Origin of the sequence: Micromonospora sp. NPDC005174 (assembly GCF_040608495.1) — a bacterium.
GTDB lineage: Bacteria > Actinomycetota > Actinomycetes > Mycobacteriales > Micromonosporaceae > Micromonospora.
The window spans coordinates 1-56925 of the sequence record NZ_JBEXIJ010000007.1; the positions used below are offsets into that span (position 1 = coordinate 1).

Below are 56925 nucleotides of genomic sequence, written 5' to 3' on the forward strand. Positions count from 1 at the left end.
TGCACTTCCCCGCAGGCGGCGCCGAGTACTTCGCCCGACTGCGGCACGCCACCTCCTTCTACGAGACCGCGGAGCTGGCGGTCACCCCGATCGACCTCCCGCCCGCCCTCCTCCACCATCCCGTTGATCATGAAGTTGTTGCCATGACACGCCGGTAGGCAGGGCAATAACTTCATGATCAACGGGCCCAGGGGTGGGGAGAGGGTGGGGGAGACGGGGACGGGGGCTGTCGGCAAAGCCGACAGCCCCCGTCTCTGGTGGTCTGACTAGTGCTTGTCGTCCTGGTCCGGGTGGGCGAAGTTCAGGTGCTCCGGAGGCAGCGGGAAGGTCACGTCGTCGCCGAACGGCGACGGCGCGGCTGCCCGGTCGAAGGTGAGCTCCGTCAGCGGCAGCTTGCCCCGGTCGTCGACCGCCGGAGCGGTCGGGTGGGGGACCTCGCGGTGCCAGTTGACGCCGCTCTGCGCCTGCGCCTCGGCCTGCGGGTCGTGCGAGCCGCCAGCGTGCGAGTGCACGCCGCCCCGGCTCGTACCCGGCAGGCTCGCCGAGCCCTGACGGGCGGTGGTCACGCTGGTCTGGGGCGTCTCGCCCCGACGGAAGATCTTGCTACCAAGCCACACAAGGGGATCGTACCTGCGGTCGACGACGCGTTCCTTCATGGGGATGATCCCGTTGTCGGTGATCTTGATGTGCTCGGGGCAGACCTCGGTGCAGCACTTGGTGATGTTGCAGAAACCAAGGCCCTGTTCGGCCTGGGCGTACTCCTTGCGGTCGGTCCGGGCGTCCAGCGGGTGCATGTCCAGCTCGGCCGCCCGGATGAAGTACCGCGGACCGGAGAACGCCTGCTTGTTCTCCTCGTGGTCGCGGATCACGTGGCAGACGTTCTGGCACAGGAAGCACTCGATGCACTTGCGGAACTCCTGCGAGCGCTCCACGTCGACCTGCTGCATCCGGTAGTCGCCCGGGGCGACGTCCGCCGGAGGGGCGAACGCCGGGGTCTCCCGTGCCTTCTCGTAGTTGAACGAGACGTCGGTGACCAGGTCCCGGATGACGGGGAAGGTCCGCAGCGGCGTGACCGTCACGGTCTCCTCGTCACCGAAGGTCGACATCCGGGTCATGCAGCCCAGTCGCGGCTTGCCGTTGATCTCCATCGAGCAGGAGCCGCACTTGCCGGCCTTGCAGTTCCATCGGCAGGCCAGGTCGGGCGCATCCGTGGCCTGGAGGCGGTGGATGACGTCGAGGACGACCTCGCCCTCGTTCACCTCGACCATGTAGTCCTGCAGGTCGCCGCCGGTCTCGTCACCCCGCCAGATCCGGAACTGACGCTTCTCGCTCATCGGTTGTCCGCCTCTCCAGCGTCGGAGACGAGAGCGTCGAAGTCGGTGAGCTCCTCGTCGGTGAGGTACTTGGCCAGCTCCGCCCGGTCGAAGAGGCCGATCAGCTCCGGCCGCATCTTCGGCAACGGCTTACGGGTGAGCCGTACGGCGTCGCCGTCCAGGGAACAGACGAGGTTCACCTGCCGCCACTTCGGCTCCATCGTCGGATAGTCCTCGCGGGTGTGCCCACCCCGCGACTCCTGCCGCTCCAGCGCCGCCTTCGCGGTGCACTCCGAGACGACAAGCATGTTGCGCAGGTCCAGGGCGAGGTGCCAGCCCGGGTTGTAGCGGCGACCGCCGGCGGCGCTGACCTTGGCCACCCGCTCGCGCAGCTCCGCGAGCCGCACCAGCGCGTCGGCCAGCTCGCCCTCGCGCCGGATGATGCCCACCAGGTCTCCCATCACCGCCTGGAGGTCCTGCTGAAGGGTGTACGGGCTCTCGCCGGTGTCCCGCTGCAACGGGGCCAACGCGGTCTCCACGGCTGCCTCGACCGCGTCCACGGCCACCTTCGGCCGGGCGGACAACCCGTCGGCGTAGCTGGCCGCGTGGCCGCCCGCCCGCTTGCCGAACACCAGCAGGTCGGACAGGGAGTTGCCGCCGAGGCGGTTGGAGCCGTGCATGCCGCCGGACACCTCGCCGGCGGCGAACAGGCCGCGTACGTGGCCGAAGGCGGCACCCGAATCCGGGTCCACCTCGACGCCGCCCATCACGTAGTGACAGGTCGGCCCGACCTCCATCGGCTCGGAGGTGATGTCGACGTCGGCCAGCTCCTTGAACTGGTGGTACATCGAGGGCAGCCGGCGGCGGATCTCGTCGGCCGAGCGCCGGCTCGCGATGTCCAGGAAGACACCGCCGGCGGGGGAGCCCCGACCGGCCTTGACCTCGCTGTTGATCGCGCGGGCCACCTCGTCACGGGGCAGCAGCTCCGGCGGACGCCGGTTGTTGTCCGGGTCGGTGTACCAGCGGTCCGCCTCCTCCTCGGTCTCCGCGTACTGCTTGCGGAAGACGTCGGGGACGTAGTCGAACATGAACCGCTTGCCCTCGGAGTTCTTCAGGACACCACCGTCGCCACGGACCGACTCGGTGACCAGGATGCCCTTCACCGAGGGCGGCCAGACCATGCCGGTCGGGTGGAACTGGAGGAACTCCATGTTGATCAGCGTCGCCCCGGCGCGCAGCGCCAACGCGTGCCCGTCCCCGGTGTACTCCCAGGAGTTCGACGTGACCTTGTAGGAGCGTCCGACACCGCCGGTGGCCAGCACCACGGCCGGCGCCTCGAAGAGGATGAACTCCCCGGACTCGCGGTAGTAGCCGAACGCGCCCGCGACCCGGTCACCGTCGAGCAGCAGCTCGGTGATGGTCGTCTCGGAGAAGACCTTGATCCGGGCGTCGTACGAGCCGAACTCGCGCTTGTCCTCCTGCTGCAGCGAGACGATCTTCTGCTGGAGGGTGCGGATCAGCTCCAGGCCCGTCCGGTCGCCCACGTGCGCCAGTCGGGGGTACTCGTGCCCGCCGAAGTTGCGCTGGGAGATCTTGCCGTCCTTCGTACGGTCGAAGAGCGCGCCGTACGTCTCCAGCTCCCAGATCCGCTGCGGCGACTCCTTCGCGTGCAGCTCGGCCATCCGGAAGTTGTTGAGGAACTTGCCGCCGCGCATGGTGTCGCGGAAGTGCACCTGCCAGCTGTCGCGGCTGTTCACGTTGCCCATCGCGGCCGCGGCGCCGCCCTCGGCCATCACCGTGTGTGCCTTGCCGAACAGCGACTTCGAGATGATCGCCGTCTTCTTGCCGGCGAGGCGGGCCTCGATGGCGGCGCGCAGACCGGCGCCGCCGGCCCCGATGACGACGACGTCGTAGTGGTGTCGTTCGATGCGAGTGGTTGTGGTCATGTCAGGGGCCCTTTAGTTGATGAACCGCAGGTCGTTGAACCAGCCGGCAGACAGCGCCATCACGTAGAAGTCGGTCAGCGCGAGGGTGCCGAGGGTGATCCAGGCGAGCTGCATGTGCCGGACGTTCAACGCCGAGACGAAGGTCCACGCGCGGTAGCGCACCGGGTGCTTGGAGAAGTGCTTGAGCCGGCCGCCGATGATGTGCCGGCAGGAGTGGCAGGAGATCGTGTACGCCCAGAGCATCACCACGTTGAGCAGCAGGACGAGGTTGCCCAGCCCGAAGCCGAAGCCCTTGGGCGAGTGGAAGGCGAGGATCGCGTCCCACGTGTTGATCAGCGAGATGATCGCGGCGGCGTAGAAGAAGTAGCGGTGCAGGTTCTGCCCGAGCAGCGGGAAACGGGTCTCCCCGCCGTACTCCTTGTGGCCGTCCGGGACGGCGCAGGCCGGCGGCGACAGCCAGAACGACCGGTAGTACGCCTTGCGGTAGTAGTAGCAGGTGAGCCGGAACAGCAGCAGGAACGGCAGGGTCAGCGCGGCGTCCGGGATGATCCACCAGCCGGGCAGGAACCTGCCGAAGTGCGAGGCCTGCTCGACACACCGGTCGGTCACGCACGGGGAGTAGAACGGGGTCAGGTAGTGGAACTGGTCCACCCAGTACCACTTGTGCATGAACACCCGGACCGTCGCGTACGCCACCCAGGCGCTCAGCCCGATCACCGTGATCAGCGGGGCGAACCACCATCGGTCGGTACGCAACGTCTTCGCCGTGATGGCGGCGCGCGCCCGCGCCCCCCGCGGCCTCGTTGCCGTTGAAGTCATTCGAGTCGTCTCCTCGACGGGCCCGTACGGGCGGGCTGATCTCTCCGGTCGGCACGCGGACCGGCGAACCCGCACCCGCTGCCACGTCATGCGCACACCAACGACCACGTCGGATCGACCGACGCAGCTAAGTGACACACGTTACGCCGATCTTTGCGAGCCGTCCGCGCAAGGGAGTGTCCCGTGTGTCTGGCCTGCGAAAACGCCGTCGGCGCGCCGGATAGCCGGAGACATCAGCCCGACGCGCCGCCGGTGAAGTGCCAGGACGCCAGCCGCACCGAGGGCGCCGCCCACCAGGCACCGTCCACCCGATCCGGTTGACGCACGGTCTCGGAGCCCAGCCCGAGGACCGCACCCGGTCCGAGCGCCCGGGGGTACGACTCGGTGAACCGCAGGTCGCGGACCGCCCGGACGACCGTGCCGTCCTCGATCAGCCACACCCCGTTGCGGGTCAACCCGGTGACGACGAGGCTCTTCGGGTCGAGCACACGGGTGTACCAGAGATCGGTGACCAGCAGTCCCCGTCGTACCCCGGCGACCAGCGCCGCGGTGTCCGCGTCGACGACCGCGCCGGCCGCCGAGCCCGTGGTGTTCCGGCCGGTCGCGCTCATCGGGCCCGCCGCCGCGGCGGCCAGGCGGACGTTACGGGCCATGGGCCCCCAGGCGGCACCGCCCGCAATCGCGTGCCCGGTGGACTCCGCACCCGCCTCGGCGGCGGTCCGCCGGTCGTGCGCGACCGCCAGCGTGGTGCCCTCGTCGACGAACGTCACCGCCCGCCGGCCGGTGCCCTCGGCGTCGAACGGCAGACCCGACGCGCCGAGCGGATCGTCCACCAGGGTCACCAGCCGGTCGAACTGTGCCGCGCCCGGCTCGGCGAAGGACTGCCGCTCGGCGTACCGCTTGCCGTTGAAGCCGTACCAGCACAGGTTCTGCAACAGGTCCGCCACTGCGGCCGGCTCGAACACCACCTCGTAGCGTCCCGGCGGCAACTCGACCGGATCGGCCGCCGCCTGCGCCTTGGCGGCGGCGTGTGCGCCCAGCTGGGCGCCGTCGAGGTCGGACAGCCGGTCCGCGCTGCGCCGCGCGACACCGTCCGCGCCGTCGCGTCGCGCGATGCCGTCCATCGCGGCCTCCGCCGAGCGGCCGTACGCGCTGTGCCCCGCCGAGTTGGCGAACGCCGACGAGCGGTGCGCGGTACGGCAGTAACCGGCAGTCGTGAGGCCCCCGGCGGCGGCCACGAACGCGCCCACCCGGTCGGCCCGCTGGTCCGGCTCGGCGTAGGCGGTCGCCTCGTCGACGGGCGGCGCGACCGGCGCGGGCGTGGGCGGCGCCAGGCCGGGCCAGCCCGGGTCGAGTGGGCCGAGGCGCGCTGCGGCGAGGGTCCGTTCGACGAGCGCCTGCAACCCGTCGGAGGTGACGATGCTGCCGCTCCCGGCGACGGTCCGCCCGTCGGCGTGCACCCGCAGCCGGACGCCGACCGTCGACTCGGAGACGTTCTGGTGGACGGCCGAGTTGGCAAAGCGGGTGAGCGCCAGGTCCGCCCGGGTCACCACCACCTCGGCCTGCACTGCCGGGCCACCAGCCCGCCGGACCAGCTCGACGACCTGCCCCGCCAGCTCCAACTCACTCCTCGCGCTCACGCGGATCCGCCTTTCGTTCGCGACTGCGGGGCTCGCAAACCCGGCTCACTCCTCGCGCTCACGCGGATACCCCCACCCGGACGTTCTTGAAGCGGGCCGGCGCGGCCGGGTGGCCGGTGTGCCCGATCTGGCCCGGCTGGCCCTTGCCGCAGTTGGGTGTCCCCCAGGGCACGGTCTCGCCGGAGAGCATGTCCATCGAACGCCAGAACAGCGGGCCGATCCCGGTGTACGTCGGGTTGCGCAGCATCCGCCCCCGCCGACCGTTCTTGATCTCCCAGCCGACCTCGCAACCGAACTGGAAGTTGAGCCGCTTGTCGTCGATCGACCAGGAGCGGTTGAGGTCCATCAACACACCGTCGTCGGTGGCCGCGATGATCTCGTCCAGGGTGTGCGGGCCGGGTTCCAGGCCCACGTTCGTCATCCGCACCATCGGCAGTCGGGCCCACCCGTCGGCGCGGACGCTGCCGCCGTAGTCGAGGCCCGCCATGGCTGCGGAGTCGCGGCCCGCGAGCACGCCCACCCAGCGGCCGTCGCGGACCGCGTCCCGCTTGACGGCGGGTGAGCCCTCGTCGTCGAAGCCGAAGCTGCCCAACGCTCCGGGGATCGTCGGGTCGATGGTGATGTTCATCAGTTCGGAGCCGTAGCGCAGCGAGCCGAGCTGGGCCAGGTCCAGCCAGGACGTTCCGGCGAACGCGGCTTCCCAGCCGAGGATTCGGTCCAACTCGATCGCGTGCCCCACCGACTCGTGGATCTGCAGGGCCAACTGCTCGCCGCCGAGGATCAGATCCGTCTCGCCGGCCGGGCAGGGTGGCGCGGTGAGGAGCGCCCGGGACTCCTCGGCGATCTGCGCGGCGTGCGCGGCCAGGTCGAGCGATTCGACCAGCTCCCAGCCGGTGGTGCCGTACTGCCCCCGGTAACTGGGCCAGGACCGCCGCTGCGTCTCGCCGTCGCCGATCGAGGTGGCCGATATACCGCCGCCGCACTCGCGGATCCGCTGGTCGATGCGGTGGCCCTCGCTGGAGACGAACCACTTCGCGGTGTCCCAGATCTGGTAGAGCCCTTCGGCCAGGTCCGCGCCGTGCTCGGCCATCGTGCGGGTCGCGCCGACCAGCAGGTCACCCTTGTCGGACAGCGGCACTCCGAGCGGGTCGACCCGGCAGTCCGAGGACCAGCTCGCGGTCACGGCCTCGGCCTCGACCAGGTCGACCGGGGGGCCGGGCACCCGCGCGCTCGCCATCGCGGTCCGGGTCGCGCGCCGCCCGGCGTCGCGGGCGGCGGCGTCCGACAGATCGGGTACGGCGTGAAAGCCCCAACTCGCACCGACCAGGGCCCGGACGCCCAGTCCGATGCTCTCGTCCTGGGTCAGCTCCTCCACGTCGCCGTTGCGCGCGGTCATCGACTCGTAGCGGCGGTACATCACCCGCGCGTCGGCGTACCGCGCTCCCGCATCGAGGGCGGCCTGCACGGCGGCGGTGGCCGCGTCGAACTCGGTCATGCGACGACCCTAGGGCAGCGGACCGACACCCGTCAGGGAAGAAGTTCTTCCGGCCGGATGGTCACTTTCACCGGCTCGGTCAGTTCCAGAACCTCGCCGCGCTTCGCGGCCCCTACTTCGACGTAGTGGCCGCCTTGGCGACGGTAGAGGTGCAGCGCGCCGGTCTCCTGTTCCACCAACAGAAACCACCCGATCCCGGCGGCGGCGTAATAGTGCATCTTCAACACCTTGTCGGTGGATGCATTGCTCGGTGAGATGATCTCGCATACCAACCGCACATCACCCGCTTCGACGTTGAGTTCGTCGAAGTCGATCGGACCGGTGATCACGAGGTCGGGGATCGGGATCCGACCGGGGCGGAGTCGGACGTTCACCGCCTCCAGTAATTCGAGGCCGGCGGGCCCGGTGGCTGCTTCGAGGATGTTGCCGAGCCTGCGGGAGATGCGCTGGTGTCGGGGGGTGGGGGCTGGGGTCACGTGGAGGCTCCCGTCGAAGAGTTCGACGCGTTGCTGCGTCTCGCCGAGGGCGAGGTAGTCCTCTTCGCTCCACGGGCCTTCGTGGTTGAACACCGCCGCGGTCATCGTCACCTCCACCTCGTGCCACGGGCATCCTCTGCTGGCAGCTCGCCCAATGGTCGCACCTGGCGTGCTCTCAAGACCATGAGTGCCCGAGGTGAGGGCTGTTCAGGGCCGATGCGGACTCGTTACGCTCGGGCCCGCTGACACGTGCCGAGCTTGTAGCTTATTTTCACCCTCTCGACATTGTTGTAAGTTCTCTTCGTCACTGAGGGAGGTGCCGTGGACAGCTCGGATGCCTACCTGCGGGTGAGCGACCTGCGGGTTCGGTTCGACACCTCCGACGGCGTGGTGCGCGCGGTCGACGGGGTGTCCTTCGCCGTCGAGCGGGGGCGCACGCTCGGGATCGTCGGCGAGTCCGGCTCCGGCAAGAGCGTCACGTCGCTGGCCATTCTCGGCCTGCACGATCCCAAGCGAGCCACCATCACCGGGGAGATCTCCGTCGGCGGCCGGCAGCTCGTCGGTCTGCCCGACGAGGAGGTACGTCGGCTGCGCGGCCGGGACATGGCGATGATCTTTCAGGATCCGCTGTCCGCGCTGCACCCGTACTACAGCGTCGGCAAGCAGATCGCCGAGGCGTACCGGGTGCACCACCCGAAGGCCAGCCGGCGCGAGGCCCGCCAGCGGACGGTGGACATGCTGGGCCGGGTGGGCATCCCGCAACCGGACCGCCGCTTCGATGCGTACCCCCACGAGTTCTCCGGTGGCATGCGCCAGCGGACGATGATCGCGATGTCCCTGGTCAACGACCCGGCGCTGTTGATCGCCGACGAGCCGACCACCGCGCTGGACGTGACCGTGCAGGCGCAGATCCTCGATCTGCTCGCCGGCCTCCAGGCCGAGTTCCACTCCGCGATCATCCTGATCACCCACGACCTCGGCGTCGTCGGTCAGGTGGCCGACGACGTGCTGGTCATGTACGGCGGGCGGGCCGTGGAGCACGGCAGCGTGGAGCAGGTGCTCCGCTCGCCGCAGCATCCGTACACCTGGGGGTTGCTCTCCAGCGTGCCGTCGCTGCACGGCGACGCGGACGCGGACCTGGTGCCGATCCCCGGCAATCCGCCCAGCCTGATCAACCTGCCGTCCGGGTGCGCCTTCCACCCGCGCTGCCGTTACGACGACCGGGTCGGTGACCGGTCCCGCACCGAGGTGCCCGAGTTGCGGCCGGCGGGCGGCGACGGCCACCTGGTCGCCTGCCACCTGAGCGCCGAGGAGCGCAGCGCGATCTACGCCGAGAACGTGGCATCCGTGGGGGTGGCCCGATGAGCGACGAACCACTGCTGCGGGTCCGCGGGCTGACCAAGCACTTTCCGGTACGGCAGGGACTGCGCGCCACCGGCACGGTGCGGGCGGTCGACGGGCTCGACTTCGACGTGCGCCCCGGCGAGACGCTCGGCCTGGTGGGGGAGTCGGGCTGCGGTAAGACGACCACCGGCCGGATGCTGGTGCGGCTGCTGGAACCGACGAGCGGCAGCATCGAGTTCGCCGGAAGGGACATCACCCACGCGGGCCGGCGGGAGCTGCGCCCGCTGCGGCAGGAACTCCAGATCATCTTTCAGGACCCGTACGCGTCGCTGAACCCCCGGCACACCGTCGGCCGGATCGTGGCGATGCCGTTGCAGGTCAACGGCATCAAGCCGCCCGGTGGGATCAAGGCGCGGGTGCAGGAGCTGCTGGAGCTGGTCGGGCTGAACCCGGAGCACTACAACCGGTACCCGCACGAGTTCTCCGGCGGTCAGCGCCAGCGCATCGGCATCGCCCGGGCGCTCGCGCTGCGACCGAAGCTGATCGTCGCCGACGAGCCGGTGAGCGCGCTGGACGTCTCGATCCAGGCGCAGGTCGTCAACCTGCTGCGCGACCTGCAACGGGAGCTGGATCTGGCATTCGTGTTCATCGCGCACGACCTGGCCGTGGTCCGGCATTTCTGCCAGCGGGTCGCGGTCATGTACCTGGGCCGGATCGTGGAGATCGGCGACCGGAACGACATCTACGAGCGCCCGCAGCATCCGTACACCCGTGCGCTGCTCTCGGCGATCCCGGACGTCACGCAGCTCGGCCCGGCGGGCCGGATCCGGCTGACGGGTGACGTGCCCACGCCGCTCGATCCGCCGTCGGGCTGCCGGTTCCGTACCCGCTGCTGGAAGGCGCAGGACGTGTGCGCCACCGAGGAGCCCGCGCTGGTGCCGCGCGACGGCGGACGGCAAGCCACCGCGTGTCACTTCCCCGAAGGGGAAACGGCCGGCATCAGCCCCGGCCCCGAGGTGGCGGCCCCGAACGTCGAGGAGGTGTCGTCGTGAGCCTGTCCCCGGTGGAGGGTCTGGCGCTGGCCGAGATCGAGTCCGGCTCGGACGCGGGCGGACCGGAGGCCACGGGCGTCGTCGGTCGGTCGCCAGGTCAGCTCGCCTGGATGCGGCTGCGCCGCGACCGTACGGCCGTGGTCAGCGGCGTACTCCTGGTCTTCTTCATGGTGTTGGGGTTGTCCGCCCCGCTGATCGAGATGGTCTACGGCGTCGGGCCGCGCGAGCAGTTCCAGAGCCTGCTCGACGGCTTCGGCATGCCGCTCGGTTACGTCGGCGGGGTCACCGGCGAGCACTGGTTCGGTCTGGAACCGGGGCTGGGCCGGGACATCTTCATCCGGTTGATCTACGGGCTGCGCACGTCGCTGTTCATCGCGTTCGCCGCGGCCCTGATCACGGCCGCGATCGGCATCGTGCTCGGCGCGCTGGCCGGTTACCTCGGCGGCTGGCTCGACGCGGTGATCAACTGGATCACCGACCTGACTCTCGCCATGCCGTTCCTGATCATCGCGTTGGCGCTCACCCCCACGATCACGCTGCGCTTCTACGGCGAGCGGGGGCAGGTGTCGTCGGCGTTCGGGGTGGGTGTGCTCATCGCCGTGTTCGCGATCTTCGGTTGGACCAGCACGGCACGCCTGGTACGCGGACAGGTGATCGCGCTGCGCGAGCGGGAGTTCGTCGAGGCCGCCAAGGCCAGCGGCGCCGGGTTGGGGCACATCATCTTCCGGCAGCTCCTGCCGAACATCTGGGCGCCGATCCTGGTGTCGTTCTCCCTGGCGGTGCCGCAGTTCATCACCAGCGAGGCCGCGTTGTCGTTCATCGGCGTCGGTCTCAGCGACGAGACGCCGAGCTTCGGCCGGATGATCTACCGCAGTCTGGACTTCCTCCAGACCGACCCGGCGTACGTGTTCTTCCCGGGCATCACGATCTTCGCGCTGGTGTTCGCCTTCAACCTCTTCGGCGACGCGTTGCGGGACGCGCTCGACCCGAAGTCGTCCCGGTAGGGGTCACCTCATGACGCGATTTCTGATCAAGCGACTCTTCTCGGCGACGCTGACCCTGTTCGCGGTGAGCGTGCTGACGTTCCTGATGTTCTTCGCCCTGCCACGCGATCCCGTGAGCAGCATCTGCTCCAAGAACTGCAACCCGGAGCGGCTGGAACGGGTCCGCGACGACCTGGGCCTCAACGACCCGCTGATCAGCCAGTACGCCGGTTACATGAAGGGCATCGTGACCGGTCGGGACCTGGGCAGCGCCCAGGGTGGCCGCTGTGACGCGCCCTGCCTGGGCTGGTCGTACGTCACCAACGAGGCCGTCTCGGACACCATCGCCCGGGTATTGCCGGTGACGTTGAGCATCGTGATCCCGGCGGCGGTCCTCTGGCTGCTGCTCGGGGTGGGGCTGGGCATGGTCTCGGCGCTGCGTCGGGGCACCTGGGTGGACCGGCTGGCGATCGGCTTCTCGCTGACCGGCGCCTCGTTGCAGCTCTACTTCGTGGGCGCGGTGCTGCTGCTGGTGTTCGTCTACAACCTGCGGTGGCTGCCGGTGCCGAGCTACACGTCCCTCTTCGACAATCCGGCGAAGTGGGCGAGTGGGCTGGTACTCGCCTGGGTGGCGCTGGCCTTCCTGTTCTCGGCGATCTACGCCCGGCTGTCGCGGGCGCAGATGCTGGAGACGCTGTCCGAGGACTTCGTCCGGACCGCGCGGGCCAAGGGCCTGGCCAAACCCATGGTGTACGGGCGACACGCGCTGCGCGCGGCGATCACTCCGGTGGTGACCATCGCCGGGCTGGACGTGGGCGGGGCGCTGGGCGGCACGGTGATCACCGAGACGACGTTCGGCATCCAGGGGTTGGGGCGTACGGCGGTGGACGCCGTGCGCTCGGGTGACCTGCCCACCATCATGGCCACCGTGCTTATCGCCGCCGTCTTCGTGGTGCTGGCGAACGTGCTGGTGGACCTGCTGTACGCGACCATCGACCCACGGGTCCGACTGCGCTGAGCCGATCGCCGTCCCGCGGGCGGCTGCTGGCGGAATTTATCGACAACTGTTACACAACTTGCAGATTTTTTTTCCTTACGATCCTCGGGACGTCGGCGGTTCTCGCCCCGACGAAACCGCACGGCACATGGGTGAAGGAGGTACTTCATGCGACCACGCGTGGCGGTTGCCGCAGGCGGCGCGATCGCTCTGGTTGTGGCATTGGGTGCGTGCTCGAAGAACACGGGCGAGGGCACCACGGTGGACAACAACCGGCAGCAGACCGGGGTCATCGCGACCGACCCCAAGGACTCGAAGGGGCCGGCGGCCGAGGTGAGCGGCGCCGCGAAGGGCGGCACCTTCACCATCATCCGGGAGTCGCCGATCTCCCATCTCGACCCGCAGCGGACGTACTCGTTCGCGGGTCTCATGACCAACCCGCTCTTCGCGCGCTACCTGACCACCTGGAAGGACGACGGCAAGGGTGGTCTGGTTCTCGTCGGTGACCTCGCCGAGACGCCGGGCAAGAACGTCAACAACGACTGCAAGGTCTGGGAATTCACGATCAAGGATGGGGTGAAGTTCGAGGACGGCCGTCCGATCACCTCCAAGGAGATCGCGTACGGCATCGCCCGCTCCTTCGACCCGGACCTCTCCGGCGGCCCGACCTACCTCCAGGAGTGGCTGGCCGACAGCCCGCAGTTCGACACCAAGTGGGACTTCAAGAAGAACAAGACGTCCCTGCCGCCCGGCCTGACCACGCCGGACGCGAAGACGCTGCGGTTCGAGTTCGCCAAGCCCCGCTGTGACCTGCCGTTCGCGGTCTCGCTGCCGACCACCGCGCCGCTGCCGGCCGACAAGGACACCGGCATCGACCTGGACAAGCAGCCGTTCTCGTCCGGCCCCTACAAGGTCGCCAAGAACCAGGTCGGCGTGCAGATCACGCTGGACCGCAACCCCAACTGGGACCCGAACACCGACCCGGTCCGGCACCAGTACCCGGACCAGTTCGTCTGGTCCTTCGGCCCGACCGCGGACGCCGCCAACAACCGGGTGATCGCCGACAACGGCGCCGACCAGAGCGCGCTCGCCTTCAACGCCGTACCCGCCTCGCTGGTCGCCAAGGTGGCCGGGGACGCCGCGCTGAAGTCGCGCACCATCCTCTCGCCGACGCCGAGCGCCAACCAGCTCGTCATCAACAACCAGCGGGTCAAGGACCTCAAGGTTCGCCAGGCGCTCAACTACGCCATCGACCGGGAGGGCATGGTCAAGGCGCTCGGTGGCCAGAACGTCGCCGCCCCCCTGACCACGCTGATGCCGCCGGCCACGATCGGCTACAAGGCGTACGAGGCGTACCCGGCGGGCCCGAACGGTGACGTCGCGAAGGCCAAGGAGCTCCTCGGCGGGCAGACGCCGGAGCTGGTCCTCGGTGTCGCCGACAACTCGACCGAGCAGCAGCAGGGCGCCCAGCTCAAGGCCAACCTGGAGCGTGCCGGCTTCAAGATCACGCTGCGGAACATCTCCGACGACGCGAAGCTCGACGAGATCAAGAAGAAGGACAACCCCTGGGACCTGTACATCGGTAACTGGGCGGCGGACTGGCCGAGCGGCGCGGCGATCCTGCCGGTGCTCTACGACGGCCGCACCATCAAGGCCGAGGGCAACAGCAACCAGTCGTACTTCAACGATCCGACGATCAACGCCGAGATGGACCGCATCCTGGCGCTCGCACCGGCCGACCAGGGCCCGGAGTGGGCCAAGCTGGACGAGCGGATCATGAAGGAGTACGCGCCGGTGGTGCCGATGTACGTCGACGTGGCCTACCACGTGCACGGCTCGAAGGCCGGCGGTGTCTTCGTCTCCAGCGTCTTCGGCTACCCGTCGTTCGTCAACGCGTACGTGAAGCCGTAGCGCAGGCAGGCAGGGGCCCTCTTCCGACAGCGTCGTCGGGAGGGGGCCCTCGCCGTTCTGCCGGCGGGTGGTCCTTGCCGCGCGATGATGGCCATGTGAAGCCCATCTACCCCGATGACGGCGACGTCGATCGGAACGCCGTACCCGGCCTGCGCCCCGTACCTCCGGACGACGCGACGTCGGTCACGGTCGATGTCGACGGAGAGACGTTCTCCCTCCGCCCGAATGAGTGCGACGGCACCGACTACACATGGCTCAGCGGACCGAGGCCCGGCTACGGATTCGGTGTCGGTCCGACGCGCGGCCTGTCGCTCGACGAGCACAGGGAGAACATCCGCGACTACCTGGCCATGGTCGATCCCGCCACCGGGCGGATCGAGGACGACTGACATGAAGCCTCGGCTACAGATCTTGGACAGTTTCCGTTACGTGCTAACGGAAACTGTCCAAGATTGCGAGTTGCGGTGAGCGAGGAACGGCTCGGCCATCTTGCCGAGGCGCGGTCTTCGTCTGCAGCGTCTTCGGCTACCCGTCGTTCGCCAACGCGTACGTGAAGCCGTAGGTCACACCGTGGATAGGCAGGGTCCCCGCTCGACAATGCCGCCGGGCGTGCTGGGCATCCGTGCACCTGGGAACCTGTTCGATGCGGTGCCAGGGCGTGCGGTTGGTTCAGTGGAAGGGCGTTGACGGCCGGCTCTGTCGCTCGCCGTCGACGAAGAGATCGACTTTCTCGTTGTAGAAGGCGATCAGGCCGGCGATCGGCAGGAGTGCGGCGGTCGGGAAGTCGTACGACCAAGCCAGGTCCGGGTGGGTCTGGTCATCGATTCGGACGGACCAGTAGTCGCTGATCTGGCCCTTGTACGGGCAGGCGGTCCTCGTCGGCGACGCCACGAGGTGCTTGAAGTTCACGTCGGTCCGGTTGAGGTAGTAGCGGGGCGGCAGACCGGTTTCGAAGACCAGCACGGGCGATGTCGACTCGGCCAGGACGACGCCTTCCAGTTCCACCCTGACGCTGCGGGTGGAACGCACCGCGTCCACCCGCGCGAACGGGTTCCGGGGGTGCACGAAGACCTCTTCGTCCTCCTCGAACCAGGCATCCATGGCTGCCCAGTCGAACCGGATCGTGTTCGCCAACCCGGCAAGCGCGTCGTCCCCGTACAACCGCCCGCACGAAGGACGGACCGTCTCGCCGACCTGCAGCCCGTGCAGCCGTGCGGTCCCGCGCCGGGTCACCTCGGTGTGCTCGCCCTCGATCAACAGGTCGCGATTCAGGTCGTCGACGGGGATGTAGTACTGCGGGAAGAACGGCCATTCCCACACGTACAACGCCCGCGTGGTTTCCAGTACCTGCTCGCCGCCGAGGAAGGCTCGGATCCGGCGAGGCACCGGCTCGATGTGGTCGACCGGGACGATCATCTTCGGATAATCCGACACGCTGTCCTCCCGTGATGTGACGGCCGGCTCGGGCAGGCGCCGGCTCAACGATCAGGGTGGCCCCCGCGTCGTCACATGCGTTTGTTGCAGAGACCGTAACCGATCTCGCCTAACGTGACGAGTCCTTCGCGGCAGAGGTTTGTGGCGCCGGGAGTACCACTCGCTCCTGGACCCGAGTGCGATCTTGGAAGTGCGGCCGCTCACCCCAGGTGCGTACGGAGGAATTCCAGCTCCAGCGAGAGCAGCCGCTCGGCGGTGCCGTTGGCAGCCATGTGGTGGCGCCGGTCAGCGGCAGCGCGGCGCGAGTCCTGTCGTAGCCGGGATCTAGGTTTGGCGGCGTGAGCATGAACGGCAACTGGCTGCGCGTCTCGCCAGACGAATTGGAGCGGGCCAAGGCAGACCTCGGCTGGGCCTACGAGCACGCCATGAGCGCGCGGGACGACAACTCCGAACGCTGGACCGGCACCGACAGGGCGTGGCACGGGCTCGACTTCCTCCTCGACCGGCTCGGCTTCGAAGTCCCGCTGGTCCTCGGCGCGGAGAGCTTTGTGGAGTTGCCGGACGTCGAACCCGACAGCGACGAGATGTTCGACTTCCTGGAAAACCTCGAAGACGACTGGGGCTACGGGCCGCCCTCCTACCTCACCCCGTCGCAGGTGACGGTCGCGGCCTCGCAGCTGGCCGCGCTCACCCAGGAGACCCTGATCGGGGGTGTCGACCCCCAGGAGCTGAAGTTGGCCGAGGTCTACCCACAGACCTGGGAAGAGCCCGGCGAGCTGGCGTGGGTGGCCCACTATCTGCCCGGCGTCCAGACCTTCTTCGCCGCGGCCGCCAGTGACGGCGACGCGGTGATCTGCTGGCTTGACTGAGTTGTGCTCGGCTCTGTGCGAACCTGGCCCGACGTCATCGTGCACAACGACGATCCCCGCTGCCAACCTGGGAGATCCGGGCATGCTGAGCGGATGGCATCCGTGCTGACGCGACCGACACTGTTCCTGACGGTGGGGCTCCCGTGTACCGGAAAGACCACTGCCGCCCGGCAGATCGAGGTCGAGCAGGAGGCACTTCGTCTGACCAAGGACGAGTGGGTGAAGGCTCTCTACGGGGTCGAGAATCCGCCTGCGGCCTCGGACGTGATCGAGGGACGACTCATCGAGATCGGGCTGCGCGCCCTCGAACTCGGCACCAATGTCGTGATCGACTTCGGCCTCTGGGGTCGGGACGAGCGCTCCGCCCTCCGGCAGGCAGCGGCCGACCTCGGCGTGGCGGTGGAGCTGCGCTACTTCGAACTCACCCCGGCCGAGCAGCGCAGACGGCTCGACCAGCGCCAGGCCGACGCGCCCCACACGACGTGGCCGATGTCCGACGCGGAACTCGCCGACTGGGCCGCCCGCATCGACATCCCGACGCCGGGCGAGCTCGACGGCAGCGAGCCCATCGACGAGCCGCCGGCCGGGTTCGCGACGTGGCACGAGTGGCGAACCCACCGCTGGCCGCCGACGGTCTGACAGCCCCGGCGGGACCCGAGGGGCGTTTTCGACGGTCGCGCCGACACGGCGGCCGCCTACACTCGACGACATGCTCAGGGACCGGGACGACCGGCTCCCGGACGGACGCCGGCTGGCCGTCGATTGGCTCGACCAGATCCGGGCCTACCGCTGAGCAGACCTGCGCCACGGGCGGCAGACGAGCGCTGACCACCGCTCGGACTACGACGAGGCTGCGGACGAGGTGGCGGAGAGCCTAATCGGGCGACGTGTTGTACCGGTCGAGCGTCGTCTTCGATGTGGAAGCATCTCGGAAGGTCAGTTCCCATGGGCCGGTATTGACGTCCATGTCCTTGCCGAACCCGACCCATTTTCCGGCCATCCGCCGGCCGGTGGGCTCGACCAGGAGCTGGATGGCGCCGTGGTAGCGAGTGCCCCGGTAGTAGCCGGCCGGATCGGTCTGCTCCACCCAGGTGCCGGTGACCACGGCACCGTCGACGGTGAGATCCATCGACAGTGACGATGCGGCTGAGCCGGGAAGGCTGCGCACCGTCAGTCGATCGCCGTGCTGGAGCACGACCACGAAGTGCTGCCCGGCGAATGATTCTCCCCGGCCGCTGGAGTGGAATTGGTAGCGGCTGAGCCAGATACCCTCGTACGACGCGTGGACCGCGAGTGGCTTGGGCGTCGGCGTGGCCAGATCGGACATGGGTGAGGTCACGTCGTGCCCACCGTGTTGGTCGTCGACTGCGCGGCCGTCGGGAATCGCAGCGAAGCCGAGGAGCGAGACCGGCAGGCCGGTGACGACCTCCAGGGCGCGGGCATACATGGGTCGTGGCGCGGCGATCGCGCCAGACTCCCAGCGTTGGACGAGTCTCTTGTTGGCATCGTTGGGCTCGCCGACGCGTCGACCGGCGGCCTGGAGCGCGCGGGCGAAGTCGTCCTGGCTCATACGCATCCCGGTGCGGACCGCGCGTAGGGCGGTGTTCGGGGCATTCATGTTCGCCACAATAGCGGTGCGTCGCCTTAATGTCGCCGGGAATGTGCCCGTTATGACCCCTCACATGCCGCTGCATCAGATGACAGTGCAGCGTCATTGTGGATTGCATGCGACGGCCGAGCCGGCCGGTGCCACCAGCAGCGGAGGCGATGATGTCCAACTCTGACGACGAGGTGGTCAGTCGTGGCGAGCAGATCGACGCCGACGAACGGGAAGCGGCCAAACGCCGGTTGCTGGCGCAGGCCGAGTCGGAGCGGATACCGGTGGAGGAGACGACTCGGGCGGTGCCGGATCGGCGGTGGCGTCGTGGGCGGTGATCCGGTTCCGATCGGTCGACGGGTCGCCTACCTGCGACCGGGCGGCCGGTGACCTGCTGGGCGAGGCAGCCGAGCTGGCCGCTGGGGTGGGCGACGGACACGATCACCACCGGACGGCGTTCGGGCCGACGGCCGTCGAGCTGGCGCGGGTCACCGCCGCGGTGGAGCTGGGGGACGGCTCGCGGGCGGTCACCCTGCATCGGGAGGCGATCCGGCGGGACGGCTGGCGGTGGCTGCCGGTCGAGGACCGCGCGGCACACCTCATCGACGCGGCGCGCGCCCACCTCCAGACGAACGACCCCGGCAACGCGGCCCGGCTTCTGGTGCGGGCCGACAGCATCGCGCCGGCCGAGATCCGCCACCGGCCGTCGGCGCGGGACGTCGTCGCCCACGCCGCCCGTCACCCGGACGCCCCACCCACGATCACCCAGCTCGCCATCAACCTCGGGGTGCTGTGAGCGTGACGGTCCAACCCCGATGGGTACGGTGGGTCAGCTCCAGCAAGGAGTGGGCGTCTCCGACACTGACCGCGCCGCATGGCGGCCCTCGCGAAATGAGGACGGTGCAGACCGTGGACCACGGCACCCGCGACGAGTTGCTCGGTCGCCTGGCCGAGGCGGTCGGGTCCGTCACGGTCGTGCACCCGACGCGGGTCGCGGTCGACGGGCCGCCCGCCAGCGGTAAGACCACCCTCGCCGACGAACTGGCCGTCGTCCTGCGCGGGCAGGGTCGCGACGTCATCCGGGCGACGATCGACGACTTCCTCTTTCCCCGGGCGCGGCGCTATCCGCGCGGCGAGTACTCGGCCGAGGGCTGCTACCACGACACCCACGACAACGACGCGCTCAACCGGGTGCTGCTCGATCCGCTCGGCCCGAACGGAGATCGACGTTTTCAGCACGCGGTGTACGACCGCGCCACGGACACCGTGCTGTCCCCGCCGGTCACCACCGCTCCCGTCGACGCCGTGCTGGTCTTCGACGGCGTCTTTCTCCTGCGTCCGGAACTGATCGACCGGTGGGACCTGCGCATCTTCCTGTCGACGGACCTCGAGAGGACCGTGGACCGTGCCGTGCTCCGGGAGCGGTTGTCACCCCGGGCCGACGTCGAACGACGCTGGCGCGAGCGGTACATCCCCTCCCAGCAGCTCTACTTCGCCACCGTCCACCCGACTCGGCACGCCGACGTCGTCGTGCACAACGATCGGCCCAGGCAGCCGGCCTGGGAGAGCCGAACGCGTTGACCGCAGTACAGTGCTCGGCTGTGCGCTCGTCCGACATCCTCGAACAGCTCGACGTCGCAGCCGACAAGTTTCGTTTTCCGGACCTCGACAACGGCTACTCCTACGCCGTCGACGCCCGGCTGCACGGATATCGGGACGCGGGGGGCTGGGCCCTCCGGCTTCATCGGCCTCGTCGCCTCCCTGGCGCTGCTGCTGCCGACGCTGGCCGTCGCGGTGCGACGCCTGCACGACACCGACAAGACGGGGTGGTGGTTGCTGATCGCCCTGGTGCCGATCGTGGGCGCCATCGTCCTGATCGTGTCCTTCGTGCTGGAGAGCACGCCCGGAGCCAACCGGTTCGGTCCCAGCCCCAAGGGCTGACCCCGTCCGCCAGCGGGGATCGGCGGGCTACCCCCGTTCTGGCAGCGCTGCCAGAACGGGGGTAGCCGCTCACCGTCGATACGTGTACGCAGGAAGTCCAGTTCCAGTGGGGGCAGCCTCAGCTGTCAAGCGGCGGCCACGGTGAGTGTCTGGTGCAGTGCGGCCAAACCATCCCGGTAGATGCCGTGGAACAGGGCGATGGCCTCTTCGTCGCTGACGCCGACCGGCGTGAAGGTTCCTGACCACTGCACGCGGGCGCTGTTCTGTTCAGCTACGGCGTGCACGCTGAGGGTGGAGAAATAGTCGGTGACGGGAAAGGGGGCCTTAAGGATGGAGTAGCTGTAGGTGCGTGCCGCATTGTCGAAGGCTTCGAGACGCTCCACGATGACGCCGCCGTCCTCGTTCGTGAGGGTGCGGACGCGTCCACCCTCGCTGAGTTCGCTGCTCGGGATGTAGGGCAGCCATTCGGGAAGGGAGTCAAAGCCGCCGATGAGCTGCCAGGTGCGGTCGGGCGAAACGGGAACGTCGATGAATTCAGTCGCTGTGGCCACGGGAATCTCCTGAGGAACTGAGTCAGAGAGGGGATGAACGGTCAGGCGGCGGGTACGGGCGCGGAGTCGGCGATCAGCTTCTCCTCCCGGAGGGCCGTCCAGAAGGCAGCCGGCACCGTCTCGTTGAGGGCGGCCACGTCTTCCGCGATGCGGCTGGGCTTCGTGGCACCGGGGATCGCGGCAACCGTGGCCGGGTTGGCGAGGACGAACTGCAGCGCGGCGGCCTTGACGGTAATCCCGTACCGCTCGGCTAGTGCCTTGATCCGCGTCACCTTCTCGATGATGGCTGCAGGTGCCTGCTGGTACTCGAAGTGCGTACCGCCGGCAAGGATTCCCGAGCTGTAGGGGCCACCGACGACGATGTCCACGCCCTGGGCCGCAGCGGCCGGCATCAGGCGCTGCAGAGCATGGTCGTGGTCCAGGAGGGTGTAGCGGCCGGCGAGGAGGAAGGCGTCGGGCTTGGGCTCGTCAAGATCGAGGGTGATTTCCAGGGGCTCCACCCGGTTGACACCCAGACCCCATGCCTTGATGACACCCTCGTCACGCAGCCTCTGTAGGACGCGGAAGGCACCCGTGCGGGCCGACTCGTAGACGGCCAGCCAGTCGTCCCCGTAGAAGTCCTGGGCTACGTCGTGCACCCAGACGATGTCGAGGCGGTCGGTCTTGAGGCGCTTGAGGCTGTCGTCAATGGAGCGCAGGGTGGCGTCGGCGCTGTAGTCGTTGAGGACCTTGTTCGGGCGGCCGTGCTCGAAGAGGCCACCCTTCTCGCCCAGGTCGCGGGTGGCTGGATCTTCGATCTCGTCGAGGATGACGCGGCCGACCTTGGTGCTGAGGACGTACTCGTCGCGCGGGTGCTCTGACAGCACGTTGCCGAGCCGGATCTCGGCGAGGCCCGCGCCGTAGAACGGTGCCGTGTCGAAGTAGCGGATGCCCTGGTCCCATGCGGCATCGACGGTGGCCGCCGCCTCTCCGTCGGGAATGTCGCGGAACATGTTGCCGAGCGGCGCGGTGCCGAATCCGAGTGCACCAGGAAGGACGGACTTGATCGACATGATGTGAGCCTCTTAATGTAAATTCGTACGATACATGAACAATTGTACGATTGACCGGTTGTGCGAGTCCAAGATTATGATCCACTCATGAGACTGTCCAAGACTTACCACGACTTACTTGAGTCCTGCGAGGTCCTACATGCTTGACCTCCGACAACTCCGGTACTTCGTGGCCGTCGCCGAGGCCGAGCACGTCGGACGGGCCGCCGACCGGCTGCACATGTCCCAGTCGCCACTCAGCCGGCAAATCGCCCAGCTCGAAAAGAGCCTGGGCCTCACCCTCTTCGAGCGGAGTCAGCAGCGCATCCGCCTGACCTCCGACGGCCGTCTCTTCCTGACTGAGGCCCGCGCTCTACTGCGCCACGCGGACAGGCTGGAGAACCTTGGCCGGCGGCTCGGCCGCGGCGAGGAGGGTGGGCTGTGCATCGGTTACGTGACCGACGCCATACACACCGGCATCCTGCCCACTGCTCTTCGCGTCCTGCGTGAGGAGCGTCCGGAGATTCATGTCGCGCTGTACGACCAGGAGTCGACCGAGCAGTTCGAAGGCCTACGCCAGCGCAGTCTGGACATCGCACTGGTCCGCACGCCGCCACCCGAGGACGATCCGGATCTGAAGGCGTACCCCCTCCTGACAGATCCGCTGCTGCTCGCGCTTCCCGCCAGTCATCTCCTCGTTGCGCAGGAGAAGCTGATGCCCGACGACGTTAACGGGCAGCCGTGGATCGCGGTTGGCGACTCGCAGGACCGGGGCTGGCGTGACACGTTTGTCACGTCATGCCTGGCCTACGGCTTCACACCGGACATCCGCCTCGACGCGGCCGATCCGCTCACGGCACTGGGCCTGGTCGCCTCCGGTCTCGGCCTCGCGCTCGTTCAGCGGAGCATGGTCCGGAGCATGGTCGAGGGCATCGTTGTGCGGGAACTCCCCTGGTACGGGGGAGCCGTGCAACTGTGGGCGGCCTGGCACCGGGTCGATCTTCGGCCCGTCGTGGCGTCATTCCGCGAAACAGTCCTCGCGGGACAGGGCGCAACCTGCGCGGAGGCAAACACGGCGGTTCCCGACAGGTAGTTTCCCTGGCGCGGATCCTGGCCGCTCACCGCAGGTGCGTACGCAGGAATTCCAGCTCCAGTGGGAGGAGCCGCTCGGCGGTGCCGTTCGCGGCCATGTGCGTCGCGCCGGTCAGCGGCAGTACGGCGTGTGGGCGGCCGGACGACAACAGCGCGGCCGACAGCCGCAGCGTGTGCGCGGCCACCACGTTGTCGTCGGCCAGCCCGTGTACCAGCAGCAGCGGGCGAGCCTGGTCCGGGCCGGTGATCCGCTCGGCGGCCAGCTCGATGAGCGAGTGGTGGGCGTACACGTCCATGCCGTCCTCGGGCAGGCCGAGATACCGCTCGGTGTACGCGGTGTCGTACAGCGTCCAGTCGGTCACCGGAGCGCCCGCGATGCCGCACTTGAACAGCTCCGGGTGGCGGAGCACCGCCAACCCGGCCAGCCACCCGCCGAACGACCAGCCGCGTACGGCCACCCGACCCAGGTCCAGGTCCGGGTGTTTGCCGGCGAGGGCGGTCAACGCGTCGATCTGGTCGGTCAGGATGACGTCGGCCAGTCGCCGGTGGATCGCCTTCTCGAACGAGGGGGCCACTCCCGGCGTACCCCGGTTGTCGATCGTGACGACGGCGAAGCCGGCGTCGGCCCACCACTGCCGCTCCAACCACGCGGCCCGCGCCGCCACCACCTCCTGGTGGCCCGGGCCGCCGTAGATGTCCAGCAGCACCGGCAGCCGCCGGCCCGTCACGTGGTTGTCCGGGTAGAGCACCGCCGCCGGCAGCCGCCGGTCGGTCACCCGTTCCAGCAGCGGCAGCGGAGAGTACGGCGGGTCGGCGGCCAGAGATCGCAGCTCGGCCACCTCCTGCCCGCCGCGCGACACCGTCCAGCGCACCCCGGCGTGGTCCAGCGACGCCGTACCGACCACCAGCACGTCCCCGCCGACGGCCGCCGTGTGCCAGCCCGGGTCGGTGGTGAGCCGCCGGGCGTCCACCCCACCGCCGATCGTCGTACGGACCCGGAACAGGTGCCGCTCGCTCGGCTCCCCGTCACTCGCCTCCACCAGCAGGTCGGCGGGACCGCTGACGGCCGGGAGTCGACCCACCACCCGCCGCACGTAGAGCGAGGGTGGGGTGAGCAGCGTGCCATCGGCGAACAGGCAGCGCGCGTCGTAGCCGTCGTGGGCCAGCTCGCCGCCGACCAGTACCCGGCCGTCGGGCAGATGCGCGGGAGTGCCGGCGATCGGCTCCACCCAGCGCGGGTCGGCCAGCTCGGCGTGGACCTGGGTCTCGCCGGTGCGTGGGTCCACCGCGAGCACCAGCCCGTGCTGCTGCGAGCGGCGCAGCACGGTGATCAACGGGCTGCCCTCCGCCCAGCTCACGCCGGCCAGGTACGGGTAGGTCTCGCGGTCCCAGTGCACGTCGACCCAGCCGTCGTCGAGGTCGAGCAGGTGCAGGCTCACCTCGGCGTTCGGGCCGCCGGCCCGGGGGTACGCGACAGCCGTCGGCGGGTGGCCCGGCTCGGCCGGGTCGTGCAGGTACCAGCGGTCCAGCCGGGACTCGTCCACCCGGGCGGCGAGCACCATGCGCCCGTCCGGAGCCCACCAGTAACCCCGGTACCGCCCGAACTCCTCGGCCGCGATGTGCTCGGCCAACCCCCAGCTCACGCCCGCGTCCTCGCCGGCCAGCAGGGTGTCGGTGCCGTCGGCGTCGATCACCCGCAGCTCACCCCGGCGTACGCCCTCGGCCGCGTCGGTCACGTAGGCCAGGCGTTCGCCGGTCGGATCGGGTCGAGGGTCCAGCACCGGGCCGACGGCGGCCACCTCCACCACGTCGCCGTGCACCAGGTCGGCCCGGAACAACCGGCCGGCCAGCGCGAACACGGCCACGCGGCCGGCGGCGTCCAGCGCGTACGAGCCGATGCCGGCGGCGGTGAGCCGGAGTCGCTCCCGCAACGCCCGCTCACCGGGGGACAGCGCCCGGAGGTCTCCGTCGGCGCCCAGCAGGGTCGCCGGATCGGCCACCAGGTGTTCCTCGCCGGTCGCCACGTTCAGCAGCCACAGGGCGTCGGCCGGATCCTCCGGGCCGGCGGAGCGCAGGAAGATCACCCGGGAGCCGTCCGCGGCTACGGAGACAGCCCGTGGCGCGCCGTGGCTGAACCGGCGGGTACGGGCGGCCAGCTCCGGAAAGTCCACAGGCCAAATCGTAGAGCCGCGCCGGGCGTGATGTGGCCGACCTGGGCGGACGCGTCGAACGACCCCGGGGGAGAACCGCCGGTTAGAGTGACCGTCGTGACGACGCTGCCCGACCGCCGCCTGCTACTGGTCCACGCGCACCCCGACGACGAGTCGATCGGCACCGGCTCGACCATGGCCCACTACGCCGCCACCGGCGCACACGTCACGCTGGTGACCTGCACGCTCGGCGAGGAGGGTGAGATCCACGTACCGGCGCTCGCGCAGCTCGCCGCCGCCGAGGCCGACCAGCTCGGCGGGTACCGGGTCGCGGAGCTGGCCGCCGCCTGCGCGGCGCTCGGCGTCGCCGACCACCGCTTCCTCGGCGGCGCCGGTCGCTACCGCGACTCGGGCATGATGGGCCTCGCGACGAACGAGCACCCCCGGGCCTTCTGGCAGGCCGACCTCGACGAGGCCGCCGGGCACCTGGTGAAGATCATGCGAGAGGTACGTCCGCAGGTGCTGATCACCTACGACCCGAACGGCTTCTACGGCCACCCCGACCACATCCAGGCGCACCGGGTGGCGATGCGCGCCGTCGAGCTGGCAGCGGTCGAGGGCTGCGCCCCGGCCAAGGTCTACTGGACGGCTATGCCGCTCAGCGTGCTGGAGGCCGGCATGGCGCACTTCGCCGAGTCCTCGGACAACCCGTTCGCCGGCATCCAGGACCTGGCCGAGCTGCCCTTCGGCACCCCGGACGAGCAGATCGCCGCCCGGATCGACGGCACCGACCAGCACTCGGCCAAGGAGGCGGCGATGCGGGCGCACGCCACCCAGATCCCGGCAACGTCGTGGCTCTACTCCATCGCCGGCAACTTCGGCGGCGAGTTCATGGGGGTGGAGTTCTTCACCCTGGCCGTGGGCGAGAAGGGTCCGGGCGTCGGCCCGTACCGCTGGGAGGACGACCTCTTCGCCGGGCTGTCTCAGGAGGCCGACGTGGATCGCTCCCCGGTCGCGGCGGCCGGCCTCCGGTGACGCTGCCCGCCGCGCCGATGTCGCTCCTGAACGACCAGGACGCCCCGCCACCGGCGGGGCCGCCGCCGCGACTGCTGGACCTGGGCCTACGGGTGGCCGGCGCGATCGTCGTGGTGGTGGCCGGCGTCGTGACGGGGGTGTTGGAGCTGCTGCTGGCCACCCTCCGGGTCGGCGGGCAGCTCATCGGGTTCTCGGTGCTGCTCGCCGTCGGCGCGAACATCGCGCTGAGCTGGTTCGCGCACGAGGTGGTCGGCCGTCGCTGGGCGGTGGCGCTGCCGGCGGTGCCGTGGTTCGCCCTGATGGCGGTGGCCGCCATCCGCACCACCGAGGGCGATCTGCTGCTGTCCGGCGACAACTGGGTCGGCCTGGCGATGATCGTGGTCGGCGCGATGACGTTCGCCGTGATGGGTTTCCGGCAGATCCTCGCCCCGCCGAACACACTCGGCGGCTGGTGACGTCACACAGGTACGGGTGGTAGATATTCCTGCCAGGGAAGCGGCCCCGCGAAAAGGGGCGTACGGCAGGAGGTCGTGCGATGGACAGACGGTGGCGTGATGTCGGGGTGCTCACGGGAGCGTTGTTCGCGGTCAACGTGGTCGCCCGGCTGATCACCCGATTCGGCTTCGACAGCGACGACGCTGCCGCCGACCGGGTGTCACTGGCGATGTTCGTGGTGATCGGGTTGATCCTGGCTGTGGTGGCGTTCCGCTGGGGTAGCCGGCGACCGCTGGCCGACTGGGCGGCCGACATGGTCCTCGTGGTGGGGGCCGCGATGGCCCTGACCGTGCTGGTCGGGCCGCTGCTGGTCGGCCACAGCCCGTTCGCCGGCGGTGCGGGTACGTTCTTCGCCCAGATCTGGCTCTACCTGCTCGCCACCGGCGCAGGGGTGCTGATCGGATACCTGGTGCTCACCGCGCTCGGCCGCGACTATCGCTCTCGGCAGCTCAAGCGCTACGCCGAGGTCAAGGCCGCCAAGCCCCGCCGGGTGGTCCGCCGCTGACCGTCGGGCACCACCCAGAACCTCGCGTCGATCTTGCACTTCCGGTTGTCGGGATGAGCGGAATGCCCCTTACGTCGCCACACAAAGTGCAAGATCGACGAGCGGGGGGTCAGCTCGGGGCGACCCGCGTCAGGTAGGTGTGGTGGGTGACGAAGCCGAGCGTCCGGTAGAGCGCTGTCGCCGCCGTGTTGCGCTGCTCCACCTGGAGGAACGCGTGGGTCGCGCCGAGCGAGGCGCCCCATGCGGCCAGGGCGTCGACGACGCGCCGGGCCAGCCCCTGACGGCGTGCGGGCGGGAGCACCTCGATCAGGCTCAGGCCCAGCCAGCGGCCCTCGCCGGTCACCGTGCCACGGCCGATCGCCACCAGCGCGCCGTCGACGTACACGTGGGCGAAACAGACCTGGTCCACGGCGGTGAGCACGTGCCGGGCGGCGTCCGGTAGACCCCCCTTGCGGCCGGCGGCGACCGCCAGCCACTCCGCGCTCGGCGCGGTCGCCAACTCCAGGACCGTGTCGACGGCGGGAGCGGCGGTGACCGCGAGGGCTGCCAGAGGGAGCGGCGCGGTCTGGACGAGTGTCGGCGGGCGGGTGCCCCAGCCGCGTTCGTCGAGCTCGGCGCCGACCGGCGCGGCGAGCGGCAGCGGCGTGTTGATCATCGCGGGTTGGTCCCGCTCGGCGTACCAGCGCTCGACCGCGTCCACCGCCGCCGGCAGGGGTCGGTCCGGGTCGCCGATCGGCAGCGCCGAGTTGGCCCGACCGGTCCACCCCTCGGCCGAGCGCAGCAGCCAGTCACCGAGGTGGCCGCGCGTCGGGGCCGGCCACGCCTCGTCGGCGGCCCGCTCCAACGCCACCACCGCGGCGGCGGTCGGCCTGCGGGTCGGCGGCACCCGCTTGGCCCGGTGCACCTGCGCCACCGGAACGCGCAGCGGCCCCTGCGCCGTGGCGAGGGTGAGATGAGTCTCGCTCAACTCCACCAACTCGCCGAGAGCGTCGGAGAACAGCGGTCGGCCTTCGCGAATCCCCACAATCCGGCGGACCACGATCCGATGTCCCACATCCTGCTGTCGGAGCACGATCGACCCCCTCCCCGGCGAGATACTAGGCTCTTACCGTCGCGGGAGATCGCGGCGCGTCTTGCGGAGGAGAAGACCGGTGACCTACATCATCGCCGAGCCGTGCGTGGATGTGCTCGACAAGGCATGCATCGAGGAATGCCCGGTCGACTGCATTTACGAGGGCAACCGGATGCTCTACATCCACCCCGACGAGTGCGTCGACTGTGGTGCCTGTGAGCCCGTCTGCCCGGTGGAGGCGATCTTCTACGAGGACGACGTCCCCGAGCAGTGGAAGGACTTCACCGGGGCGAACTACGAGTTCTTCGAGGACCTGGGCTCGCCCGGGGGCGCCTCGAAGATCGGCAAGGTGGAGAAGGACGCCACCTTCGTCGCCGCGCAGCCGCCGCGCGGCGAAGGCCACTGAACCGGCCCGCGCCGGTCTCGGCACGGCTGCCCGAGTTCACCTGGGACACCCTGGACGCCGCGGCCACCCTGGCCGCGGCGCATCCGGAGGGTCTGATCAACCTCTCCATGGGCACACCTGTCGACCCGGTCCCGGCGGTGATCCGGCAGGCGTTGGCGGACGCGTCCAACGCGCCGGGATACCCGCTGACCGCCGGCACCCCGGCGCTGCGCGACGCTATCGCGGCATGGGTCGCCCGAGCCTGTGGCGCGGGCGTCGACGGGCTGGGCGTGCTGCCGACCATCGGCTCCAAGGAGCTGGTCGCCTGGCTGCCCACCCTGCTCGGCATCGGCCCCGGCGACGTGGTCATCGTGCCGTCGATCGCGTACCCGACGTACGAGGACGGGGCCCGGCTCGCCGGCGCGACAGTGGTCCGCGCCGATTCGCTCACCTCGGTCGGTCCGACGCCGCGGGTCCGGCTGGTCTGGATCAACTCGCCCGGTAACCCGACCGGCCGGGTGCTGCCCGCGGCGCACCTGCGCAAGGTCGTCGACTGGGCGCGGGAGCGCGGCGCGGTCGTCGCCAGCGACGAGTGCTATCTGCCGCTCGGCTGGTCGGCCGAGCCGGTCTCGGTGCTGTCCCCGCAGGTCTGCGGCGGCGACTACACCGGGGTGCTCGCCGTGCACTCGCTATCCAAGCGGTCCAACCTTGCCGGCTACCGGGCCGGGTTCGTGGCCGGCGATCCGGCTCTCGTCGCCGAGCTGCTCAAGATCCGCAAGCACGCCGGCATGATCGTGCCCGCGCCGGTGCAGGCCGCGATGGTGGCGGCCCTGGGGGACGAGCAGCACGCCGCCGAGCAGCGGGAGCGCTACCGTGCCCGGCGTGAGGTGCTGAGCGCCGCGTTCACCGAGGCCGGTTTCACGATCGAGCACTCGGAGGCGGGCCTCTACCTCTGGCTGACCCGCGACGAGGACTGCTGGGAGACGGTCGACTGGCTGGCCCGGCGTGGCATCCTGGTCGCCGCCGGCGTCTTCTACGGCCCCTCCGCCCAGCGGTACGTCCGGGTGGCGTTGACCGAGTCCGACGAGCACGTCGCCGCGGTCGCCGGCCGACTGCGGGCCTGACCCGGGGCGCCCGGCGATGACCGACGGCACGACCGTCCCGACGCCGGATGCCCCTGCCACCACGTCGACCGGCAGTCCGACACAGGGCCGCCGGGAGGCGGACGGGCCGTACGCCCGGCTGCGGGTGGCGGTGGTCGGCACCGGTCTGATCGGCGGTTCGGTGCTGTTGCGGCTGCGCGACGCGGGCCTCGACGTGACCGGCTGGGACCCCGATCCGGTCACCCGGGAGCGCACGCGGGCACGAGGTGTGTCGGCCCCCGACGCGGTCGAGGAGGCCGTGTCCGGTCGGGACCTGGTCTTCCTCTGCGGCCCGCTGCCCACCCTCGCCCGAACGCTGGCACAGGTCGCCGAGGTGACCGCGCCGGGCTGCGTGCTGACCGACGTGGGCAGCACCAAGGCCGAGGTGGCCGAGGCCGCCGACCGGCTCGGGCTCACCGACCGCTTCGTACCCGGGCATCCGATGGCGGGGGCGGAGTCCGCCGGCCTGGCGGCGGCCTCCCCGTCGCTGCTCGCCGGTGCCGCCTGGGTGCTGTGCCCGTCGCCGGGTGCGGCGACGCTGGCCTTCCGCTGGCTGGCCGGGTTCCTGGTGGAGCTGTTCGGCGCCCGGGTGGTGCCGATGTCCCCGCCGGCGCACGACTCGGTCGCCGCACTCGCGTCGCACGTCCCGCACCTGCTGGCCGGCGCGCTCGCCGGGGCGACGCAGCGGTCGCCGCTGCGCGACGCGGTGTTGGCGCTGGCAGCGGGCAGCTTCTCCGACGGCACCCGGGTCGCCGGCACCCCGGCCGAGCGGACGGCCAACATGCTGCTCGGCAACCGCGAGCGGGTGTTGGACGAGTTGGCCGAGGTGCGCGTACTCCTGGACGAGCTGGCGGACGCGTTGCGAGCCGGCGACGCGACGGGGTTGACCGCCCGGTACGCGCAGGCCGGCGCGGCCCGGTCGGCGTTGCGGGGCCGCCGGTTCGTCCCGGCGGACCGGGAGTTTCCGGCCGGCGGTGACCATGCCGTCGAGGTGGCCTGGCTGCGCGAGCTGGGTGACGCCGGCGGCCATCTGACGGGCTGCCGGGTCGGTCCGGACGTCGTCTCCTACCCGGCGCTGCTGCCGCTGGCTGACTAGGCTGGCAGGCATGGCGACGGACGGCCCGGTGGTGCAGGTGCGCGGCGAGGTGACCCGGGAGGTGCCGCCCGAGCTGGCCCGGTTCGCGGTCACCGTGACGGCCCGTGGTCGGGACCGGGAGGCGACGCTCGCCCAGTTGGCCGAGGGGGCGGCCGCCGTGCGGGTGCTGCTGGACGGCTCCGAGCCGGCGGTGGCCCGGCGGGAGACCGGCGACCTGTGGGTCCGGCCGCAGACCAAGCGCTCGGGCGAACGGGTGGTGGGCTGGCTGGGCAGCGTCACCACCACCGTCACTGTCACGGACTTCACCGCTCTCGGCGAGCTGATGCTCCGGCTGGCCGACCAGGACCAGGTGCAGGTGGCCGGCCCCTGGTGGGAGCTGCGCCCGGACAGCCCGGCGCACCGCGAGGCGCGGCACGCCGCGATCGGCGACGCGTTGCTGCGCGCCCGGGAGTACGCCGGGGCGCTGGGCGCCCGCGTCACCGCGCTCATCGAGTTGGCCGACGTCGGTCCGGCCGACCGTCCGATGTTCGCCCGCGCGGCCGCCTTCGACGTCGGGGGCGGTGCCGGCGGTGTTCCCGAGCTGGAGTTGGACCCGCAGCCGCAGACCGTGCAGGCGGCGGTGCAGGCGCGGTTCACGATCAGCGATCCGGTGCTCGGCTGATGCCGCCGGCCGAGGTGTTGGCCGTCGACGAGCTGGTGGCGCGGGCGCGGTCGCTGGCCGACGCCGGCCCGCGGCAACTGCTCGGCATCACCGGCGCGCCCGGGGCCGGGAAGTCCACCCTGGCCGAGCGGATCGTCGCCGAGGTGGGGGCGAGCGCGCGGCTGGTACCCATGGACGGCTTCCACCTGGCTCAGGCGCAGTTGGTCCGGTTGGGCCGCGCCGACCGCAAGGGCGCGATCGACACCTTCGACGCCAACGGGTACGTCTCGTTGCTGCGCCGGTTGCGCCGGCTGGAGCCGACGTCGGTGTACGCGCCGGAGTTCCGCCGGGACCTGGAGGAACCGGTGGCCGGGGCGATCGAGGTGCAGCCGTCGGTCCGCCTCGTGGTGACCGAGGGCAACTATCTGCTCGTGCCGGACTTTCCGTGGCAGGAGGTCCGGACGTTGCTGCACGAGGCATGGTTCCTCGACCTGGACGCCGGGCTGCGCCAGCGCCGGTTGACCGCCCGGCACGAGGCGTACGGGCGGTCGCCCGAGGAGGCCCGCGCCTGGGCCCTGGGCAGCGACGAGGCCAACGCCGCTCTCATCACCCCGACCGCCGAGCACGCCGACCTGGTGGTGCGCCTGCCGGAAGCGCCGGAGGCGTGACCGCGCTCGCGGCCTGATCGACGCCGCCGAGCTGTCCCGGCTCAGGCCCCGTCGAGGTCGCGGACCGGTCGGGCCGGGTTGCCGACGGCGACGACGTTGGCGGGCAGGTCGCGGGTGACCACCGCGCCCGCCCCGACCACGGTGTTCGCGCCGATCGTCACTCCGGCCAGGACGATCGCGCCGCCGCCGAGCCAGGCGTTGTCGCCGATGGTGATCGGCTTCGCGGCCTCCCACTTGTCGCGGCGCGGGCCGGGCTGCACCGGGTGGGTCGGGGTGAGCAGTTGCACGTTCGGTCCCACCTGGACGTCCGCCCCGAGGATGATCGGGGCGACGTCGAGGAACACCGACTGGTAGTTGACGAAGCTGCGGGGTCCGATCCGGATGTTCCAGCCGTAGTCGCAGTAGAACGGCGGACGTATCCAGGTGTCGTCGCCCAGGTCTCCGAGCAGGTCACGGAGCGCCGCCAGTCGGGCCGTGGGGTCGGCCGCCGAGCTGGTGTTGAAGCGTTCCATCAACCGGGCGGCCCGGTCCAGGTCGGCGATGAGTTCGGGGTCGTCGGCGAGGTAGGGCTCGCCCGCCAACATCCGGTCCTTCATGGAGGTCACCCGGTCGATGATGCCGGCTGGGCTCGGAGCGGGTTGGCCGGTCCGTCATATTTTGGACGCCAATTTTGCATACCAGGTATGCAATTATGACGGGGGTCAATGTGCTTCCAGTGGTATCGACGCTCCACCGAGGAGGATCCGTTGCATCGACGCAGGAGAATCATCGCCGCAACCGCCGTGGCAGCTCTCACCCTGGGCAACCCGGCGGTCGCCACGGCCAGCCCACCGCGCACCCCCACCGCACCCGCCGCCGAGCAGTCCGCGAGCAGGGCCACCGGACAGACCGTCACCCTGCTCACCGGGGACCGGGTCACCGTCACCACATCCGGGTCCGCCTCCGTACGTCCCGGACCGGGGCGTACGCACCAGCGGTTCCTCACCACCCGCGACCGGGGCCACCTGACGGTGCTACCGCAGGACGCCCTGCCCCTGGTCCGAGCGGGCCGGGTCGACCGGCGGTTGTTCGACGTGACCGCGCTGATCGCCGCCGGCTACGACGACGCGCGCCGCGACAACCTGCCGGTGCTGGTCACCACCGGCGCGCAGGCCCGCAAGGGCACGGCCGCGCCGACGGGGCTCACGGTCACGACCGAACTGCCCGCCATCGGCGGGTTCGCCGCCACGGCCGACAAGCAGCGAGCCGCAGCGGTTTGGGCATCGCTCACCGGCACCGGCGCCCGCATCGGCACGGCGGGGGGCGCCGATCGGATCTGGCTCGACGGGCGACGGCAGGTCACCCTCGACCACAGCGTGCCGCAGATCGGCGCGCCCGCCGCGTACCAGGCCGGCTTCACCGGTCGCGGTGTCCGCGTGGCGGTGCTCGACACGGGCATCGACGCCAGCCACCCCGACCTGTCCGGTCGGGTCGCCGAGGCGGAGAACTTCACCGAGGCCGCCGACACCGACGACACGGTCGGCCACGGCACGCACGTCGCCTCGATCATCGCGGGTAGCGGTGCGGCGTCCGGCGGCAAGTACCACGGCGTCGCCCCGGATGCCACGCTGCTCAACGGCAAGGTCTGCGAGGAGTACGGCTGCCAGGACTCGGCGATCCTGGCCGGCATGCAGTGGGCGGCCGTCGATGCGCACGCCGATGTGATCAACATGAGCCTGGGCGGCACGGACACCCCCGACGTCGACCCGTTGGAGGCGGCGGTCGAGTCGCTGACCGCGCAGACGGGCGCGCTCTTCGTCCTGTCCGCCGGCAACGACGGTACGGACGGCTCGGTCGGCTCGCCGGGTAGCGCCGAGGCCGCGCTCACGGTCGGCGCGGTGGACCGCGACGACGCCCTCGCGGACTTTTCCAGCCGAGGCCCGCGCGTCGGCGACGGCGGGTTGAAGCCGGACATCACCGCACCAGGCGTGGAGATCGTCGCCGCTCGCGCCAAGAACGGACAGATCGGCGAGCCGGTGGGGGACGGGTACGTCGCGCTCTCCGGCACCTCGATGGCCGCGCCGCACGTCACCGGCGCGGTGGCACTGCTCGCCCAGCAGCACGGCGGATGGACGGCCACCCAGCTCAAGGCGACCCTGATGGCCTCGGCGAAGCCGCACCCGGAGCAGACGGCGTTCCAGCAGGGTGCCGGCCGCGTCGACGTGGCCCGGGCGATCACCCAGCGGGTGACCAGCACGCCGGTCAGTGTCTCCTTCGGTCAACCGGCCTGGCCGCACGACGACGACACCCCGGTCAGCCGGCAGGTCGACTGGCACAACGACGGCCCGGACGCGCTCACCCTCGACCTGACCCTGGAGGTGACCGGCCCCGACGGCCAGCCCGCCCCGGCCGGCATGTTCGCCCTCGGCGTGGGACGGGTCACCGTACCGGCCGGTGGAACCGCCGGCACCACGGTCACCGTGGACACCCGGGTCGGCACGGACGGCTACTGGACCGGCCGGATCGTGGCCCGCTCCGGAACCGCCGTCGCGGTCACCCCGGTCGCCGTCAACCGGGAGGTGGAGAGCTACCAGCTCACCGTCCGGCACCTCGGCGTCGACGGTGCGGCATCCGGTGAGTACGTGACCGCGCTTGTCGACCTGGACACCCTCGCCGGCCGCGACCTGTACGACCCGGACGGCACCGTCGAGGTCCGCGTACCCAGGGGGCGGTACGCGTTGGTCACCATCATCTTCAACGGACAGGAGGGCGCGGCCCAGCTGGCCCAGCCCGAGCTGGTGCTCGATCGCGACGTGACGGCCACCCTCGACGCCCGCAGGGCCCGGCCGGTGCGTACCACGGTTCCGGAGCGCTCGGCCGCACCGGATTTGGTCGAACTCGGCGCGAACTTCGTCAACCCCGACGACAGCGCCTACGGCTTCGGTCTGCTCGCGTTCGACTTCACCGGCCTGACCACCGGCAACATCGGTCGGGCGGTCTCCGGCGCACGGTTCTTCGGCACGGTGAGCAGTCAGTGGAGTAAGCCCGAGGCGGCCAGCAGCCCCTACCTGTACGCGCTCAGCGAGAAGATCCCCGGTCGGATGCCGACCGGCTTCGACCGGAACTACCGCGCACGGGACCTGGCCACGGTCACCCACGAGTTCCGGGGCGGGTACGCCGGGACGACCGCCGACCGGGTGGTCTACCCGCACCTCGAACCGGATCTGGGCGGCTGGGCCACGGTCCTGCCCACGGCGGTGCCGGGGAAGCGGGTCGAGCATTACAACACCAACGGCGTGCGCTGGTCCTCCGAGCTGACCTTCGGGGTGCCCACCGAGGATGGGTGGTCCGACATCAAGGCGATGTTCGTCTCCGATCCGACGGCGTACCGGGCCGGCCGGCACGTCCGGGAGACCTGGAACAGCGCGCCGTACGGGCCGTTGTTCCCGACGCCGCGTTGGCCGGGTCAGGGCGTCACCCGCCTCGGTGACGAGATCGCGGTCAGCCTCCCGCTGCACGGCGACGCCGACGGCCACGCCGGCGGATCGGTCGTCGACAGCGCACGGACCGCCCTCTACCGCGACGGTGTCCTGGTGCAGGAGCTGCCAGAGGCCGGGTACGGGCAGTTCACGGTGCCGCCGGGGGCGGCCGGCTACCGGTTGGAGGTGTCCGCGAAGCGGAGTTTCACCGACCTGAGCACCGAGGTCGGCGCGGCGTGGACGTTCCGGTCCGGGCACGTGCCCGGCGACGACTACCGGTACCTGCCGCTGTCGGCGATCCGGTTCACGCCGCCGCTCGATGACGACAACGCGGCGTCGGCCGCTGCCAGCCTGGTCATCCCGGTCCAGGTGCAGCGACAGCCCGGTGCACCCGGTTCGCGCGTCACCGCGCTCAGCGTGGACGTCTCCTACGACGGCGGGCGCACCTGGCAACCCGCGCGGGTCCGCAACGGCGGGCACGGGTGGACGGCCACCGTCCGGCACCCCGCCGGCCCCGGCTACGCGTCCCTGCGGGCCACCGCACGGGACGCCGCCGGCAACACGGTGACCGAACGGATCATCCAGGCGTACCGGTTGCGCTGAGGCGTACCCCTGTCGGGTCCGCGGCCGTGCGCCGCGGACCCGGCGGGGACGTCAGTCGTTGGCGTGCAGTGCGGCGTTCAGTTCGATGCCACGGCCGGTGCGCGGGCGGGCCTCCAGCGCGCCCGTCACCGAGTTGCGCCAGAACAGCAGCCCGTCCACGCCGGACAGCTCGCGGGCCTTGACCACCCGACCGTCCGGCAGCGTGATCTTGGAGGCGGCGGTGATGTAGCAGCCGGCCTCGACCACGCAGTCGTCGCCGAGGGAGATGCCCACGCCGGCGTTCGCGCCGACCAGGCTCCGCTCCCCGATGCTCACCTTCTCGGTGCCGCCACCGGAGAGGGTGCCCATGATCGAGGCGCCGCCGCCGATGTCGGAGCCGTCGCCGACCAGCACGCCCTGCACGATCCGCCCCTCGACCATCGAGGTGCCCGCGGTGCCGGCGTTGAAGTTGACGAAACCCTCGTGCATCACGGTGGTGCCGGCGGCCAGGTGGGCGCCGAGACGGACCCGGTCCGCGTCGGCGATCCGCACACCGGCGGGCACCACGTAGTCGGTCATCCGGGGGAACTTGTCCACGCCGTACACCGACAGGTGCCGGCCCGCCGCCCGCTCGATCACCCGCAGCTCGTCGACCCGCTCCGGCGGGCACGGCCCGGCGGAGGTCCAGGCCACGTTCGCCAACTTGCCGAAGATGCCGTCGAGGTTGAGCTGGTTGGGCCGCACCAGGCGGTGGGAGAGCAGGTGCAACCGGAGGTACGCGTCGGACGCGTCCTTGATCGGATCGTCCAGCGAGCCGATCACGGTGACCACCTGCACGGTACGCAGACCCGGCAGCGGCCGGTCGCCCAACGCTCCCGGCGGCAGGTCCAGCACGTCCGACTTGTCCTCGCCGTCGACCAGCGGCAGCTCACCCAGGCCCAGCTTGCCGGTCGGGTACCAGGTGTCGAGCACCTGCCCCTCGGCGGTGACGGTGGCCAGGCCGATACCCCAGGCGGAATCTGCGGACGTCACTGTTGCACCTCTCGGTCGCGGCCACGCCGGCCTCGGCTCGCTCCTCGCGCTGACAGACCTGAAGGTACCGTGCGAACCATGGAGAACCCGCTGACCCCCGAGGTCCTCGCCGATCCGGTGCAGCTGACCCGCGTACTGGTCGACATAGAGTCCGTGTCCCTCAACGAGAAGGCGATCGCCGACTGTGTCGAGGAGGTGCTGCGGGGCGTACCGCACCTGTCCACGTACCGGCACGGCAACACCGTCATGGCCCGCACCGACCTGGGCCGGTCGCAGCGCGTCGTGCTGGCCGGTCACCTCGACACGGTGCCGCTGAACAACAACTTCCCGTCGACCATGCGCGGCGACCTGATGTACGGCTGCGGTACCTCCGACATGAAGTCCGGCACCGCGTACGCGCTGCACCTGGCCGTGACGCTGCCCGACCCGCGCTACGACGTGACGTACTTCTTCTACGAGGCCGAGGAGATCGAGTCCCGGTACAACGGGCTGAACCTGGTCGCCCAGGCGCACCCGGAGTGGCTGGAGGCGGACTTCGCCGTGCTGCTGGAGCCGACGTACGGCATCGTCGAGGCGGGCTGCCAGGGCACCATGCGCTCGGTGGTCACCACGACCGGCGTACGCGCCCACTCGGCGCGCTCCTGGCACGGGGTGAACGCCATCCACGGTGCCGGGGAGGTGCTGCGCCGCCTCCAGACGTACGAGGCGCGCCGGGTCACCATCGACGGCTGCGACTACCGCGAGGGCATGAACGCGGTACGGATCAACGGCGGGGTGGCCGGCAACGTGATCCCGGACCTGTGCGAGGTCGAGGTCAACTACCGCTTCGCCCCGGACCGTACCCCCGCCGAGGCGGAGGCACATGTGCGTGAGGTGTTCGCCGGTTTCGAGGTGCGAGTCACCGACTCGATCGCCGGTGCCCCGCCCGGGCTCGGCGCAGCCCCGGCGAAGGAGTTCCTGGCGGCGGTCGGCGCCGCCCCGATCGGCAAGCTGGGCTGGACGGACGTGGCCCGGTTCGCGGCGATGGGGATTCCCGCGCTGAACTTCGGCCCCGGCGATCCGAACCTCGCCCACCACCCCGACGAGCACGTCGAGATCAGCAAGATCCGCGACGGGGCGGCAACCCTGCACCGCTGGCTCGCACCGGCCTGATCCGGTCGGGCCTGGTCGTTGCCCGCGTCTCCGGTGATCAAGAGGTTCGCGTCAGCCTGGCCCGTTGTCGGCGACGCGAACCTCTTGATCGGCTCCGGAAGGGGTGGCGGCGGGCGGAAGGGCGGGATCGAGGGCGCGGATGCGGCGGCGCTCGGCCACCACGTCTCGGATCCGTCGCTGCATCTGTCGACGGATCCGGATCATCTCGTTGTTGCTGATCACGCTGTCTCCTCCCCCGAAGGCGCGCGCCGGGCATACCCGGTATGTGAATAGTAAGACGTACGGGACCGCCAAATAGTTGCCCTTGATCGCGAACTATTTCGCGGGCTCCCCGCCCCGGACCCTGAGGATGTGCGGCTCCACTACGGTTGCTGCATGAGCCAGAACAACGGGCGGGAGGCCGGCCGCGCTCCCGGACAGGAGCGGCATCGGGGTGCCGTCACGCTGCGTCGGGGCGCGATCCCGAGCAGCACCGCCGACCAGCGGCTGCTGGACTCGCGCGGGCGCGGCGACTGGAAGACCAGGGACGCCTGGCGCGCGCTGCGCATCCTGTCCGAGTTCGTCGAGGGTTTCGACACCCTCGCCGATCTGCCACCGGCCGTCAGCGTGTTCGGCTCGGCGCGCAGCGGTCCGGACACCGCCGAGTGTCGACTCGCCGAGGAGGTGGGCGGCGCCCTCGCCCGCGCCGGCTACGCGGTCATCACCGGCGGCGGGCCGGGCGTGATGGAGGCTGCCAACCGGGGCGCCACCGAGGCCGGCGGGCTCTCCGTCGGGCTCGGCATCGAGCTTCCGTTCGAGCAGGGCCTCAACGACTGGGTCGACCTGGCCATCGACTTCCGCTACTTCTTCGCCCGCAAGACCATGTTCGTCAAGTACGCGCAGGCGTTCGTCGTGCTGCCCGGCGGGTTCGGCACCATGGACGAGCTGTTCGAGGCGCTGACCCTGGTACAGACCGGCAAGGTCACCCGTTTCCCGGTCGTGCTGATGGGGGTGGCGTACTGGCAGGGGCTGCTCGACTGGCTGCGCGACACGATGGCCGCCAGCGGCAAGATCGGCCCGGTGGACCTGGACCTGATCTGCCTCACCGACGACGTCAACGCGGCCGTCCGCCACATCGTCGAGGCCGAGGCCGCGCTCTCCGCCGAACAGGAGGCGGTCCGCGACGAGGCCGTCGCCCGTACCGGTGCGGACCAGCAGGCCGCCGCCGAGCAGACCGCCGACCGGCCCCGGGAGGACTGATGGCCGCCGTCTGCGTCTTCTGCGCCTCGTCGCGCACCCTCGACCAACGCTGGCTCGACCTCGCCACCGAGACCGGCGCGGAGCTGGCCCGGCGCGGTCACACGCTGGTCAGCGGCGGTGGCTGTGTCGGCATGATGGGCGCGGTGGTCGACGGCGCACGCGCCGCCGGTGGGCGCACCGTGGGCGTCATCCCGCAGGCGCTCGTCGACCTGGAGGTCGCCGACCTCGCCTCGGACGAGCTGCTGGTCACCGACTCGATGGCCAGCCGCAAGACCCTCATGATCGACAGGTCGGACGCGTTCCTGGCCCTGCCGGGTGGCCTGGGCACCCTGGACGAGCTGTTCGAGGTCTGGACCACCGCCACCCTCGCCCTGCACACCAAGCCGATGGTGCTGATCGACACCGACGGCTTCTACCGGCCCCTGCTGGACTGGCTGCACACCATCACCGACCAGCACTTCCTCAAACCCGCCGGTCTCGGCCTGCTGACCGTGGTCGCCACGGTCCCCGAGGCCTTGAAAGCGCTGGAGTCCCACCTACCCTGACTCAATGTGAGGGTGGCGGCAGGGCCGTCGGCGTGTCGTGCCGCCACCTTCACGTCCGACGCGACGAGGTGGGGTGGGGTCGGTGTCGTAGGGGGATGATGGGATTTGGTGATGCAGGCGTACCGGTTGGTGCGGCGGCCCGAGGGGCCGACGCTGGGGGACGCGGACGTGAGCGGTGCCGCCGCGCCGGGTGACGACGGTGTCGTGGCCGAGGCGACCGCATCGGGGAGCCCACGCTCGCGCGTCGATCCCGTCCAGACCGAGATCGTCGGGCACACCGACGGGCCGATGCTCGTCGTCGGCGGTCCCGGCACCGGCAAGACCAGCACCCTCGTCGAGGCGGTCGCCGCCCGGGTCGTCGAGGGGGTCGACCCCGAACGGATCCTGGTGCTGACCTTCGGTCGTCGTGGTGCCACCGCACTGCGCCAGCGCATCGAGGCCCGGATCGCGCAGGACGGTTACCGGGTGCTGCGTGAGCCGCTGGTGCGCACCTTCCCGGCGTACGCCTTCGGGCTGCTGCGCCGCGCCGCCGCCGAACGCGGCGAGCCGTCACCCCGCCTGCTCACCGGCCCCGAGCAGGATCTGATCATCCGCGAGCTGCTCGACGTGGTGGGCGAGGAGCCCGAGGACGACCCGGTCGGCTGGCCCACCGACCTGCGCCCGGCCCTGCGGACCCGGGCGTTCGCCGGTCAACTGCGTGACCTGCTCATGCGTGCCGCCGAACGCGGTGTGGGCCCGGTGGAGCTGGCCCGGCTGGGCGAGAAGCTGGGCCGTAACGACTGGCCGGCAGCGGCCCGCTTCCTGCGGGAGTACGTCGCGGTGCTCGCGCTGCGTGACGTCAGCAATCGCGGCTCGATCGCGTACGACCCCGCCGAGCTGGTCCGGGCCGCCACCGGCCTGCTCCGCGACGACGAGGAGCTGCTGGCCGCCGAGCGCCGCCGTCTCGCCCACGTGTACGTCGACGAGCTGGCCGACACCGATCCCGCCCAACTCGAACTGCTCTCGGTCATCGCCGGCGGGGGCAAGCCGCTCGTGGCGTTCGCCGACCCCGACTCCTCCACGTACGCCTTCCGGGGCGCCGACCCGGCCGGAGTGTCCACCTTCCGGCACCGCTTCCGGACGGCCTCCGGAGCGCCGGCCGCGCAGGTGCTGCTGACCACGTCGTACCGCTCCGGCCCGGTGCTGCTCGCCGCGATGGCACGGCTGGGCCGCCGGCTGCGTGGTCCGATGGCGCATCGCCGGCTGCACCCGCTGCCGGACGCCCCGGCCGGCGCGGTCGAGGTGCACACGTTCCGCTCGGCGACCAGCGAGGCCGCCTGGCTGGCCCACATGCTGCGCTCGGCCCACCTGCTCGACGGTGTGCCGTGGTCGCGGATGGCGGTGCTGGTGCGATCCACGGCCCTCCAGCTGCCCACCCTGCAACGTGCGCTGCACGCCGCCGGCGTCCCGACCGTGGTGCACGGCGAGGACCTGCCCCTGCACCTGCAACCCGCGGTGGCGCCACTGCTGCTCCTGCTGCGGTGCGCCCTCGAACCGGCCCGGCTGGACGAGGAGGCCGCCGTCGCGCTGCTGCACTCGCCGCTGGGCGGAGCGGACCCGCTGGCCGAACGGCGGCTCCGGCAGGGGCTGCGCGCCCTGGCGCTGGCCGGGGGTGACCGCCGCCCGTCCGGAGAGCTGATCGTCGAGGCGTTGCGCGACCCGACGGAGCTGGCCGGCATCGACCGGAGGTGGGCGGAGCCGGCGCAGGCGGTGGCCGGGCTGCTCGCCACCGCCCGGGACGCCGCCGCCCAACCCGGTGCCACCGCGGAGGACGTCCTCTGGGAGGTCTGGGACACCAGCGGGCTGGCCGAACGGTGGGCCGGCGCGATAGCCCAGGGGCGGCCGGCGGCCGGCGAGGGTGACCTGGCCCGGCGTCGGCGGGCCGAGGCGGCCGACCGGGACCTGGACGCCGTGCTGGTCCTCTTCGACGCGGCGGCCCGCTTCACCGACCGGTTGCCCGGGGCCCGTACCGAGGTCTTTCTCGACCACGTGCTCGCCCAGGACCTGCCGGCCGACACCATCGCGCCGACCGCCGACCGGGGCGCGGCGGTCCGACTGCTCACCGCGCACGCCGCGAAGGGCCTGGAATGGGACCTGGTCGCGATCGCCGGCGTGCAGGAGGGCATCTGGCCGGACCTACGCCTGCGCGGCAGCCTGCTCGGCTCGGAACGACTTGTCGACGTGCTGGCCGGCCGGTCCGTCGGGGGCGCCCGCGCGGCCAACGTGGTGGGCCAGACGTCGGCACTGCTCGACGAGGAGCGCCGGCTCTTCCACGTCGCCATCAGCCGGGCCCGACACCGCCTGCTCGTCAGCGCGGTGGCGTCGGCGGCGGTCGGTGGCGACGACCACGAGGAGCAGCCCAGCCGCTTCCTGCACGAGCTGGGCCCCATCGCGCCACCGAGCCCGCCTGACGCGTCGAGCCCGCCTGGCCCGCCGAGCCCGCCGGCCACGCCGGGCCCACGTACCGGCCCTACCGGCGGCGGACCCGCCGACGCAGCCTCCTCCGCCACCAGTGCAGACGGCGACAACGCGGCCGTCACCGGCGCGGCCGTCACCGGCGCGATGGGCAACGGCGCGGCCGGTAACAACGCGATCGGCGACGGCGCGATCGGCGACGGCGCAGTTGCTCGGGTGACGCCGCCGGTGGCCGGCGACGGGGATGGTGCGACCGGAGAAGACAACGGGTCGGACGAGCCCGGCGCGCTGCCGGTCACCCGGCCACCACGGGCGCTCACCCTGCCGGCGCTGGTGGCCGAGCTGCGTACCGCCATCATCGACCCGGCCGCACCGGCGGTCCGGCGGCGCGCCGCGGCCGCCGAGCTGGCGCGGCTCGCCGCCGCCGGGGTGCCCGGCGCGCACCCCGACGACTGGTGGGGGCTGCGCGCGCTCTCCGACGACCGGCCACTCGTCGACGACGGGGAGCCGGTGCGGGTCACGCCGTCGGCGATGGAGAGCGCGCTGCGGTGCAGCCTGCGTTGGCTGTTGGAACGGCACGGCGGCAGTGGTCCGACCAGCACCGCGCAGGGTGTGGGCAACCTCGTGCACGCGGCCGCGATGCTCGCCGAGGACGCCAGCGCCGACCGGGGGGCTCTGCTCGACTACGTGGCCGCCCGGTTCGACGCGATCGAGTTGGCCGCCCGGTGGATGGCCGGCCCCGAGCGGGAGCGCGCCGAGGCGATGGTCGACAAGTTGCTGCGCTGGCTGGCCACCAACCCGCGCCGGCTGCTCGCCATCGAGCACGAGTTCGCGGTGCGCCTGGACGATCCGCAGCGCCCGATCGACCTGACCGGACGGGTCGACCGGCTGGAGGTCGACGAGGCCGGCCGGCTGGTGGTGATCGACCTCAAGACCGGCAAGTCGACCGCGGTCACCGGCAGCGAGCTGGCCGAGCATCCGCAGCTCGGCGCGTACCAGGCGGCGGTGGAGGCGGGCGCGTTCCCCGAGTTCGGCGACGAGTCCGGTGGCGCGGCGCTGGTGCAGCTCGGCACCACCGCGAAGGACGCCCGGGAGCAGAACCAGCCCGCGGCGGGCGAGGGCCCGGCGGCCGGCTGGGCGACGGCGCTGGTCCGGCGGACCGCCGATACGATGGCAGCCGCCACGTTCGCCGCGGTGGCCAACTCGAAGTGCCGGGTCTGCCCGGTGCGGACCAGCTGCCCGGTCTCCGGGCAGGGACGCCAGGTGGTCGAGCCGTCGACCGTCCGTTCTCCGGACAATCCGTGAGGGCGAGGAGTGAGCCGGTGTTGCGAGCCCCGCAGTCCCGAACTGCGGTGGCACGGTGAGGGCGAGGAGTGAGCCGGTGTTGCGAGCCCCGCAGTCCCGAACTGAGACAACACAGTGACCCAGCCCACCCTGTTCGGCGCGGGTCCCGCGCCGACGCCCCGGCTCGCGGACTCCGGCCCCCGGTACACGCCCGTGGAGCTGGCCAAGCTGCTGCGGTTGCCGGCGCCCACCCGGGAACAGGCCGCGATCATCGCCGCCCCGGTGGAGCCGCTGCTCGTGGTGGCGGGCGCCGGGTCGGGCAAGACCGAGACGATGGCCGCGCGGGTGGTCTGGCTGGTGGCCAACTCGTACGTGCGGCCGGAGCAGATCCTCGGGCTGACGTTCACCCGCAAGGCGGCCGGTGAGCTGGCGCATCGGGTCCGTACCCGACTCGACCAACTGATCCGCAGGGTCGGCCGGCAGGACCGCGACCGGCTCGACGACCCGCTCGCCGGTGAGCCCACCGTCTCCACCTACCACTCGTACGCCGGGCGGATCGTCACCGAGCACGGTCTGCGGGCCGGCTACGAGCCGTCCACCCGGCTGCTGACCGAGGCGTCCCGCTGGCAGTTGGTCGATCTGCTGGTGCGCAACTACGACGGCGACATGTCCGAGGTGGACCGGATGCCGAGCACCATCACCGACGCGGTGCTGGCGCTCGCCGGGGAGTTGGACGAGCACCTGGTCGCCCCCGACGAACTGGCAGCCTGGACCGGCCGGTTCTTCGCCGAGGTGCAGTCGCGTCCCGGCCGGGTGTACGCCGACGTACGCAAGGCGCTCACCCTGCAACAGACCCGGCTGCGTCTGCTGCCGCTGGTGCGGGCGTACGCCCGACGCAAGGTGGACTTCGAGGCGATGGACTTCGCCGACCAGCTCGCCCGGGCGGCCCGGGTGGCCCGGGATCACCCGGCGGTCGGCGAGATCGAGCGGGATCGCTTCCGGGTGGTGCTGCTCGACGAGTACCAGGACACCAGCCACGCCCAGGTGGTGCTGCTCAACGCGCTGTTCGGCGGCGGGCACCCGGTGACGGCGGTGGGTGACCCGTGCCAGTCCATCTACGGCTGGCGCGGGGCCAGTGCCGGCACCCTGGACCGGTTCCCCACCGAGTTCGCCAGGACCGACGGCGAGCCCGCGCCGGCGCTCGGGTTGACCACCAGTTGGCGTAACCGTCCGGAGATCCTGCGGGTGGCGAACGCGCTGTCGACGCAGCTACGCGCGGCCGGCGCGCGGGTGCCGGAGCTGCGGTCCGCGCTGACCGTCCGGGAGCCGATTCCGCACCGCAGCCCCGGCGGGGCGGCCGGTGGCACGGTGCACTGCGCGCTGCTGCACACGTACGCCGACGAGGCCGCGTGGATCGCCGACAGCGTGCTCGCCGCCTGGCGTGGCGCTGCCCGGATGCCCGGCGCGGCACCGGAGCACATCCCGGTGGCGCAACGCCCGACGACGGCCGTGCTGGTCCGCGTCCGCAGCCAGATCCCGGCGATCGAGTCGGCACTGCGCGAGCGTGGCCTGCCGGTGGAGGTGGTCGGGCTCGGTGGCTTGCTCGACACCCCCGAGGTCCGGGACGTGGTGTGCACGCTGCGGGTGCTGGCCGACCCGACCGACGGAGCCGCGCTGCTGCGGTTGCTCACCGGCGCCCGGTGGCGGATCGGGCCGCGGGACCTGGTGGCGCTGCACCGACGGGCGCGGGGCATCGCCAAGGCCCGCCAACAGGTGGCCGCCGACGAGGACTCGGACATCAGCCCCGACCTGCTGGACGAGGCGACCCTGGTGGAGGCGTTGGCCGATCTCGGGCCGGCGCAGGCGTACTCGGCGGAGGGGTTCGCGCGGCTGCGGGCGTACGGCATGGAGTTGGCGCTGCTGCGCTACCGGTTGGATCAGGCGTTGCCGGATCTGATCGCGGACATCGAGCGGACCATCGGCCTGGACGTGGAGGTCGCGGTGCGTGCCGGCCGCGACGGCGCGGGCGACGCCGGCCTGGCGCGGGGTCACCTGGACGCCCTGGCGGACGTGGCGGCCCGCTTCAGCGGGGAGACGCCCGGCGCGACGCTGTCCGGCTTCCTGTCCTACCTGGCCGCCGCCGAGGACGAGGAGCGCGGCCTCGCCCCGGGCGAGGTCGAGGTCGTGGAGGGCGCGGTGCAGGTGGTCACCGCGCACGCCGCGAAGGGGCTGGAGTGGGACGTGGTGGCGGTGGCTGGTCTGTGCCGCGGCTCGTGGCCCGGGCCGGTGCGCAACTCCGACCACTGGCTGGGCGGTCTGGGCGTACTGCCGTTCCCTCTGCGTGGCGACGCCGACGGGCTGCCGGAGCTGGCGCTCGACGAGGCGGTCGACCAGCGTGCCGTGGCCCGGGCGGTGGCCGACTTCACCGACGCGTGGCGGGCCCACGACGAGCGGGAGGAGCGCCGGCTGACGTACGTCGCGGTCACCCGGCCACGCCGGCTGCTGCTCTGCTCCGGTTACTGGTGGGGGGAGGGCACGAAGCGACCGCGAGGTCCGTCGGTCTTCCTGCGCGAGGTGTACGACGCCTGCCTGGACGGCGGCCCCGGTCACCTGATCGACGCGTGGGCACCGGAGCCCACCCCGGACACCGCGAACCCGACGGCCGAGGTGGTGCTCCGCGCGGAGTGGCCGGCCGACCCGCTGGGTGGCCGCCGGCCGGCGCTGGCCGAGGCCGCCGGACTGGTCCGCCGGCTGATGACCGACGGCCCGGCCTCGGCGGCGCTCGGGCCGGTGGGGCCGGTGCTGGCCGGGCCGGTGCCGTCGCGGTCGGACGACGAGCCGGTGGAGCAGGTCGAGCCGACCGGCCCGGAGGCCAGCACGGAGGCCGATCCGGAGGTGGCGCGCTGGCGGCAGGAGGCCGACCTGCTGCTGGCCGAGCGGGCCGAGCTGACCCGGCTCTCCGGCGCGGTCGAGGTGGCCCTGCCCGGGCAGCTGAGCGTCACCCAGTTGGTGGCGTTGCGGCGTGACCCGGCGGCGCTGGCGCGTACGCTGCGCCGCCCGGTGCCCACCGAACCCAACCCGTACGCCCGCCGGGGCACCGCCTTCCACGCCTGGCTGGAACAGCGTTTCGGTGCCGACCGTTTGCTGGACCTGGACGAGCTGCCGGGCGCGGCCGACGCGGACGCCGCGCCGGACGAGGCGCTGGTCGAGCTTCAGGAGCGTTTCCTGGCCAGCGAGTGGGCCAACCGGGTGCCGGTCGAGGTGGAGGTGCCGTTCGCCACGGTGATCGCGGGTGTGGTGGTCCGGGGACGGATGGACGCGGTCTTCGCCCGTCCGGGCGACCGGTTCGACGTGGTCGACTGGAAGACCGGCGCACGTCCCGCCGGGCCGGCCGCGGATGTGGCGGCGGTGCAGTTGGCCGTGTACCGGCTGGCCTGGGCCGAGCTGGCCGGCGTTCCGGTCGAGCGGGTGGGCGCGGCGTTCCACTACGTGCGGGACGGGGTCACGGTCCGTCCGACCGATCTGCTGGACGTGACCGGGCTCACCGCCATGATCGCTCATTTGCCCGTGGATTCCAGCCGAGTTTGACCATCACGGGGAAATCCGTGGTAGGTTGACCGGGTTGCAGTTTTGGTTACCAGAGACTCTGTGTGCGCCTGGCGGGAATTGTGGCCCCAGGCGCTCTTTGTTGTGTCCGGAGTTCTCCGGGCGGGGCGACCAGAAGCGACAGGCGATTCGCGCATCCCCGCGCGGAGCGCTCCTCTTCGGGCACGCAACAAGTGCGCGTCCGACGTTCCGTCAAGGAGACGAAACACATGGCTATTGGCACCGTGAAGTGGTTCAACGCTGACAAGGGCTTCGGCTTCATCACCCCGGACGGCGGCGGCGCTGACGTCTTCGCCCACTTCTCGGCGATCCAGTCCTCCGGCTACCGGAGCCTGGACGAGAACCAGCGGGTCGAGTTCGAGGTGACCCAGGGCCAGAAGGGCCCGCAGGCGGAGAACATCCGCCCGATCTGATCTTCGGATCGGTCAGTATTACCTGTCGCGCCCTCCGGGTGTGACGGTGACGGGACCGGCCCGCCTCGCCGCCGCCTGCCTCCGCAGGCGGCGGCCCGGCGGCGGGCCGGCCCGTACTCCAATCGGTTCGTGCTTGTGAGTCCTGGCTGCCTTGTGCCGCCGGTTGACAGCGCCGACTTCGGCGCCCTCCCTCGACACGTTCCGCGTCGAGGAAGGCTTCTGCGTGACCACAGTTATTCCGTCTTTCGCCCACACCGGTCTGGCGCCGGCGTTGCTGAGCGCGCTGACCGCGCAGGGCATCACCGAGCCGTTCCCGATCCAGACGGCGACTCTTCCGGACTCGCTCGCGGGTCGGGACGTGCTCGGCCGGGGTCGTACCGGCTCGGGTAAGACGCTCGCCTTCGGGCTTCCCCTGCTCTCGCGCACCGCCGGCCGTAAGGCCCGGCCGGGTCGCCCGCTGGCCCTGGTGCTGGTGCCGACCCGGGAGCTGGCGCAGCAGGTGACCACCGCGCTTGCCCCGTACGCCCGCGCCGTCGGTCTGCGCTGCGCCACAATCGTCGGCGGGTTGTCGTTGCAGCGCCAGGCGGACGCGCTGCGCGCCGGCGCCGAGGTGGTCGTAGCCACCCCCGGCCGGCTGCACGACCTGATCAACCGCGGCGACGCCCGGCTCGACCAGGTCGAGATCACCGTGCTGGACGAGGCCGACCAGATGGCCGACATGGGCTTCCTGCCGCAGGTGACCAAGCTCCTGGAGCAGGTCGCCCCGCAGGGTCAGCGGATGCTCTTCTCCGCCACCCTGGACGGTGGTGTGGATCGGCTGGTCCGCCGCTTCCTCAGCAGCCCGGTGACCCACTCGGTCGACCCCGGCACCGCCACGGTCACCGCGATGACCCACCACGTGCTGCACGTCGACGCGCTCGACAAGCCCGACGCGTTGACCCGTATCGCCGCCCGTGAGGGTCGCACCATCCTCTTCATGGGGACCAAGCACCGCGCCGACCGGCTCGCGCGCCAGTTGCTCTCCAAGGGTGTACGCGCCGCCGCGCTGCACGGCGGCAAGTCCCAGCCGCAGCGCACCCGCATCCTGGAGCAGTTCCGCAACGGTCAGGTGACCGCCCTGGTCGCCACGGACGTGGCGGCCCGGGGCATCCACGTGGACGGCCTCGACATGGTCGTCAACGTGGACCCGCCGACCGAGGCAAAGGACTACCTGCACCGGGGTGGCCGGACGGCCCGTGCCGGCGAGTCCGGCTCGGTGGTGACGCTGGTCCTGCCCGAGCAGCGTCGGGACATGTCCCGCCTGATGGCCGTCGCCGGCATCCGGCCGGAGTCGGTCCAGGTGCGCCCGGGCGACGGTTCGTTGGCCCGGGTGACCGGTGCCCGTGAGCCGTCCGGTGTGCCGGTCACCATCGCCGCGCCGCCGGTGGCTGTCAGCCGGGGACGTACCGCCGGTGGCTCGACCTCGGACGGCGGCGCCCGCCCGGCGCACCGCGCGTCGGGCCGGTCCCGTCGCCCGCGCCGCCCGCGTACGGTCTGATCCCTTCCGCACGTCACCGACCCGTCCCGCTTCGGCTGGGCGGGTCGGTTCGTTTCCGTGCCACCGCCGCAGCCCGTTCACCTCGGGATGCTGCCGCCGGCTGGCCGTTCGGTTGAATCGGTAATCAGCCTCAAATGGGTCGGCTGGCCGACTGTGCCCCGCTGCACGGTGGTCGAAGCTGACCAGCGGGGGGAGCCGGGCGGGGGACCCGGCACGGGGGAGGAGTGACCATGGCGGGGGAAGTCGGCTCGGGGGCCCTACGCGAATTGATCCTGGTGGTCGCGGTCGGGCTCGCCGGGCTGCTCCTCGCCATGGTCGCGGCCTTCGGACCCTGGCATGCCACCACGGCGGGCAACGCGCCCGCCGGTCTGGTGGAGCTGCGCACTCCCGGCGACCTGGGCTCCGGCCCGACGGTCGAGCACCGGGGCTGAGCGGCGACCGGCCGACCGGTGCCGGCGGAGGGGCAGGCGCGGTCAGGATCGGTACGAAGGTGTGGTCGGGCCGGCGGGGCACCGGTCCGACCACACCGCCTTCGTGCGCGGGTGCGCTCGGGTCAACCAACTCGTCGATCTTGCACTTTCGGTTGCCGATCTGCCGTGATACACCCCTTTTGTCGCCGCAGAAAGTGCAAGATCGCGGGGCTGGGCTGGGCTGGGCTGGGCTGGGCGGGGTGGGGTGGGGCTGGGTCAGGGGGCGGCGGGGGTTTGGTTGTGGGCCAGCAGGTCCGCCAGGGTGGTGCTGTCGACGACCGTGGCGATCGCCCCACGCACCGCCAGCCAGACGTCGGTGAGCCCGGCGGCCACCCCGTGATAGCCGGCCCGCTCGGCCGGCAGACCGCGCACGGTGGTCAGTGACCCGCCGACCGCGCGCAGCACGTCCCCGACCGTGATCTCGGTGGCCGGCCTGGTCAGCGCGTACCCGCCGTCGGCGCCGCGGTGGCTGTACAGCAGGCCGGCCCGGCGCAGGTCGAGCAGGATGCCCTGCAGGAAGCTGAGCGGGATCTCCTGTACCTCGGCCAGGTTGCCTGCCTTCACCAGCTCGCCGACACCGTCGCCGCCCGGTGCGGCGGCGGCGACGGCGAGCATCGCCCGGAGCGCGTAGTCGCTGCGCGCGGAGACGTACACCTCACTGACCAGCCTGGTCCAGTACGCCCCAACGACGGCGGATCGCCTTGTCCGCCGCGCCGAACGCGGCGTCGACGACCAGACCGACGACCAGAATCACGATCATGGTGGAGAGCAGCCACGGCGCGTCGGACAGCTCGCGGGAGTAGGTGAGCTGCGCGCCGAGCGAGGTCTGCGAGATGCCGACCACGAGCAGCTCGCCGGCCATCAGACTGCGCCAGGAGAACGCCCAGCCCTGCTTGAGGCCCGCGACGATCGCCGGCAGCGCGGCTGGTGCGATCACGTACCGGTAGAGGTTGAGCCCGCGAGCGCCCAGGTTGCGACCGGCGCGCAGCAGCAGTGGTGGCACGTAGTCCACGCCGGAGATCACGCCGTTCGCGATCGACGGCGCCGCGCCGAGCACCACCACGAAGAAGATCGCCTTCTCGCTCAGTTCGAACAGCAGGATGGCCAGCGGGAACCAGGCGATCGACGGCATGGTCTGCAACGCGGTGATCATCGAGCCGATGGCGGCGCGCAGCACCGTGGACCGGGCCACCGCGAGACCCAGGAGCAGGCCGACGGCGACCGAGAAGACGTACCCGAGGGCCGCTCGGCGCAGCGTCGTGACCAGACCCTCCCAGAGCTGCGGACCCTGGGCCTGGGTGAGCAGCTCGCGGCCGACGACCAGCGGGCCCGGCAGGGAGTACGGCGGCTTCCAGCCCGACCAGACCACCACCTGCCAGGCGAGGATGGCGATGGCCAGCGCGGCGAGCTTGGGCCAGGTGGCGGCCCAGAGCCGGGTGCCCCGGGAGACCTCCTTCTCCCGGCCGGCGATCTCCAGCGCGTCCAGTCCGGTGATCTCCGCATCGCTACGCGCGGTGCTGGTGAGGGTGTCACTGGCCATGGCGGCCCACCTCCGTACGCAGTCGTTCGGTGACCTCGGCGGCGATGGCGGCGACCTCGGGAGAGTCGATCCGTCGTGGACGAGGGATGTCCACCTCGGCGGAGTAGATGATCCGGCCGGGGCGACTGGAGAGCAGGATGATGCGGTCGGCCAGCCGGGCGGCCTCACGGACGTTGTGCGTGACGAACAGGACCGAGAGTCGGCGCTCGGACCAGATCCGTTCCAGCTCGTCGTGCAGGATGTCGCGGGTCATGGCGTCCAGGGCGCCGAACGGCTCGTCCATCAGCAGCACCGGCGTGTCCAGGGCCAGGGTGCGGGCCAGCGCGACCCGCTGGCGCATCCCGCCGGACAGTTCGTGCGGACGCTTGCGGCCGAACTCGGCCAGGTGCACCGTGCGCAGCAGTTCGGCCACCCGGTCGCGGCGCTCGGCGCGGGGAAGGCCGCGCAACTTGAGGGGCACCTCCACGTTGGCCTCGACGGTCAGCCAGGGGAACAGCGCCGGCTCCTGGAACATCAGCCCCGGGCTGGCGCCACCGGCGATGCCGATCTCGCCGCCGCTGGGACGGTCCAGGCCGGCCACCAGGTTGAGCAGCGTGCTCTTGCCGCAGCCGGACGCGCCGACGAGGCAGACGAACTCGCCCGGCGCCACGTCGAGGGAGACCCCGTCCAGGGCCAGTACGGCGTTCGCGCCGCGTCCGTACACCTTGGTCACGCCGGAGAGCGCGACCGAGGTGGTCGCGCTCTGCGGCGTCGTCGTGGTCGACGTCATGGCTGGGTGACCTCGGGCTTGCCGGCCGCCTTGAGCGACTTGTTGAGGTAGGTCAGGTCGTACAGGCCCTTGAGGTCGACGGGCTCGGTGAGCTTGACCTCGACGGCGTGGTCGAGTCCGGCCTTGAGGGACGTGGCGATCGGGTCGTTGGTGAACTCCAACGTCGGCCACGCCTGCTTGATCAGCTTGAGGTCGAGCGGCTTGCCGGTGATCTTGCCGATCGCGTCGGAAATGGCCTGCTGGGCCTCGTCCGGCTTGCTGTTGACGAACTCGTTCGCGGCGACCTGGCCGTCGACCAGCTTTTGCACCACGTCCGGGTGCGCCTTGAGGAACTTGGTGCTGACCAGCAGGTTGGTGATGACGAACTTCTTGTCCGGCCACAGGTCCCGCTCGTCAACGAGCACCTTGCCGCCGGCGTTGACAAGCCGGGACACGAACGGCTCGGGTACCCAGGCGGCGTCGATCGCGCCGCTGCTGAACGTCTCCACCGTCTGGGCGTTCTCCTGCGGCACGATCTTCACGTCGCCGCCGCCCTCCTTGGTGGTGGTCAGCCCCTGCTGCTTGAGCCAGTAGCGGACGGCCACGTCCTGCGTGTTACCGAGCTGCGGGGTGGCGACCTTCTTGCCCTTGAGGTCCTGCGGCCCGTTGATGCCGGGCTTGACGACCAGCGCCACGCCTCCGGAGGCGGCGCCGGAGACCACCCGGACGGCCTCGCCCTTGGACTTCGAGAACGCGTTGACGGTGGGGTTCGGGCCGATGTAGGTCGCGTCCAGCGCTCCGGAGAAGACGGCCTCGATGGCGGCCGGGCCGGCGTTGAAGGTCTTCGGTTCCAGCTTGACGTCGGCGCCGAGCTTCTCGGCGAAGATGCCCTTCTCCACGCCGACGACGGCCGGCGCGTGGGTGATGTTGGGGAAGTAGCCGAGCCGCAGGGTCACCGGGCCGGAGCCGCCCCCCGCGCCCTCGCTGTCGTCGCCACACGCGGCGGTGCTGCCCAGGGTCGCCGCGCCGAGGGCGGCGAGGGTGGTCAGGGTGACCAACCGGCGCAGGGGGAGCCGTCTCATCGTCCATCCAATCCGCAGTATTCCTACTTACTTGGTAGGAAGACTGGGCCAGGCCTCCGTCAGCGTCAAGGCCCATCCACATGCCGGGAAGGGGCGTCTCAGTTATGTCGGCATTTCCTACCGTCTTGATGGGTCAAGTCCGCCGACTCGGCCGGCCCGGACTGCCCCTTCGCGGCCGAGTGGTGCTCATCGTCCCCAGCGGGCGCGACCCGTCGACGCGGTGACGACCGCTGCGATTCGCCAGACCGGTGACGGCGGCTCCGCCGAGGTCGGCGGTGGCGAACGGGCCGACACGCTAGGGTCGATCCCGTGGCGGCGCGGAGATCCAGAATTCCAGCGACGAAGTATCCGGTCGAGCGGTTCACCCTCGACAACGGCCTGCGGGTGGTCCTCACCCCCGATCGCAGTGCCCCGGTGATCGGGGTGGCGGTGGTCTACGACGTCGGCATCCGATCCGAACCCCAGGGGCGTACGGGTTTCGCGCATCTCTTCGAGCACCTGATGTTCCAGGGCTCGGAAAATCTGGAGAAGCTGGCCCACTTCCGCCACGTGCAGGGTGCCGGTGGCACCTTCAACGGCTCGACCCACCTGGACTACACCGAGTACTTCGAGACGCTGCCGAGCAACGCGCTGGAGCGCGCTCTGTTCCTCGAGGCGGACCGGATGCGGGCACCCCGCCTGACCGAGGAGAACCTGCGCAACCAGGTCGACGTGGTCAAGGAGGAGATCCGGGTCAACGTGCTCAGCCGGCCGTACGGTGGCTTCCCCTGGTTGACCCTGCCGCCGGTCATGTTCGACACGTTCCCGAACGCCCACGACGGCTATGGCTCGTTCGACGATCTGGAGTCGGCCACCGTCGCCGACGCCGCCGACTTCTTCCGTCGCTACTACGCCAGCGGCAACGCGGTCCTGGCCGTCAGCGGTGACATCGACGTGGCCGAGGCGACCGAGCTGGTGAACCGGCACTTCGGCGACGTGCCGGCCCGGCCCGCGCCACAGCGGCCCGACTTCACCGAGCCCGACCTGACCGCCGAGCGGCGCAGCTCGTACACGGACGCCCTGGCACCGTTGCCGGCGGTGGCCGGCGCGTGGCGGGTGCCCGACCCGATCGGCGACTTCGCCGGCTACCTGCCGTACGTGGTGCTGGCCGAGGTGCTCACCGACGGCGAAGCGTCCCGACTGGTCGAACGCCTGGTGCAGCGCGACCGCACGGTGACCAGCCTGGGTGGCTACCTCGGCTTCATGGGCGACCCGTTCGACGTGCGTGACCCGACGGCGTTGCTGTTGCAGGCACATCTGCCGCCCGGCGGCGACGTGGACAAGGTGCTGCGCACCGTCGACGAGGAACTGGACCGGCTGGCGACCGACGGGCTGACGGACGGTGAGCTGGCCCGCACCCAGGCGCGGATGGCCACCCACCTGCTCCGCGACACCGACGCGGTGCTCGGCCGGGCGCTGCGGATGGCCGTCCTGGAGCAGCAACGCGGCGAGCCGGGCCTGCTCAACGACCTGCCCCGACTGGTCGGCGACGTCACCGAGGAACAGGTCCGCGCCGCTGCGGCCACCCTGCGCCCGGAGCGCCGGGCGATGGTCGAGGTCATCCCCGGAGGTACCCGATGACGACCACCGCCACCGCCGGGCCGCGTACGCTGCCCGCGCTCGGCCCCACCCGCAAGCTCAAGGTGCCCAAGCAGGCCGAGCGCACACTGCGCAACGGGCTGACCGTGATCGCCGTACGCCGGCCCGCCGTGCCCCTGGTGGAGCTGCGGCTCTGGGTGCCGTTCGGCCGCGCCCACCTGGCGCGCGCCGCGATGCTCTCGCAGACCATGCTCTCCGGCACCGAGTCGATGACCAGCGTGCAGCTCGCCGCCGAGTTGCAGAAGGTGGGCGGCGGGCTCTCCGCGGGCGTCGATCCGGACCGACTGATGATCTCCGGCGCGGGCCTGGTCACCGGCCTGGACCGGATGTTGGAGCTGCTGGCCGAGGTGTTGACCGGTGCCAGCTACCCCGGCGACGAGGTGGCCGCCGAACGGGACCGGCTGATCGACCGGATCCAGGTCGCGCAGAGTCAGCCGTCGCACCTGGCCCGGGAAGCGTTGTTGAAGAGGATCTACGGGCGGCACCCGTACGCCACGCAGACCCCGGAGCCGGGCCAGCTCCGCGGCGTACGCCCGGCGGCACTGCGCAGCCTGCACGCCGAGCGCGTGCACCCCGCCGGTGCACAGCTGGTGGTGGTCGGGGACGTGCAGCCGGAGAAGGCCCTGGACGCGGTCGAACGGGCGCTCGCCGGGTGGACCGGGGCCGGGCGTACGGCCAACCTGCCGGCCACCCCGCCACTTGAGCCGGGGCCGCTGCTGCTTGTCGACCGGCCCGGCTCGGTGCAGTCCTCGCTGCGGGTCGCGCTGCCCGCCGTGCCGCGCACCGACCCCGACCACGCGGCGCTGCAACTGGCCAACCTGATCTTCGGCGGCTACTTCTCGTCCCGCTGGGTGGAGAACATCCGCGAGGACAAGGGCTACACGTACGGCCCGCACTCGGTGGTCGAGCATTCGGTGGCCGGGTCGGTGCTGGTCGCCGGCGCCGAGGTGGCCACCGAGGTCACCGGTCCGGCGCTACTGGAGACCGTGTACGAGCTGGGTCGGCTGGCGTCGCTGCCGCCGAAGCTCGAGGAGTTGGAGCAGGCCCGCCAGTACGCCCTGGGCACCCTCCAGCTCGGCATGGCCACCCAGGCGGGTCTGGCCGCGCTGACCAGCGCGTACGCCGGGAACGGCCTGCGTCTGGAGTTCCTCGCGGAGTACGCGGCCCGACTGGCGAAGGCGACCGTCGACGATGTGGCGCGGGTTGCCGCCCACTACCTCGCGCCCGCCCGGGCGGCGGTGGTCGTCCTCGGCGACGCCGAGCGGGTCACCCCGGGGCTGGCCGCGCTGATGCCGGTCCACACCGAGCCGGTGCAGCCGTGAGGCGGGACGGTCACGGCACGTCCGGCCGTGTCGCCCAGCGCCGCGGCTGGGCGGCGACCAGCGGAGCGACGACGTGAGCGGCGAGGCCGCGCCACCGCTGGCGCGTTCGACGTTGGATCGGGCCGCGCACCGGCGGGGTGACGCGCAGTGGTTGACCGAGGCATGGCTGCGCGGACGGATACTGCTGCTCGACTCGACCGATGACGGGCGGACGCTCGCGCGTACCGACGTGTCGCCCCCGACGCTGGTGCTGTTCGACGCCGCCGACGTGCCGGCCGGCGCCGAGTCGACCGCGATGTTCCTCGGTGTCGAGCCGGACGGGGTGCCGGTGTTCGCGCTCGACACGCCGCTGCCGGCGGTGTCGGGCACCCGAGCGGTCAACCTGCGGGAGGTGGGCCACCTGCTCGGCGACCGGGAGGCCGGCATCTTCACCACCGCCCTCGCGCTGCTGAACTGGCATACCCGGCACGGCTACTCGTCGGCGACCGGCGCGCCGACGGTGATGGACGAGGCCGGCTGGTCGCGGGTGGATCGCAATGGCGGCCGGATCTGGCCGCGCACCGACCCGGCGATGATCGTGCTGGTGCACGACGGCGTCGACGGCCCCGACGGCCGCTGCCTGCTTGGCAACAACGCCGGCTGGCCGGGGACCCCGGGCGGGCGGCGCTACTCCTGCCTGGCGGGCTACGTCGAGCCGGGGGAGTCGGCGGAGGCCGCCGTGCTGCGCGAGGTCCGCGAGGAGGTGGGCATCGGGGTCGAGCGGATCGGGTACGTCGGCAGCCAGGCCTGGCCGTTCCCGGGTTCGCTGATGCTGGGCTTCCTGGCCACCGCCGATCCGGCGGACCCGGTGCGGGTCGATCCGTCCGAGATCGCGTACGCCCGGTGGTTCACGCGGGACGAGATCGGGGCGGCGTGCGCGGGGCGGACGGTGGACGTGGGGGACGGCGCCCGGCTGATCCTGCCGCCGCCGTCGTCGATCGCGTTGTTCCTCGTCCACCGTTGGCTGGACGGCTGGGTGGACGCCGGGCGTTGAGCACGGTCCCGGCCCGTGGCCGACGTTGCCGCGGCGGTCACGGGCCGGGAACACGGGCCGCCGTGGTCGGTGGGAGCGAATGACGCGGCGGGGGAGCCGAGCCGACCACGA

At 71.3% G+C, this 56925-nt stretch carries 52 protein-coding genes and 1 pseudogene; 34 read left to right on the forward strand and 19 right to left on the reverse strand.

The features are described from left to right. Nucleotides 1-95, forward strand: a pseudogene (locus ABZU91_RS10370) (ribonuclease Z); the annotation flags it as partial. Nucleotides 96-266: 171 nt separating this feature from the next. On the opposite strand, the gene ABZU91_RS10375 reads toward ABZU91_RS10370, so the two are convergent. From ABZU91_RS10375 to ABZU91_RS10400, 6 genes are all read right to left on the reverse strand, one after another. Continuing rightward, nucleotides 267-1334 carry a succinate dehydrogenase/fumarate reductase iron-sulfur subunit gene (locus ABZU91_RS10375; RefSeq protein WP_355237013.1) on the reverse strand — a complete coding sequence of 356 codons (1068 nt, stop codon included), beginning with the start codon at nt 1332-1334 and terminating at the stop codon, nt 267-269. Further along, complete coding sequence (locus ABZU91_RS10380; protein WP_355237015.1) at nt 1331-3259, reverse strand: fumarate reductase/succinate dehydrogenase flavoprotein subunit; 1929 nt, start codon at nt 3257-3259, stop codon at nt 1331-1333. Before ABZU91_RS10380 ends, ABZU91_RS10375 begins: the two co-directional genes overlap by 4 nt. Before the next feature lie 12 nt (nt 3260-3271). Continuing rightward, nucleotides 3272-4078: a hypothetical protein gene (locus tag ABZU91_RS10385; protein WP_355237018.1), complete on the reverse strand. Its 807-nt coding sequence runs from the start codon at nt 4076-4078 to the stop codon at nt 3272-3274. Between the two features lie 233 nt (nt 4079-4311). Next, complete coding sequence (locus tag ABZU91_RS10390) at nt 4312-5718, reverse strand: metallopeptidase TldD-related protein (RefSeq protein WP_355237021.1); 1407 nt, start codon at nt 5716-5718, stop codon at nt 4312-4314. Nucleotides 5719-5776: 58 nt separating this feature from the next. Further along, nucleotides 5777-7213 (reverse strand): TldD/PmbA family protein, encoded by a 1437-nt coding sequence (locus tag ABZU91_RS10395; protein WP_355237024.1) that lies wholly within the window; start codon nt 7211-7213, stop codon nt 5777-5779. A 32-nt stretch (nt 7214-7245) separates the two neighbouring features. Beyond that, nucleotides 7246-7794 (reverse strand): Uma2 family endonuclease, encoded by a 549-nt coding sequence (locus tag ABZU91_RS10400; protein WP_355237027.1) that lies wholly within the window; start codon nt 7792-7794, stop codon nt 7246-7248. A 216-nt stretch (nt 7795-8010) separates the two neighbouring features. Between ABZU91_RS10400 and ABZU91_RS10405 the strand changes: the two genes are divergently transcribed. The 6 genes from ABZU91_RS10405 (at nt 8011) to ABZU91_RS10430 (ending at nt 14365) form a co-directional block, all read left to right on the forward strand. After that, nucleotides 8011-9054 (forward strand): ABC transporter ATP-binding protein, encoded by a 1044-nt coding sequence (locus ABZU91_RS10405; RefSeq protein ID WP_355237030.1) that lies wholly within the window; start codon nt 8011-8013, stop codon nt 9052-9054. Further along, entirely contained in the window at nt 9051-10085 is a 1035-nt protein-coding gene (locus ABZU91_RS10410; protein WP_355237033.1) for a dipeptide ABC transporter ATP-binding protein, read from the forward strand. The genes ABZU91_RS10405 and ABZU91_RS10410 overlap by 4 nt, the downstream gene beginning before the upstream one ends. Continuing rightward, nucleotides 10082-11089 (forward strand): ABC transporter permease, encoded by a 1008-nt coding sequence (locus tag ABZU91_RS10415; RefSeq protein WP_355237036.1) that lies wholly within the window; start codon nt 10082-10084, stop codon nt 11087-11089. The genes ABZU91_RS10410 and ABZU91_RS10415 overlap by 4 nt, the downstream gene beginning before the upstream one ends. A 10-nt stretch (nt 11090-11099) precedes the next feature. Beyond that, nucleotides 11100-12086 carry an ABC transporter permease gene (locus ABZU91_RS10420; protein ID WP_355237039.1) on the forward strand — a complete coding sequence of 329 codons (987 nt, stop codon included), beginning with the start codon at nt 11100-11102 and terminating at the stop codon, nt 12084-12086. 147 nt (nt 12087-12233) lie between these two features. Further along, the gene (locus ABZU91_RS10425; RefSeq protein WP_355237042.1) at nt 12234-13976 is read left to right on the forward strand and encodes an ABC transporter substrate-binding protein; all 1743 of its coding nucleotides are present in this window, start codon (nt 12234-12236) and stop codon (nt 13974-13976) included. Nucleotides 13977-14071: 95 nt separating this feature from the next. Next, nucleotides 14072-14365 (forward strand): hypothetical protein, encoded by a 294-nt coding sequence (locus ABZU91_RS10430; protein WP_355237045.1) that lies wholly within the window; start codon nt 14072-14074, stop codon nt 14363-14365. Nucleotides 14366-14645: 280 nt separating this feature from the next. Here the strand turns inward: ABZU91_RS10430 and ABZU91_RS10435 are convergent, their stop codons facing one another. Further along, the gene (locus tag ABZU91_RS10435; protein ID WP_355237048.1) at nt 14646-15410 is read right to left on the reverse strand and encodes a DUF427 domain-containing protein; all 765 of its coding nucleotides are present in this window, start codon (nt 15408-15410) and stop codon (nt 14646-14648) included. A gap of 344 nt (nt 15411-15754) precedes the next feature. On the opposite strand from ABZU91_RS10435, the gene ABZU91_RS10440 reads away from it, so the two are divergent. Then, a complete protein-coding gene (locus tag ABZU91_RS10440) occupies nt 15755-16279 on the forward strand; it encodes a YfbM family protein (RefSeq protein ID WP_355237592.1) in 525 nt (174 codons plus the stop codon). Nucleotides 16280-16372: 93 nt separating this feature from the next. Next, entirely contained in the window at nt 16373-16918 is a 546-nt protein-coding gene (locus tag ABZU91_RS10445) for an ATP-binding protein (RefSeq protein WP_355237051.1), read from the forward strand. 235 nt (nt 16919-17153) lie between these two features. On the opposite strand, the gene ABZU91_RS10450 is transcribed toward ABZU91_RS10445, so the two are convergent. Then, complete coding sequence (locus tag ABZU91_RS10450; protein WP_355237054.1) at nt 17154-17906, reverse strand: XRE family transcriptional regulator; 753 nt, start codon at nt 17904-17906, stop codon at nt 17154-17156. Between the two features lie 143 nt (nt 17907-18049). Between ABZU91_RS10450 and ABZU91_RS10455 the strand changes: the two genes are divergently transcribed. The 4 genes from ABZU91_RS10455 to ABZU91_RS10470 all read left to right on the forward strand — a co-directional run bounded on the left by ABZU91_RS10455 (nt 18050) and on the right by ABZU91_RS10470 (nt 19817). After that, on the forward strand, nt 18050-18214 hold the full coding sequence (locus ABZU91_RS10455; RefSeq protein ID WP_355237057.1) for a hypothetical protein: 165 nt from the start codon (nt 18050-18052) through the stop codon (nt 18212-18214). Then, nucleotides 18211-18672 (forward strand): hypothetical protein, encoded by a 462-nt coding sequence (locus ABZU91_RS10460; RefSeq protein ID WP_355237060.1) that lies wholly within the window; start codon nt 18211-18213, stop codon nt 18670-18672. Before ABZU91_RS10455 ends, ABZU91_RS10460 begins: the two co-directional genes overlap by 4 nt. Nucleotides 18673-18785: 113 nt before the next feature. Beyond that, nucleotides 18786-19457: a cytidylate kinase family protein gene (locus tag ABZU91_RS10465; RefSeq protein WP_355237595.1), complete on the forward strand. Its 672-nt coding sequence runs from the start codon at nt 18786-18788 to the stop codon at nt 19455-19457. Between the two features lie 213 nt (nt 19458-19670). Further along, on the forward strand, nt 19671-19817 hold the full coding sequence (locus ABZU91_RS10470) for a DUF805 domain-containing protein (RefSeq protein ID WP_355237063.1): 147 nt from the start codon (nt 19671-19673) through the stop codon (nt 19815-19817). A 125-nt stretch (nt 19818-19942) separates the two neighbouring features. Here the strand turns inward: ABZU91_RS10470 and ABZU91_RS10475 are convergent, their stop codons facing one another. Both ABZU91_RS10475 and ABZU91_RS10480 read right to left on the reverse strand, forming a co-directional pair. Continuing rightward, nucleotides 19943-20368 (reverse strand): SRPBCC family protein, encoded by a 426-nt coding sequence (locus ABZU91_RS10475; protein ID WP_355237066.1) that lies wholly within the window; start codon nt 20366-20368, stop codon nt 19943-19945. A 41-nt stretch (nt 20369-20409) separates the two neighbouring features. Further along, nucleotides 20410-21420, reverse strand: a complete 1011-nt coding sequence (locus ABZU91_RS10480) for an aldo/keto reductase (protein WP_355237069.1) — start codon at nt 21418-21420, stop codon at nt 20410-20412. Between the two features lie 139 nt (nt 21421-21559). On the opposite strand from ABZU91_RS10480, the gene ABZU91_RS10485 reads away from it, so the two are divergent. Continuing rightward, nucleotides 21560-22492: a LysR substrate-binding domain-containing protein gene (locus ABZU91_RS10485; protein WP_355237071.1), complete on the forward strand. Its 933-nt coding sequence runs from the start codon at nt 21560-21562 to the stop codon at nt 22490-22492. Between the two features lie 25 nt (nt 22493-22517). On the opposite strand, the gene ABZU91_RS10490 is transcribed toward ABZU91_RS10485, so the two are convergent. Continuing rightward, the gene (locus ABZU91_RS10490) at nt 22518-24662 is read right to left on the reverse strand and encodes a prolyl oligopeptidase family serine peptidase (protein ID WP_355237073.1); all 2145 of its coding nucleotides are present in this window, start codon (nt 24660-24662) and stop codon (nt 22518-22520) included. An 87-nt stretch (nt 24663-24749) separates the two neighbouring features. Here ABZU91_RS10490 and mshB point away from each other — a divergent pair, with 87 nt between their 5' ends. The 3 genes from mshB to ABZU91_RS10505 all read left to right on the forward strand — a co-directional run bounded on the left by mshB (nt 24750) and on the right by ABZU91_RS10505 (nt 26676). Continuing rightward, nucleotides 24750-25676, forward strand: coding sequence for an N-acetyl-1-D-myo-inositol-2-amino-2-deoxy-alpha-D-glucopyranoside deacetylase (gene mshB, locus ABZU91_RS10495; RefSeq protein ID WP_355237076.1), 927 nt, complete (start codon nt 24750-24752; stop codon nt 25674-25676). Nucleotides 25677-25693: 17 nt separating this feature from the next. After that, on the forward strand, nt 25694-26131 hold the full coding sequence (locus tag ABZU91_RS10500) for a hypothetical protein (RefSeq protein WP_355237079.1): 438 nt from the start codon (nt 25694-25696) through the stop codon (nt 26129-26131). Between the two features lie 80 nt (nt 26132-26211). Next, on the forward strand, nt 26212-26676 hold the full coding sequence (locus ABZU91_RS10505; protein WP_355237082.1) for a hypothetical protein: 465 nt from the start codon (nt 26212-26214) through the stop codon (nt 26674-26676). Between the two features lie 109 nt (nt 26677-26785). On the opposite strand, the gene ABZU91_RS10510 is transcribed toward ABZU91_RS10505, so the two are convergent. Then, entirely contained in the window at nt 26786-27748 is a 963-nt protein-coding gene (locus ABZU91_RS10510) for a GNAT family N-acetyltransferase (RefSeq protein ID WP_355237084.1), read from the reverse strand. A 79-nt stretch (nt 27749-27827) separates the two neighbouring features. On the opposite strand from ABZU91_RS10510, the gene fdxA reads away from it, so the two are divergent. The 5 genes from fdxA to ABZU91_RS10535 are packed head-to-tail and all read left to right on the forward strand — an operon-like array spanning nt 27828 to nt 31679. Beyond that, nucleotides 27828-28154, forward strand: a complete 327-nt coding sequence (gene fdxA / locus ABZU91_RS10515) for a ferredoxin (RefSeq protein WP_199523857.1) — start codon at nt 27828-27830, stop codon at nt 28152-28154. Continuing rightward, complete coding sequence (gene dapC / locus ABZU91_RS10520) at nt 28151-29257, forward strand: succinyldiaminopimelate transaminase (protein ID WP_355237597.1); 1107 nt, start codon at nt 28151-28153, stop codon at nt 29255-29257. The genes fdxA and dapC overlap by 4 nt, the downstream gene beginning before the upstream one ends. Before the next feature lie 16 nt (nt 29258-29273). After that, nucleotides 29274-30371, forward strand: a complete 1098-nt coding sequence (locus ABZU91_RS10525) for a prephenate dehydrogenase/arogenate dehydrogenase family protein (protein WP_355237087.1) — start codon at nt 29274-29276, stop codon at nt 30369-30371. Between the two features lie 10 nt (nt 30372-30381). Further along, a complete protein-coding gene (locus ABZU91_RS10530; RefSeq protein ID WP_355237090.1) occupies nt 30382-31032 on the forward strand; it encodes an SIMPL domain-containing protein in 651 nt (216 codons plus the stop codon). Then, nucleotides 31032-31679, forward strand: a complete 648-nt coding sequence (locus ABZU91_RS10535) for a nucleoside/nucleotide kinase family protein (RefSeq protein ID WP_355237093.1) — start codon at nt 31032-31034, stop codon at nt 31677-31679. Before ABZU91_RS10530 ends, ABZU91_RS10535 begins: the two co-directional genes overlap by 1 nt. A 41-nt stretch (nt 31680-31720) precedes the next feature. Here ABZU91_RS10535 and ABZU91_RS10540 read toward each other — a convergent pair whose 3' ends face one another. Further along, the gene (locus tag ABZU91_RS10540) at nt 31721-32263 is read right to left on the reverse strand and encodes a sugar O-acetyltransferase (RefSeq protein WP_355237600.1); all 543 of its coding nucleotides are present in this window, start codon (nt 32261-32263) and stop codon (nt 31721-31723) included. Nucleotides 32264-32383: 120 nt separating this feature from the next. On the opposite strand from ABZU91_RS10540, the gene ABZU91_RS10545 reads away from it, so the two are divergent. After that, nucleotides 32384-35740 carry a S8 family serine peptidase gene (locus ABZU91_RS10545; RefSeq protein ID WP_355237096.1) on the forward strand — a complete coding sequence of 1119 codons (3357 nt, stop codon included), beginning with the start codon at nt 32384-32386 and terminating at the stop codon, nt 35738-35740. 51 nt (nt 35741-35791) lie between these two features. Here the strand turns inward: ABZU91_RS10545 and dapD are convergent, their stop codons facing one another. Further along, the gene (gene dapD, locus ABZU91_RS10550; protein WP_355237099.1) at nt 35792-36751 is read right to left on the reverse strand and encodes a 2,3,4,5-tetrahydropyridine-2,6-dicarboxylate N-succinyltransferase; all 960 of its coding nucleotides are present in this window, start codon (nt 36749-36751) and stop codon (nt 35792-35794) included. A gap of 78 nt (nt 36752-36829) precedes the next feature. On the opposite strand from dapD, the gene dapE reads away from it, so the two are divergent. Next, nucleotides 36830-37903 (forward strand): succinyl-diaminopimelate desuccinylase, encoded by a 1074-nt coding sequence (gene dapE, locus ABZU91_RS10555; protein WP_355237102.1) that lies wholly within the window; start codon nt 36830-36832, stop codon nt 37901-37903. Nucleotides 37904-37954: 51 nt separating this feature from the next. Here dapE and ABZU91_RS10560 read toward each other — a convergent pair whose 3' ends face one another. Then, nucleotides 37955-38125 (reverse strand): hypothetical protein, encoded by a 171-nt coding sequence (locus ABZU91_RS10560; RefSeq protein WP_355237105.1) that lies wholly within the window; start codon nt 38123-38125, stop codon nt 37955-37957. Between the two features lie 153 nt (nt 38126-38278). Between ABZU91_RS10560 and ABZU91_RS10565 the strand changes: the two genes are divergently transcribed. The 7 genes from ABZU91_RS10565 to ABZU91_RS10595 all read left to right on the forward strand — a co-directional run bounded on the left by ABZU91_RS10565 (nt 38279) and on the right by ABZU91_RS10595 (nt 49412). After that, nucleotides 38279-39142, forward strand: a complete 864-nt coding sequence (locus ABZU91_RS10565; protein WP_355237108.1) for a TIGR00730 family Rossman fold protein — start codon at nt 38279-38281, stop codon at nt 39140-39142. Further along, entirely contained in the window at nt 39142-39687 is a 546-nt protein-coding gene (locus ABZU91_RS10570; protein ID WP_355237111.1) for a TIGR00730 family Rossman fold protein, read from the forward strand. The genes ABZU91_RS10565 and ABZU91_RS10570 overlap by 1 nt, the downstream gene beginning before the upstream one ends. 111 nt (nt 39688-39798) lie before the next feature. Then, nucleotides 39799-43446, forward strand: a complete 3648-nt coding sequence (locus tag ABZU91_RS10575; protein WP_355237114.1) for an ATP-dependent DNA helicase — start codon at nt 39799-39801, stop codon at nt 43444-43446. A gap of 114 nt (nt 43447-43560) precedes the next feature. Further along, nucleotides 43561-47013 carry an ATP-dependent DNA helicase gene (locus ABZU91_RS10580; RefSeq protein ID WP_355237116.1) on the forward strand — a complete coding sequence of 1151 codons (3453 nt, stop codon included), beginning with the start codon at nt 43561-43563 and terminating at the stop codon, nt 47011-47013. Between the two features lie 227 nt (nt 47014-47240). After that, complete coding sequence (locus tag ABZU91_RS10585; RefSeq protein WP_101369720.1) at nt 47241-47444, forward strand: cold-shock protein; 204 nt, start codon at nt 47241-47243, stop codon at nt 47442-47444. A 223-nt stretch (nt 47445-47667) separates the two neighbouring features. Next, on the forward strand, nt 47668-48981 hold the full coding sequence (locus tag ABZU91_RS10590; RefSeq protein WP_355237119.1) for a DEAD/DEAH box helicase: 1314 nt from the start codon (nt 47668-47670) through the stop codon (nt 48979-48981). 230 nt (nt 48982-49211) lie between these two features. Further along, on the forward strand, nt 49212-49412 hold the full coding sequence (locus ABZU91_RS10595) for a hypothetical protein (protein WP_355237122.1): 201 nt from the start codon (nt 49212-49214) through the stop codon (nt 49410-49412). 255 nt (nt 49413-49667) lie between these two features. Here the strand turns inward: ABZU91_RS10595 and ABZU91_RS10600 are convergent, their stop codons facing one another. From ABZU91_RS10600 to ABZU91_RS10615, 4 genes are read right to left on the reverse strand one after another with little or no spacing between them, the layout of a single operon-like run. Continuing rightward, on the reverse strand, nt 49668-50105 hold the full coding sequence (locus tag ABZU91_RS10600; RefSeq protein ID WP_355237124.1) for an Rrf2 family transcriptional regulator: 438 nt from the start codon (nt 50103-50105) through the stop codon (nt 49668-49670). A 1-nt stretch (nt 50106) separates the two neighbouring features. Beyond that, a complete protein-coding gene (locus ABZU91_RS10605; RefSeq protein WP_355237127.1) occupies nt 50107-50991 on the reverse strand; it encodes an ABC transporter permease in 885 nt (294 codons plus the stop codon). Further along, a complete protein-coding gene (locus ABZU91_RS10610) occupies nt 50981-51760 on the reverse strand; it encodes an ABC transporter ATP-binding protein (RefSeq protein ID WP_355237130.1) in 780 nt (259 codons plus the stop codon). Before ABZU91_RS10610 ends, ABZU91_RS10605 begins: the two co-directional genes overlap by 11 nt. Then, on the reverse strand, nt 51757-52821 hold the full coding sequence (locus ABZU91_RS10615) for an ABC transporter substrate-binding protein (protein ID WP_355237133.1): 1065 nt from the start codon (nt 52819-52821) through the stop codon (nt 51757-51759). The genes ABZU91_RS10610 and ABZU91_RS10615 overlap by 4 nt, the downstream gene beginning before the upstream one ends. Before the next feature lie 309 nt (nt 52822-53130). Between ABZU91_RS10615 and ABZU91_RS10620 the strand changes: the two genes are divergently transcribed. The 3 genes from ABZU91_RS10620 to nudC all read left to right on the forward strand — a co-directional run bounded on the left by ABZU91_RS10620 (nt 53131) and on the right by nudC (nt 56814). After that, nucleotides 53131-54441, forward strand: coding sequence for a pitrilysin family protein (locus ABZU91_RS10620; protein ID WP_355237136.1), 1311 nt, complete (start codon nt 53131-53133; stop codon nt 54439-54441). Further along, the gene (locus tag ABZU91_RS10625) at nt 54438-55781 is read left to right on the forward strand and encodes a pitrilysin family protein (protein ID WP_355237139.1); all 1344 of its coding nucleotides are present in this window, start codon (nt 54438-54440) and stop codon (nt 55779-55781) included. The genes ABZU91_RS10620 and ABZU91_RS10625 overlap by 4 nt, the downstream gene beginning before the upstream one ends. Nucleotides 55782-55854: 73 nt before the next feature. After that, nucleotides 55855-56814, forward strand: a complete 960-nt coding sequence (nudC, locus tag ABZU91_RS10630; protein WP_355237142.1) for an NAD(+) diphosphatase — start codon at nt 55855-55857, stop codon at nt 56812-56814. Nucleotides 56815-56925: the final 111 nt, after the last annotated feature.

Bases quoted from the DNA above. Each gene is read 5' to 3' on its own strand.
- ABZU91_RS10375 (WP_355237013.1), bottom strand. From the start codon at position 1,334: ATGAGCGAGAAGCGTCAGTTCCGGATCTGGCGGGGTGACGAGACCGGC.
- ABZU91_RS10380 (WP_355237015.1), bottom strand. From the start codon at position 3,259: ATGACCACAACCACTCGCATCGAACGACACCACTACGACGTCGTCGTC.
- ABZU91_RS10385 (WP_355237018.1), bottom strand. From the start codon at position 4,078: ATGACTTCAACGGCAACGAGGCCGCGGGGGGCGCGGGCGCGCGCCGCC.
- ABZU91_RS10395 (WP_355237024.1), bottom strand. From the start codon at position 7,213: ATGACCGAGTTCGACGCGGCCACCGCCGCCGTGCAGGCCGCCCTCGAT.
- ABZU91_RS10400 (WP_355237027.1), bottom strand. From the start codon at position 7,794: ATGACCGCGGCGGTGTTCAACCACGAAGGCCCGTGGAGCGAAGAGGAC.
- ABZU91_RS10410 (WP_355237033.1), top strand. From the start codon at position 9,051: ATGAGCGACGAACCACTGCTGCGGGTCCGCGGGCTGACCAAGCACTTT.
- ABZU91_RS10420 (WP_355237039.1), top strand. From the start codon at position 11,100: ATGACGCGATTTCTGATCAAGCGACTCTTCTCGGCGACGCTGACCCTG.
- ABZU91_RS10425 (WP_355237042.1), top strand. From the start codon at position 12,234: ATGCGACCACGCGTGGCGGTTGCCGCAGGCGGCGCGATCGCTCTGGTT.
- ABZU91_RS10440 (WP_355237592.1), top strand. From the start codon at position 15,755: ATGAACGGCAACTGGCTGCGCGTCTCGCCAGACGAATTGGAGCGGGCC.
- ABZU91_RS10445 (WP_355237051.1), top strand. From the start codon at position 16,373: ATGGCATCCGTGCTGACGCGACCGACACTGTTCCTGACGGTGGGGCTC.
- ABZU91_RS10455 (WP_355237057.1), top strand. From the start codon at position 18,050: ATGTCCAACTCTGACGACGAGGTGGTCAGTCGTGGCGAGCAGATCGAC.
- ABZU91_RS10480 (WP_355237069.1), bottom strand. From the start codon at position 21,420: ATGTCGATCAAGTCCGTCCTTCCTGGTGCACTCGGATTCGGCACCGCG.
- ABZU91_RS10485 (WP_355237071.1), top strand. From the start codon at position 21,560: ATGCTTGACCTCCGACAACTCCGGTACTTCGTGGCCGTCGCCGAGGCC.
- ABZU91_RS10500 (WP_355237079.1), top strand. From the start codon at position 25,694: ATGTCGCTCCTGAACGACCAGGACGCCCCGCCACCGGCGGGGCCGCCG.
- ABZU91_RS10505 (WP_355237082.1), top strand. From the start codon at position 26,212: ATGGACAGACGGTGGCGTGATGTCGGGGTGCTCACGGGAGCGTTGTTC.
- ABZU91_RS10525 (WP_355237087.1), top strand. From the start codon at position 29,274: ATGACCGACGGCACGACCGTCCCGACGCCGGATGCCCCTGCCACCACG.
- ABZU91_RS10530 (WP_355237090.1), top strand. From the start codon at position 30,382: ATGGCGACGGACGGCCCGGTGGTGCAGGTGCGCGGCGAGGTGACCCGG.
- ABZU91_RS10535 (WP_355237093.1), top strand. From the start codon at position 31,032: ATGCCGCCGGCCGAGGTGTTGGCCGTCGACGAGCTGGTGGCGCGGGCG.
- ABZU91_RS10540 (WP_355237600.1), bottom strand. From the start codon at position 32,263: ATGTTGGCGGGCGAGCCCTACCTCGCCGACGACCCCGAACTCATCGCC.
- ABZU91_RS10545 (WP_355237096.1), top strand. From the start codon at position 32,384: ATGTGCTTCCAGTGGTATCGACGCTCCACCGAGGAGGATCCGTTGCAT.
- dapE (WP_355237102.1), top strand. From the start codon at position 36,830: ATGGAGAACCCGCTGACCCCCGAGGTCCTCGCCGATCCGGTGCAGCTG.
- ABZU91_RS10565 (WP_355237108.1), top strand. From the start codon at position 38,279: ATGAGCCAGAACAACGGGCGGGAGGCCGGCCGCGCTCCCGGACAGGAG.
- ABZU91_RS10570 (WP_355237111.1), top strand. From the start codon at position 39,142: ATGGCCGCCGTCTGCGTCTTCTGCGCCTCGTCGCGCACCCTCGACCAA.
- ABZU91_RS10575 (WP_355237114.1), top strand. From the start codon at position 39,799: ATGCAGGCGTACCGGTTGGTGCGGCGGCCCGAGGGGCCGACGCTGGGG.
- ABZU91_RS10585 (WP_101369720.1), top strand. From the start codon at position 47,241: ATGGCTATTGGCACCGTGAAGTGGTTCAACGCTGACAAGGGCTTCGGC.
- ABZU91_RS10595 (WP_355237122.1), top strand. From the start codon at position 49,212: ATGGCGGGGGAAGTCGGCTCGGGGGCCCTACGCGAATTGATCCTGGTG.
- ABZU91_RS10605 (WP_355237127.1), bottom strand. From the start codon at position 50,991: ATGGCCAGTGACACCCTCACCAGCACCGCGCGTAGCGATGCGGAGATC.
- ABZU91_RS10610 (WP_355237130.1), bottom strand. From the start codon at position 51,760: ATGACGTCGACCACGACGACGCCGCAGAGCGCGACCACCTCGGTCGCG.
- ABZU91_RS10615 (WP_355237133.1), bottom strand. From the start codon at position 52,821: ATGAGACGGCTCCCCCTGCGCCGGTTGGTCACCCTGACCACCCTCGCC.
- ABZU91_RS10625 (WP_355237139.1), top strand. From the start codon at position 54,438: ATGACGACCACCGCCACCGCCGGGCCGCGTACGCTGCCCGCGCTCGGC.